59 protein-coding genes (2 of these 59 only partly in view) are annotated in these 55,594 nt (G+C 64.5%); 29 read left to right on the plus strand and 30 right to left on the minus strand.

Going from position 1 to position 55,594, the window contains the following annotated elements; all coding sequences use genetic code 11:
* Positions 1-1,756: the 5' portion of an AAA family ATPase gene (locus ACIBI6_RS26640; protein WP_396958230.1), read on the minus strand. Its footprint begins 503 nt before the window's first position; 1,756 of the gene's 2,259 nt are visible here — the first part of the coding sequence; the start codon lies at positions 1,754-1,756; the stop codon falls past the left edge of the window.
* A 752-nt stretch (positions 1,757-2,508) separates the two neighbouring features.
* Between ACIBI6_RS26640 and ACIBI6_RS26645 the strand changes: the two genes are divergently transcribed.
* Positions 2,509-3,000, plus strand: a complete 492-nt coding sequence (locus ACIBI6_RS26645; RefSeq protein ID WP_364353677.1) for a hypothetical protein — start codon at positions 2,509-2,511, stop codon at positions 2,998-3,000.
* 161 nt (positions 3,001-3,161) lie between these two features.
* Here the strand turns inward: ACIBI6_RS26645 and ACIBI6_RS26650 are convergent, their stop codons facing one another.
* The 5 genes from ACIBI6_RS26650 to ACIBI6_RS26670 form a co-directional block, all read right to left on the minus strand.
* Entirely contained in the window at positions 3,162-3,602 is a 441-nt protein-coding gene (locus tag ACIBI6_RS26650) for a hypothetical protein (protein ID WP_364353674.1), read from the minus strand.
* A 138-nt stretch (positions 3,603-3,740) separates the two neighbouring features.
* Positions 3,741-4,094 (minus strand): UBP-type zinc finger domain-containing protein, encoded by a 354-nt coding sequence (locus ACIBI6_RS26655; RefSeq protein ID WP_364353671.1) that lies wholly within the window; start codon positions 4,092-4,094, stop codon positions 3,741-3,743.
* A complete protein-coding gene (locus ACIBI6_RS26660; protein WP_364353668.1) occupies positions 4,091-5,596 on the minus strand; it encodes an ATP-binding protein in 1,506 nt (501 codons plus the stop codon). Before ACIBI6_RS26660 ends, ACIBI6_RS26655 begins: the two co-directional genes overlap by 4 nt.
* A gap of 14 nt (positions 5,597-5,610) precedes the next feature.
* Positions 5,611-7,278, minus strand: a complete 1,668-nt coding sequence (locus ACIBI6_RS26665) for an FAD-dependent oxidoreductase (protein WP_364353665.1) — start codon at positions 7,276-7,278, stop codon at positions 5,611-5,613.
* Positions 7,279-7,299: 21 nt separating this feature from the next.
* Positions 7,300-7,485, minus strand: coding sequence for a hypothetical protein (locus ACIBI6_RS26670; RefSeq protein ID WP_364353662.1), 186 nt, complete (start codon positions 7,483-7,485; stop codon positions 7,300-7,302).
* Positions 7,486-7,693: 208 nt separating this feature from the next.
* On the opposite strand from ACIBI6_RS26670, the gene ACIBI6_RS26675 reads away from it, so the two are divergent.
* The gene (locus ACIBI6_RS26675; RefSeq protein WP_396958231.1) at positions 7,694-8,149 is read left to right on the plus strand and encodes an SRPBCC family protein; all 456 of its coding nucleotides are present in this window, start codon (positions 7,694-7,696) and stop codon (positions 8,147-8,149) included.
* A 222-nt stretch (positions 8,150-8,371) separates the two neighbouring features.
* On the opposite strand, the gene ACIBI6_RS26680 is transcribed toward ACIBI6_RS26675, so the two are convergent.
* Positions 8,372-9,400 (minus strand): beta-ketoacyl-ACP synthase III, encoded by a 1,029-nt coding sequence (locus ACIBI6_RS26680; RefSeq protein ID WP_364353656.1) that lies wholly within the window; start codon positions 9,398-9,400, stop codon positions 8,372-8,374.
* A gap of 223 nt (positions 9,401-9,623) precedes the next feature.
* On the opposite strand from ACIBI6_RS26680, the gene ACIBI6_RS26685 reads away from it, so the two are divergent.
* From ACIBI6_RS26685 to ACIBI6_RS26705, 5 genes are all read left to right on the plus strand, one after another.
* Complete coding sequence (locus ACIBI6_RS26685; RefSeq protein ID WP_364353653.1) at positions 9,624-9,896, plus strand: GlsB/YeaQ/YmgE family stress response membrane protein; 273 nt, start codon at positions 9,624-9,626, stop codon at positions 9,894-9,896.
* Positions 9,897-10,073: 177 nt separating this feature from the next.
* Entirely contained in the window at positions 10,074-10,796 is a 723-nt protein-coding gene (locus ACIBI6_RS26690) for a phosphatidylserine decarboxylase (RefSeq protein WP_396958232.1), read from the plus strand.
* A complete protein-coding gene (locus ACIBI6_RS26695) occupies positions 10,793-11,695 on the plus strand; it encodes a CDP-alcohol phosphatidyltransferase family protein (protein ID WP_396958233.1) in 903 nt (300 codons plus the stop codon). Before ACIBI6_RS26690 ends, ACIBI6_RS26695 begins: the two co-directional genes overlap by 4 nt.
* A gap of 228 nt (positions 11,696-11,923) precedes the next feature.
* Positions 11,924-12,799, plus strand: coding sequence for an RNA polymerase sigma-70 factor (locus ACIBI6_RS26700; RefSeq protein WP_396958334.1), 876 nt, complete (start codon positions 11,924-11,926; stop codon positions 12,797-12,799).
* A gap of 113 nt (positions 12,800-12,912) precedes the next feature.
* The gene (locus ACIBI6_RS26705) at positions 12,913-13,650 is read left to right on the plus strand and encodes a Clp protease N-terminal domain-containing protein (RefSeq protein ID WP_396958234.1); all 738 of its coding nucleotides are present in this window, start codon (positions 12,913-12,915) and stop codon (positions 13,648-13,650) included.
* A gap of 180 nt (positions 13,651-13,830) precedes the next feature.
* Here the strand turns inward: ACIBI6_RS26705 and ACIBI6_RS26710 are convergent, their stop codons facing one another.
* Both ACIBI6_RS26710 and ACIBI6_RS26715 read right to left on the minus strand, forming a co-directional pair.
* Positions 13,831-15,888: an NAD(+) synthase gene (locus tag ACIBI6_RS26710; protein ID WP_396958235.1), complete on the minus strand. Its 2,058-nt coding sequence runs from the start codon at positions 15,886-15,888 to the stop codon at positions 13,831-13,833.
* 44 nt (positions 15,889-15,932) lie between these two features.
* A complete protein-coding gene (locus ACIBI6_RS26715) occupies positions 15,933-16,607 on the minus strand; it encodes a suppressor of fused domain protein (protein ID WP_364353635.1) in 675 nt (224 codons plus the stop codon).
* 160 nt (positions 16,608-16,767) lie between these two features.
* Here ACIBI6_RS26715 and ACIBI6_RS26720 point away from each other — a divergent pair, with 160 nt between their 5' ends.
* On the plus strand, positions 16,768-17,067 hold the full coding sequence (locus ACIBI6_RS26720) for a hypothetical protein (RefSeq protein ID WP_364353632.1): 300 nt from the start codon (positions 16,768-16,770) through the stop codon (positions 17,065-17,067).
* 224 nt (positions 17,068-17,291) lie between these two features.
* Positions 17,292-18,917 carry a chaperonin GroEL gene (gene groL / locus ACIBI6_RS26725; RefSeq protein WP_364353629.1) on the plus strand — a complete coding sequence of 542 codons (1,626 nt, stop codon included), beginning with the start codon at positions 17,292-17,294 and terminating at the stop codon, positions 18,915-18,917.
* Positions 18,918-19,178: 261 nt separating this feature from the next.
* On the opposite strand, the gene ACIBI6_RS26730 is transcribed toward groL, so the two are convergent.
* Both ACIBI6_RS26730 and ACIBI6_RS26735 read right to left on the minus strand, forming a co-directional pair.
* A complete protein-coding gene (locus ACIBI6_RS26730) occupies positions 19,179-20,201 on the minus strand; it encodes a DUF6585 family protein (RefSeq protein WP_364353626.1) in 1,023 nt (340 codons plus the stop codon).
* A 218-nt stretch (positions 20,202-20,419) separates the two neighbouring features.
* Positions 20,420-21,412, minus strand: coding sequence for an SMP-30/gluconolactonase/LRE family protein (locus ACIBI6_RS26735; protein ID WP_396958236.1), 993 nt, complete (start codon positions 21,410-21,412; stop codon positions 20,420-20,422).
* A 123-nt stretch (positions 21,413-21,535) separates the two neighbouring features.
* Here ACIBI6_RS26735 and ACIBI6_RS26740 point away from each other — a divergent pair, with 123 nt between their 5' ends.
* Entirely contained in the window at positions 21,536-21,994 is a 459-nt protein-coding gene (locus ACIBI6_RS26740) for a MarR family transcriptional regulator (RefSeq protein WP_364353620.1), read from the plus strand.
* Between the two features lie 40 nt (positions 21,995-22,034).
* Here ACIBI6_RS26740 and ACIBI6_RS26745 read toward each other — a convergent pair whose 3' ends face one another.
* Positions 22,035-23,216 carry an MFS transporter gene (locus tag ACIBI6_RS26745; protein WP_364353617.1) on the minus strand — a complete coding sequence of 394 codons (1,182 nt, stop codon included), beginning with the start codon at positions 23,214-23,216 and terminating at the stop codon, positions 22,035-22,037.
* Between the two features lie 46 nt (positions 23,217-23,262).
* Here ACIBI6_RS26745 and ACIBI6_RS26750 point away from each other — a divergent pair, with 46 nt between their 5' ends.
* Positions 23,263-23,583: a helix-turn-helix transcriptional regulator gene (locus ACIBI6_RS26750; protein WP_062983430.1), complete on the plus strand. Its 321-nt coding sequence runs from the start codon at positions 23,263-23,265 to the stop codon at positions 23,581-23,583.
* Positions 23,584-24,005: 422 nt separating this feature from the next.
* Here ACIBI6_RS26750 and ACIBI6_RS26755 read toward each other — a convergent pair whose 3' ends face one another.
* Positions 24,006-24,587 carry a TetR/AcrR family transcriptional regulator gene (locus ACIBI6_RS26755; protein WP_396958237.1) on the minus strand — a complete coding sequence of 194 codons (582 nt, stop codon included), beginning with the start codon at positions 24,585-24,587 and terminating at the stop codon, positions 24,006-24,008.
* A gap of 144 nt (positions 24,588-24,731) precedes the next feature.
* On the opposite strand from ACIBI6_RS26755, the gene ACIBI6_RS26760 reads away from it, so the two are divergent.
* From ACIBI6_RS26760 to ACIBI6_RS26780, 5 genes are all read left to right on the plus strand, one after another.
* Complete coding sequence (locus ACIBI6_RS26760) at positions 24,732-25,022, plus strand: DUF2867 domain-containing protein (protein WP_364353610.1); 291 nt, start codon at positions 24,732-24,734, stop codon at positions 25,020-25,022.
* 58 nt (positions 25,023-25,080) lie between these two features.
* Positions 25,081-25,869 carry an HAD-IIA family hydrolase gene (locus ACIBI6_RS26765; RefSeq protein ID WP_396958238.1) on the plus strand — a complete coding sequence of 263 codons (789 nt, stop codon included), beginning with the start codon at positions 25,081-25,083 and terminating at the stop codon, positions 25,867-25,869.
* Between the two features lie 233 nt (positions 25,870-26,102).
* Positions 26,103-26,735: a TetR/AcrR family transcriptional regulator gene (locus tag ACIBI6_RS26770; protein ID WP_364353604.1), complete on the plus strand. Its 633-nt coding sequence runs from the start codon at positions 26,103-26,105 to the stop codon at positions 26,733-26,735.
* Positions 26,736-26,765: 30 nt separating this feature from the next.
* Positions 26,766-27,626 (plus strand): alpha/beta fold hydrolase, encoded by an 861-nt coding sequence (locus ACIBI6_RS26775; RefSeq protein WP_364353601.1) that lies wholly within the window; start codon positions 26,766-26,768, stop codon positions 27,624-27,626.
* Positions 27,627-27,685: 59 nt separating this feature from the next.
* Positions 27,686-28,009: a nitroreductase/quinone reductase family protein gene (locus ACIBI6_RS26780; protein ID WP_396958239.1), complete on the plus strand. Its 324-nt coding sequence runs from the start codon at positions 27,686-27,688 to the stop codon at positions 28,007-28,009.
* A 975-nt stretch (positions 28,010-28,984) separates the two neighbouring features.
* Here the strand turns inward: ACIBI6_RS26780 and ACIBI6_RS26785 are convergent.
* The 9 genes from ACIBI6_RS26785 to ACIBI6_RS26825 all read right to left on the minus strand — a co-directional run bounded on the left by ACIBI6_RS26785 (position 28,985) and on the right by ACIBI6_RS26825 (position 34,679).
* A complete protein-coding gene (locus ACIBI6_RS26785; RefSeq protein WP_396958240.1) occupies positions 28,985-29,938 on the minus strand; it encodes an ImmA/IrrE family metallo-endopeptidase in 954 nt (317 codons plus the stop codon).
* 3 nt (positions 29,939-29,941) lie between these two features.
* Positions 29,942-30,310 carry a hypothetical protein gene (locus ACIBI6_RS26790; protein WP_396958241.1) on the minus strand — a complete coding sequence of 123 codons (369 nt, stop codon included), beginning with the start codon at positions 30,308-30,310 and terminating at the stop codon, positions 29,942-29,944.
* A complete protein-coding gene (locus ACIBI6_RS26795; RefSeq protein WP_396958242.1) occupies positions 30,303-30,533 on the minus strand; it encodes a colicin E3/pyocin S6 family cytotoxin in 231 nt (76 codons plus the stop codon). The genes ACIBI6_RS26790 and ACIBI6_RS26795 overlap by 8 nt, the downstream gene beginning before the upstream one ends.
* A gap of 291 nt (positions 30,534-30,824) precedes the next feature.
* The gene (locus ACIBI6_RS26800) at positions 30,825-31,514 is read right to left on the minus strand and encodes a hypothetical protein (protein WP_396958243.1); all 690 of its coding nucleotides are present in this window, start codon (positions 31,512-31,514) and stop codon (positions 30,825-30,827) included.
* A gap of 191 nt (positions 31,515-31,705) precedes the next feature.
* On the minus strand, positions 31,706-32,110 hold the full coding sequence (locus ACIBI6_RS26805; protein WP_396958244.1) for a hypothetical protein: 405 nt from the start codon (positions 32,108-32,110) through the stop codon (positions 31,706-31,708).
* A 10-nt stretch (positions 32,111-32,120) separates the two neighbouring features.
* On the minus strand, positions 32,121-32,408 hold the full coding sequence (locus ACIBI6_RS26810) for a hypothetical protein (RefSeq protein ID WP_396958245.1): 288 nt from the start codon (positions 32,406-32,408) through the stop codon (positions 32,121-32,123).
* Positions 32,409-32,609: 201 nt separating this feature from the next.
* Positions 32,610-32,828 carry a hypothetical protein gene (locus tag ACIBI6_RS26815; protein ID WP_396958246.1) on the minus strand — a complete coding sequence of 73 codons (219 nt, stop codon included), beginning with the start codon at positions 32,826-32,828 and terminating at the stop codon, positions 32,610-32,612.
* 507 nt (positions 32,829-33,335) lie between these two features.
* Positions 33,336-33,818, minus strand: a complete 483-nt coding sequence (locus ACIBI6_RS26820) for a hypothetical protein (protein WP_396958247.1) — start codon at positions 33,816-33,818, stop codon at positions 33,336-33,338.
* A 114-nt stretch (positions 33,819-33,932) separates the two neighbouring features.
* On the minus strand, positions 33,933-34,679 hold the full coding sequence (locus ACIBI6_RS26825) for a GntR family transcriptional regulator (RefSeq protein WP_396958248.1): 747 nt from the start codon (positions 34,677-34,679) through the stop codon (positions 33,933-33,935).
* 72 nt (positions 34,680-34,751) lie between these two features.
* On the opposite strand from ACIBI6_RS26825, the gene ACIBI6_RS26830 reads away from it, so the two are divergent.
* Positions 34,752-35,843 (plus strand): DUF1152 domain-containing protein, encoded by a 1,092-nt coding sequence (locus ACIBI6_RS26830; RefSeq protein ID WP_396958249.1) that lies wholly within the window; start codon positions 34,752-34,754, stop codon positions 35,841-35,843.
* 465 nt (positions 35,844-36,308) lie between these two features.
* On the opposite strand, the gene ACIBI6_RS26835 is transcribed toward ACIBI6_RS26830, so the two are convergent.
* Positions 36,309-38,360 carry a prolyl oligopeptidase family protein gene (locus ACIBI6_RS26835; RefSeq protein WP_396958250.1) on the minus strand — a complete coding sequence of 684 codons (2,052 nt, stop codon included), beginning with the start codon at positions 38,358-38,360 and terminating at the stop codon, positions 36,309-36,311.
* Positions 38,361-38,529: 169 nt separating this feature from the next.
* Here ACIBI6_RS26835 and ACIBI6_RS26840 point away from each other — a divergent pair, with 169 nt between their 5' ends.
* Positions 38,530-39,504, plus strand: coding sequence for a membrane dipeptidase (locus ACIBI6_RS26840; RefSeq protein ID WP_364353580.1), 975 nt, complete (start codon positions 38,530-38,532; stop codon positions 39,502-39,504).
* 9 nt (positions 39,505-39,513) lie between these two features.
* On the opposite strand, the gene ACIBI6_RS26845 is transcribed toward ACIBI6_RS26840, so the two are convergent.
* A complete protein-coding gene (locus ACIBI6_RS26845) occupies positions 39,514-39,912 on the minus strand; it encodes an MmcQ/YjbR family DNA-binding protein (protein ID WP_396958335.1) in 399 nt (132 codons plus the stop codon).
* Positions 39,913-40,158: 246 nt separating this feature from the next.
* Here ACIBI6_RS26845 and lpdA point away from each other — a divergent pair, with 246 nt between their 5' ends.
* Complete coding sequence (gene lpdA, locus ACIBI6_RS26850) at positions 40,159-41,559, plus strand: dihydrolipoyl dehydrogenase (RefSeq protein WP_364353577.1); 1,401 nt, start codon at positions 40,159-40,161, stop codon at positions 41,557-41,559.
* 68 nt (positions 41,560-41,627) lie between these two features.
* Entirely contained in the window at positions 41,628-42,329 is a 702-nt protein-coding gene (locus ACIBI6_RS26855) for a polysaccharide deacetylase family protein (RefSeq protein WP_364353574.1), read from the plus strand.
* Between the two features lie 6 nt (positions 42,330-42,335).
* Here the strand turns inward: ACIBI6_RS26855 and ACIBI6_RS26860 are convergent, their stop codons facing one another.
* Together ACIBI6_RS26860 and ACIBI6_RS26865 are read right to left on the minus strand one after the other, a co-directional pair.
* The gene (locus tag ACIBI6_RS26860; protein WP_364353571.1) at positions 42,336-42,752 is read right to left on the minus strand and encodes a PPOX class F420-dependent oxidoreductase; all 417 of its coding nucleotides are present in this window, start codon (positions 42,750-42,752) and stop codon (positions 42,336-42,338) included.
* Between the two features lie 120 nt (positions 42,753-42,872).
* Positions 42,873-43,271 (minus strand): winged helix-turn-helix transcriptional regulator, encoded by a 399-nt coding sequence (locus ACIBI6_RS26865; RefSeq protein WP_396958251.1) that lies wholly within the window; start codon positions 43,269-43,271, stop codon positions 42,873-42,875.
* A gap of 98 nt (positions 43,272-43,369) precedes the next feature.
* Here ACIBI6_RS26865 and ACIBI6_RS26870 point away from each other — a divergent pair, with 98 nt between their 5' ends.
* A complete protein-coding gene (locus tag ACIBI6_RS26870; protein ID WP_364353565.1) occupies positions 43,370-44,221 on the plus strand; it encodes an SDR family oxidoreductase in 852 nt (283 codons plus the stop codon).
* A 528-nt stretch (positions 44,222-44,749) separates the two neighbouring features.
* On the opposite strand, the gene ACIBI6_RS26875 is transcribed toward ACIBI6_RS26870, so the two are convergent.
* Positions 44,750-45,127, minus strand: coding sequence for a VOC family protein (locus tag ACIBI6_RS26875; RefSeq protein ID WP_396958252.1), 378 nt, complete (start codon positions 45,125-45,127; stop codon positions 44,750-44,752).
* Between the two features lie 144 nt (positions 45,128-45,271).
* Between ACIBI6_RS26875 and ACIBI6_RS26880 the strand changes: the two genes are divergently transcribed.
* Positions 45,272-46,039 carry a TetR/AcrR family transcriptional regulator C-terminal domain-containing protein gene (locus ACIBI6_RS26880; RefSeq protein WP_396958253.1) on the plus strand — a complete coding sequence of 256 codons (768 nt, stop codon included), beginning with the start codon at positions 45,272-45,274 and terminating at the stop codon, positions 46,037-46,039.
* Positions 46,040-46,048: 9 nt separating this feature from the next.
* On the opposite strand, the gene ACIBI6_RS26885 is transcribed toward ACIBI6_RS26880, so the two are convergent.
* Together ACIBI6_RS26885 and ACIBI6_RS26890 are read right to left on the minus strand one after the other, a co-directional pair.
* Positions 46,049-46,180, minus strand: coding sequence for a hypothetical protein (locus tag ACIBI6_RS26885; RefSeq protein ID WP_364353556.1), 132 nt, complete (start codon positions 46,178-46,180; stop codon positions 46,049-46,051).
* 272 nt (positions 46,181-46,452) lie between these two features.
* Positions 46,453-46,986, minus strand: a complete 534-nt coding sequence (locus tag ACIBI6_RS26890) for a carboxymuconolactone decarboxylase family protein (RefSeq protein ID WP_364353846.1) — start codon at positions 46,984-46,986, stop codon at positions 46,453-46,455.
* 219 nt (positions 46,987-47,205) lie between these two features.
* Here ACIBI6_RS26890 and ACIBI6_RS26895 point away from each other — a divergent pair, with 219 nt between their 5' ends.
* Positions 47,206-48,090, plus strand: coding sequence for a nuclease-related domain-containing protein (locus ACIBI6_RS26895; RefSeq protein WP_364353553.1), 885 nt, complete (start codon positions 47,206-47,208; stop codon positions 48,088-48,090).
* 1 nt (position 48,091) lies between these two features.
* Here ACIBI6_RS26895 and ACIBI6_RS26900 read toward each other — a convergent pair whose 3' ends face one another.
* Positions 48,092-49,921, minus strand: coding sequence for an acyl-CoA dehydrogenase (locus ACIBI6_RS26900; RefSeq protein ID WP_396958254.1), 1,830 nt, complete (start codon positions 49,919-49,921; stop codon positions 48,092-48,094).
* Positions 49,922-50,276: 355 nt separating this feature from the next.
* Here ACIBI6_RS26900 and urtA point away from each other — a divergent pair, with 355 nt between their 5' ends.
* The 6 genes from urtA to ACIBI6_RS26930 form a co-directional block, all read left to right on the plus strand.
* A complete protein-coding gene (urtA, locus tag ACIBI6_RS26905; protein ID WP_364353547.1) occupies positions 50,277-51,557 on the plus strand; it encodes an urea ABC transporter substrate-binding protein in 1,281 nt (426 codons plus the stop codon).
* 68 nt (positions 51,558-51,625) lie between these two features.
* Positions 51,626-52,510: an urea ABC transporter permease subunit UrtB gene (urtB, locus tag ACIBI6_RS26910; protein WP_396958255.1), complete on the plus strand. Its 885-nt coding sequence runs from the start codon at positions 51,626-51,628 to the stop codon at positions 52,508-52,510.
* Positions 52,507-53,655: an urea ABC transporter permease subunit UrtC gene (gene urtC, locus ACIBI6_RS26915; protein WP_396958256.1), complete on the plus strand. Its 1,149-nt coding sequence runs from the start codon at positions 52,507-52,509 to the stop codon at positions 53,653-53,655. The genes urtB and urtC overlap by 4 nt, the downstream gene beginning before the upstream one ends.
* Positions 53,652-54,503, plus strand: a complete 852-nt coding sequence (gene urtD / locus ACIBI6_RS26920) for an urea ABC transporter ATP-binding protein UrtD (RefSeq protein ID WP_396958257.1) — start codon at positions 53,652-53,654, stop codon at positions 54,501-54,503. Before urtC ends, urtD begins: the two co-directional genes overlap by 4 nt.
* Positions 54,487-55,179 (plus strand): urea ABC transporter ATP-binding subunit UrtE, encoded by a 693-nt coding sequence (gene urtE, locus ACIBI6_RS26925; RefSeq protein ID WP_364353535.1) that lies wholly within the window; start codon positions 54,487-54,489, stop codon positions 55,177-55,179. Before urtD ends, urtE begins: the two co-directional genes overlap by 17 nt.
* A gap of 10 nt (positions 55,180-55,189) precedes the next feature.
* A protein-coding gene (locus ACIBI6_RS26930) for a GntR family transcriptional regulator (RefSeq protein WP_396958258.1) crosses the window boundary here: on the plus strand, positions 55,190-55,594 show its 5' portion. 300 nt of this gene lie beyond the right edge of the window; 405 of the gene's 705 nt are visible here — the first part of the coding sequence; the start codon lies at positions 55,190-55,192; its stop codon lies beyond the right edge, outside the window.

The following is a 55,594-nucleotide window of genomic DNA, read 5'->3' on the forward strand; positions in this document are numbered from 1 at the left end:
AAGGCGCGGAATCGCGTGCGCGCTGGAACAATTCGCGCACCGCGCGCTCGGAGGCGCCGACCCATTTGTCCATCAATTCGGCGCCTTTGACCGCATGCACGCTGAGCTGACCGGTCCCGGCCAGTGCGCGGATCAGGAAGGTCTTACCGCAGCCCGGCGGGCCGTAGAGCAGTACGCCGCGCGGTGGATGAATGCCGAGGCGGGCGAACGAATCCGGATGGCGCAGCGGCCAGAGCACGGTTTCGGTGAGTGCCTCTTTGGTTTCGACCATGTCCCCGACGTCATCGAGGCTGAGGCTGCCGATCGCGAGTTCCTCGGTCCCGGAACGCGATAGCGGCCGGATCACCTCGGTGGCACCGAGCAGGTCGGGTTGGGTCAGCTCCGGTTCCGACTGTTGTTTACTGGCCCGCGAAGCCGCGCGCAGTGCCGCCTCGCGGCACAGCGCGGCCAGATCCGACACCACGAATCCGGGTGTGCGCGAGGCGATTTCATCTATCTTCAGATCCTTGGTCGGTACCTTGCGCAACAGCTGCTCGAGCAGAGCCTTGCGTACGGCGGCGGTCGGCAGCGCGAGTGCGAGTTCGCGATCGCAGAGATCGGGCGCGCGCAGCCGTGGATCGATACCGGCCGGATGTGCCGTGGTCGCCAGGAGTGCCACGCAGGGTTCGGCGATCGCGGCGCGCAACTGGTCCAGGATCAGCGTGGCGACCGGTTCAGCCGGTGCAGGCAGCAGTGCGTCGATATCTGTGACGAGCAGGATTCCGCCTCGCCCGCAACCGATTTCGGATACTGCGGCCGCGACCTCGCGCAACCGCGCACCGCTTTCGGCCGCGCCGACCGTCGGGCCATCCAGTTCGACAATGCGCCGTGGCGCGGCCACCGCACGCGCCAGCGTGGCCTTGCCGACTCCGGCCGGGCCGGTGATCAACACGCCGAGGTGTGGTGTGGCGCCGAGGGCCTTCAGCAATTCCGGTTCGTCGAGTGCCAGGCTGAGCCACTCCTGGAGTTTCGTGGCCTGCCCGTGCGCACCCGCCAGATCCTCGACCGGAATGGCCGACTCGCCGACGGTCGCGGTCCAGCCCGCGCCCGTCCCATTGGTCGCGGCCAGCGCCGCGGCCTCGGTGGCCCCACGCGCGGCCTCACCCGCCGGGACCGGCAACCCGGCCGCCGCCCGATCGGCGGAAACCCGGGCCGCCACCGCACTCGCGCCCCAGACCACCGCGGTATTCGGCTGCACGCTCACCGGAGCGCGACCGGGATCGGTCGCGGTGACGGTCAGTAACTCGGTGGTCCACGCGATGCCGAAGGTGCGCGAAAGGGCTTGGGTGGCAGCCGAAGAGCTGATATCCGGGCCGAGGTCGCGGGGCAGCAGCGATACCGCGTCACCGACCGTGACCACCTTGCCCAGCAGCGCCTGCCGCAGCGTCGCCGCCGGAATGGTCCTGGTGGCATGCACCGAACCGCTCACCGAGATCTGCTTGGCGCCGTACACGGTCGCGGGGGAGACCACGACATTCGCGTCCTCACGCAGCCCCGCGTTGGACAATGTCACGTCATCGAGTAGTGCCACACCGGCCGGTGTGCCAGCTGGAGCCTTCCCGACCACCGCGGCGGTGCGTCGTGCCCCGACCAGTGCGATTCCGTCCCATTCCCGCAGGCCGAGCGCGGTCAGTGCCTCCGGATGTAACCGGACCACTCCGCGCCTGGCATCTGCGGCGGAGGGATTCAGTCGTGCGGTGAGCGCGAGTTCTGCCACTGTGTCATTCTGCCCGCGTCCGGCCCTCGTTGGTCGGCGGACCGTCGGATAGTTCGCAGATAAGCGGAAAATCCTCGATGGCGAGTGCCCCGATCCGCTATTTCCGGCTGGCATCCGAAATTGTGAATGTAATCACGGAACCGAAAACGGCCTTGGATCGTCGTCGATATCGCCGATCGGACGTGCAATCGCGGCAGTGCGCTCTGACCAGTAATTTAGCGCCGGAGATTGGTACGCGTGTCCGAGTCGATCTCACCGGCCTCGGCCAATGACACCGCCACCGCGGATCGACCGGGGCCTACCGCTCACTTGCGATATAACGGGCGACTGTTGCGGAGTTCGAAGCTCGGCTCGAGCAAATGCAGGGCATCCATCATGCGGCCCGACCGCATCAGAAATCGATATCGACCGCATCGAGAGTGAGTGCGGTGATGATGCCCGCGCGCCCGCCCGCGCCGAGGATCCGGTGGTAGCGCTCGATCCGCGGAACTGTGCATAGCTAAACTTCGGCAATTGTCACGATTTCATGATTGACGAACCCCAATGTGCGACAACGAATTCCGCACGCTAACGTTCGGGTCCTGCCCCTTGTCGGGCGGGACAACAAAGTGGAGGGAATTCAAGAAATGAAGTTCGGAAAGATCACTACTGCTGTCTTTATGGCTGTCACCGCGGTGGGGATTACCGCGGCTACCGCCAATGGGCAGCCCGCCGTGGCGACTGACCAGCCGGCGGCAGTGACCCAGGGGGGCGTGACTTCTGGTGTTGCACACGGAATCAACTACCACACAACGGTTTCCCCAACTGATAAGTCCATCACCTGGGCAGTTGACAGCGGCCGGTTCGAGCTCGCCTCGGACGGTGCCGCAGTGCTGCTGAAGTCCAACGACGGCGCGACGGTGGACCAGGTGCCGCTGCACTCCGAGGTCGCGGGACTTCCGATCGCGGTGAGCCAGCAGATCAGCGCGGACGGCCACACCCTCGCGCTGACTTCGACGATGACCCCGACGGACACCGCGAAGTTGAAGGACATTGCCGGGCTGAAGGACATCAGCTCCTACGACCGGCTCATGGAGCAGGTCAACAAGAACCTGCCGGGCATCGTTATCGGTGCCGTTATCGGGGCTTTCATCCCCTTCCTGTGGATCATCAGCATCCCGGCCGGTGCGCTGATCGGCGGATATGTCATGGGCGGCCAGGAGTTCCTCGACGCCGTGATCGCGTTCGCCACCGGTCAGCCCTGATCCGACGGAGCGACTCCGTGAGGGTGCGTAGGTGATTCCCGCCTGCGCACCCGCGCGGCCGTGAACCTCTTGAATAGAACGCGCGTACGCAGCGCCTGCCCGCTGCGTACGCGCGTTCTGTGTGCATGCGGCGGCTGGTGCTGCGACCGAGCAGCGCGAGCCTATTTGTCCTTTTCGACGATCCCGGCGGCCACCGCGACCGGAGTATCGACGTAGCTGGGGGCCAGGCAAACGAGTTTGGCGGTGCCGAGGGCGACATTCGGGCTGCCCTCGAACTCGCTGCCCGGATTCTCCGCGAGCACCTTCTCGATCAGCGACTTCTCCTCGGTGCTGTCCAACTTCTTGAATTCACCGCAGGTGGTGCTCGAGGCCGGGCCCAGCGAGGGGTAGTTCGCCGTGGTCTTGGTGGTGGTCGGTGCGTCGGCGGCCGTGGTCGGTGCGGCGCTGGTCGCGGACGTGGTGCTCGCAGGCGTACTGGTGCCTGTCGCGCCCTTGCGCAGACCGTTCGCGTCGGAGCTGGAATCGTCCGAACTGCCACATCCGGCCAGCGCGACGGCCACCGCCCCGGTGGCCAGGACGATGGCGGTAACTCGCTTGATCACGTGCGTTCCCCGGTAACTCGCGGCGCCGGAGTCTCCGGCGCGTCCGGAGCAGGGTACCGGGTGAGATCGTTCGGCTGTCATGGAGCCCACAGTGCGGTGCGGGCCTTTCGTTGCGTTCTGCCAAACGATCCCTGATGGTCAGTGGATGCGGCTCTGCCAATCGGCGGGCACTCGACCGCGCGGCCCGGGCACCGGCTGGTCCACCGGATGATGCGTCGGCGGTGCGAGTTCCGGTCCGCCGCTGTACATCTCATCGGAGCGGAAGTCGAAGAACCAATCCTCGCCCGGCTCAAAGCTCTGTATGAACGGATGTCCGGTGTCCTTGGCGTGCTTGGAGGCGTGCTGCTCCGGCGAGGTGTCGCAGCAGCCGATATGCCCGCACTGCGCACAGCGCCGCAGATGCACCCACCAGCCCTGGGCCGCTTCACATTCCAGACAACCCGAACCGCTCGGCGCGACCGCGGGATCGATACCTTCCAACTCCTGTGTCATGACTGACCTCCTGCATCGGCTTCGGAACGGTCGCCGGACTCCGGCATGTCCTCGGGAGGATGCAGCGGGAGCCAGACCGTGAATCTGGTATTGCCCGGCTCGGAATCGAGCTGGATATCGCCGTGGTGCTTATTCACCACGATCCGGAACGAAATGTCCAGGCCCAGACCGGTTCCCTCGCCCACCGGCTTAGTGGTGAAGAATGGTTCGAAGATGCGGCTGCGCACCTCGGCCGGGACGCCGGGGCCGGTGTCGCCGATCTCGATGACGGCGCAATCGTTTTCGTGCCTGGTGCCGATGGTGAGCTTGCCCTGGCCGTTCATCGCGTACACCGCGTTATCGATCAGGTTGGTCCACACCTGATTCAATTCCGCCGCGTAGCAGGGCACTTCGGGCAGTGTCCGGTCGTACTCCTTGACCACCTCGACGCCGTCGCCGAGTTTGCGGCTCAGCATCACCAGTGTGCTGTCGAGCAGTTCGTGGATGTCGACCACCTGGAACGGTGCCCGATCCATCTGCGAATACTGTTTGGCCGCACCGATCAGGGTGGAGATGCGGGTGGTCGAATCGGCGATCTCGTTCATCAGCAGTTCGGTCTCGATGGTGTAGTTCAGCCATCGGATCGCGCCCTGGAACACCTGGTCGGGGCAGCCCTCGAGGGTAGCCGAAACCCGTTCCAGCCAGTCCACATCGAAACCCGCCTGCACGAAATTCGGGGCCAGGTTCCAGCCGTCCGCTATGCCGTGATCCTCCAGCCATTCGCTGAGGATGTCCTCGCGCTCGGAGGCCTCCAGTGTCGTCAGCTCCGGGGCCTTCGCGACCTGGGCTGCGGCCTCCTCCTGCAGACGCACCAGCGCCTCCAGGGACGCGGTGTCGAACTTGCCCTGCGCCATCATGGCCAACTTGTGCCGCATGCCGGCGACCCGATCGCGCAGCCCGGACGTGGCGCGCACGGCGGCGGCGGCCGGGTTGTTCAGCTCATGGGTTAGACCAGCCGACAACGAACCGAGCGCCAGCAGGCGTTCGCGCTGGGCGATCCGCTCGTTGCTCTTGCGGTTGCCGAAGAACGCGCCCTCGAGCAGGTGCACGGCCATCGGGAACCAGTCGTGCATCATGCGCGCGAAACTGCCTGCGTCGAGCACGAAGAACCGCGACCTGCGAGTCACATACATCGAGCCGTTGTAGGTCTGGTCGACCTTGTCGCCGAGGTAGGCGGTCCACGCGCCCGCGTACGCGCCGCGGTAGTCGGTGCGCGTCGTCTCGATCTCCGCGCCGCCGGAGAGCTTGGTGAGCTGCACCTCGCCCTCGATCATCACGTAGAAGCAGGTGGCCGGATCGCCCTCCCGGAAGACCAGTCCCGTTTCGATGATCTCGATGCGGCCATGGGCGCACAGCAGCTCCAGCTGTTCGTCGGTGAGCTTCTCGAACAGAAAGAGGCTGCGCAGCTCCGCCGGATCGCAGACCAGATGACTGCTGCGATCCGCTGTCTCCTTCGAATTCATGGTCCAGCCTCCTATCACGCCAGGTACCGATGCACGAGCATGACCGCCATCGCACCCTCGCCGACCGCCGAGGCGACCCGCTTCGCCGAGTCGGCGTGCACGTCACCCGCGACGAAAACGCCGGGGACGTTGGTCTCCAGGTGATGCGGCGGTCTGGGTAGCTCCCAGCCCGCGGGTCTGGTTCCGTCGACGAGCAGGTCGGGACCGGCGAGCACATAGCCCGCCTCGTCCCGCTTGACCACGCCATCGAGCCAGTCGGTTTGTGGTGCGGCACCGATGAACAGGAACAACCGTTCGGCCTCGGCTTTTTCTTCCGCGCCGGTTCGGTTGTTGCGCAGCACGATCTGCTGCAGGTGATCGTCGCCGTCGGCGGCGATCACTTCGCTATCGGTGTGCACCCGGATATTCGGTATCTGCCCGATCTGCTGGATCAGATAGTGCGACATGGATTTCTCCAGCGAATCCGCGCGGACCACCAGATGCACCGTGCGCGCGTTGCGGGACAGGAATACTGCCGCCTGCCCCGCGGAATTCGCCCCGCCGACAATGTAGACATCGTGGTCGGCGCATTCGGAGGCCTCGGTCATGGCCGAGCCGTAATAGACACCGCGCCCGGTGAAATCGTCCACGCCGGGTGCGGGATGACGCCGGTAGTCCACACCCGTCGCGATGATCACCGTGTGCGCGCAGAGCCGTCCGCCGTCGGCGAACCGCACGGTGCGCGCGGACCCGTTCACCTCGAGCCCGACCACCTCGCGTGTGGTGATCACCTCGGCACCGAATTTCGCGGCCTGCCGCCGCGCCCGATCGGCCAGCTGAGCGCCGGACAGCCCGTCCGGGAAGCCGAGATAGTTCTCGATGCGCGAACTCTGGCCCGCCTGGCCGCCGGTCGCGGTGCGCTCGACTAGCACCGTGCGCAGGCCCTCGGAGGCGCCGTAGACGGCCGCGCCGAGTCCGGCGGGTCCACCGCCGACCACGATCAGGTCGTAGAAGTCACCGGTCGGATTGGTGTTGAGCCCGACGCTTTCGGCCAGTTCGCCGTCGCTCGGTTGCACCAGCGCCTGCCCACCAGGTGTGATCACCACCGGACAGATATTGGGATCGGCACCCGCGGCCTCGAGCAGCCGTGCGCCTTCGGGTTCCTCGGCCAGGTACCAGCGGTAGGGCAGCTGATTGCGGGCCAGGAATTCGCGCACCTCCGACGACCGCGGCGACCAGCGGTTACCGACCACCTTGGTCTCGGTGACGGGTTTGTGGTCGTTGCTGCGCCAGGCTTCGAGCAGTCCGTCGAGGACGGGATACAGCTTCTCCTCCGGCGGATCCCACGGTTTGAGCAGATAGTGGTCCAGGTCGATGACATTGATCGCATCGATCGCGGCGCTGGTATCGGCGTAGGCGGTCAGCAGCACGCGGCGCGCGTACGGGTGCAGATCCATGGCCTGCTCGAGGAATTCGATGCCGTCCATGCCCGGCATCCGATAATCGGCGATCAGTACCGCGACCGGTTGGCCGCGCAGTTTCATCTCACGCAGTGCGTCGAGCGCGTCCGGGCCCGACTCCGCGCGCAGAATCCGGTACTCGGCCCCATAACGGCGGCGCAGGTCGCGGACGACCGCGCGGGAAACTCCCGGATCGTCGTCGACACTGAGGATGGCCGGTTTCGTAGCAGCGGATGCAGTCACCTATCGAGTATGGAACGCTCGTCAAACGCGATGATCGCGCACCAGGTCGAGTTCGGTGGGCGTGAGCAGGCGTTCGAGTTGTTCGTCTATAGGGTGTGCGAAGCGTGGCGTGGAGATGTCTCGAGTTGCGGGTGTCTCGGGTGCGATGGCGGGAAGCAGCGGAACCTGATCCAGGTGGCGTCGATGTAAGAGCGAGCGCAGTTTCACGGCCGATCACCTCACGCTTGACGGAAAAGCTTGTGGCAGTGTCTGATGCTTCGTCTATCCGACATTGTGCGCGCGCCATTACAAAGCCGGGTGAACAAATCGCGAAAAAGTGACACATTTGTCTTCCAACAGCCGCCGACTAGGCTGTTTGCCGAACCGACAAGTCGTGCTAGACGGACATCCCTCACACAGTTCCTCGGAGGCAACGTTGCCGAAAAATATCGAAGCCACGATCGAGATCGCGGCACCGCCGGAACAGGTCTGGGCCGTTGTCGCCGATTTCAAGCGGATGCCGGAGTTCAGCCCGCAGTGCGTACGGATGCTCGCGCTCGGCACCCCGAAGGCGGGCACCTGGACGATCAACCTCAATACCGACGGCAAGAAATACTGGCCGACCACCGCGCGCATCGTGCGCTATGAGCCCAACCAGGCCTTCGCATTTCGGATCAACGAGAACCGCAGCATCTGGAGCTACACGCTGGAGCCGACCGATACCGGCACCCGGCTGATCGAACGCCGCGATGTGCCCAACGGCACCACCTGGTTCTCCCGCAAGTCCATCGATGCCGCGATGGGCGGCGAGGCGCTGTTCGAGGAAGAGCTCGAGCGCGGGATGAAGGTGACGCTCGACAAGATCAAGTCCGCGGTCGAGGCAGCCGCATAGGCCTCCGTTGTATCGCGAGCGTCGGGAACACCCTGTCGTGTTGATCGCAGGGCCCGTCAATCGTTGCCCTCGCACACCTTTCGTGCACCGACTCACCCCACGAAACGCCGCGTCCCAACCACGAAGGTATGCGAGAAGTAACTGCCCGGCAGGTCGACTCTAGGCAGGCGGCAGTTGTTGTTGCGGACCGAGACGGTGAAGGTCACCGGGGGCTGGGCTGGGTTACTGCCAGTTGGGCAGCGTCACGACCTGCGCGGCGTAGGACAGACCGGCACCGAAGGCGATCAGCAGCGCGGTATCGCCCGGCTTCGACTCACCTTTGCGCAGCAGCGCCTCCATGGCCAGCGGAATCGAGGCGGCCGAGGTATTTCCGGTCTCCTCGATGTCGTTGGCGAGTGCGCAGTGCTCGGGCAGCTTGAGCACCCGGGCCATGATCTCGATGATCCGGCCGTTGGCCTGGTGCGGGATCATCGCGTCCAGGTCGTCGGTGGATAGGCCCGCGCGATCGATGGCGTCGCGGCACACCTTCTCCAATGAATGTGCGGCCCAGCGGAATACCGCCGTACCCTCCATGGCGAGGTAGGGCCGCACCGCGTCCAGGCCCTTCTCCTCGATCTCTTCGAAGAATTCGATCCAGTCCTTGTCCTGTCGGATCGCGTGGTGCTGGGTGCCGTCCGACCCCCATACCGTCGGCCCGATGCGCTGCTCCTCGGATGGTCCGACCACCACCGCGCCCGCGCCGTCGGCGAACAGGAAGGCGGTCGCACGGTCCTTCGGATTGATGGTGTTGGTCAGCTTCTCGACGCCGATCACCAGCACATGTCCGGCGGTTCCGGCACGCACCAGATCCGAGGCCAGCGCGAGCGCGTGACAGAAGCCCGCGCATCCGGCCGAAATATCGAACGCCGCGGTGCCGTTCATGCCCAGCTCGGTCGCGATCTGCGGCGCGGCCGCAGGAGTCAGCAACAGGTGGGTGGAGGTGGCGACGATGACGCAGTCGACCTGATCGACTTCGACTCCCGCGGATTCCAGCGCGCCGCGGGAGGCCGCCACGCTCATGCTGTGAATCGTCTCTTCCTTGGAGGCGAAGCGCCGCGTTTTGATTCCGGAACGGGTGCGGATCCACTCGTCACTCGAGTCGATGGGTCCGGCCACCTCGTCGTTGGTGACGATTCGGGCGGGGCGGTAAACGCCGAGCCCGAGGATCGCCGTGTGCTCAGCCCCTGTTGTCTGGGCGATTCGAGCAGCCATGATGCGTCTCCTATGTACCTGCGGCGGCGCCGCCGGGTGCTACCCCGAAAGCAAAGATATGAGTCCCTCATCGGCCGGCCGCCTACGTCACCGTAGACATGAGGCCCCCTCATATTAGCCCGAGTCGCGCGTCTTGGGAGTGCGTATTCTCACATTTGGCGGGTATACCCCTGAAGCGCGCCCTGTGGTGCGGCGCTGACCCAACTAGTGATTCGAGGACACCATGCTCGGACTCGGGATAATCGGGTGGATCATCATCGGCGGTCTCGCCGGCTGGATCGCCAGCAAGATCATGAAGACGGATGCGCAACAGGGCATCCTACTCAACATCGTGGTCGGGGTGGTCGGTGGCCTATTAGGCGGATTCCTGCTCAAGGTGCTCGGCGTGGACGTCGAGGGCGGCGGACTCTGGTTCAGCTTCTTCACCTGCCTCGGTGGCGCGGTGATTCTGCTGTTCCTGGTGCGCTTGTTCACCGGCCGTAAAGCCATGAGCTGACAACTGTGTCGGATTTGTGGCGTTTGCGGGCCATCCGTGGTCACACGGGCTGCCTCCTCCGGGCCCGACGCAAACGCCGCAGTGCCACAGGCTCGGTTCCCGTAAGGTGTGAACGCTTGCGCCGGACCTATCGTTGAGGGGCGCAAACCGTCTGCATCGAGCACGAAAGAGGAGCCTGTGGCACGCCGTCCCACCCCGCCCGGCACGCCCGAAACGACCGGAGTCGGCCATGTCGTCGATCTGGTCCGGGCCGCGATTCCCCCACTGCATCCCGCCGGGCTGCCCTTCGTCGCGGCTCCACTCGCGGTGGCGGTAATCGGGGGTAAGCGCAAGTGGGTGCGCCGCACGGGGCTGTTGGCCGCCGCGGCCTGCGCAACCTTCTTCCGGCATCCGAACCGGGTGCCGCCGAATCGGGCGGGCGTGGTCGTCGCACCGGCCGACGGTGAGATCGCCCTGGTCGATACCGCGACTCCGCCCGCCGAACTGGGCCTCGGCGATGCGCCGCTGCCGCGCGTGAGCATCTTCCTTTCGGTGCTCGACGTGCACGTGCAGCGCACGCCCATCTCCGGCACCGTGCGCACCGTGCTGCACCAATCCGGTCAGTTCCGTTCGGCGGATCTGCCGGAGGCCAGTGCGGTGAACGAGCGCAACAGCATGGTCATCGATACCCCCGGTGGCGCACAGCTCGTGGTCGTGCAGATCGCGGGTCTCTTGGCGCGGCGCATCGTCTGTGACGCGCAGGCCGGCGACAAACTGACCATCGGCGACACCTACGGCCTGATCCGTTTCGGATCCCGGGTCGACACGTACTTCCCGGCGGGTACCGAACTACTCGTCGAACCCGGACAGCGCACGATCGGGGGCGAGACCGTGCTGGCCGTACTTGCCACCGACTCATGATGGAGCAGGCCCTGCCCACACCGCAGCGAAGGCGCCGGTCCATCCGGCTGTTGCCGAGCATCGTGACAATCATGGCGCTGTGCGCCGGATTGTCCGCGGTGAAATTCGCCCTGGACGACAAGCTCGACATCGCTCTGGCGATGGTGGGCGCGGCGGCCGTACTGGACACCCTCGACGGTCGGCTGGCCCGGATGCTCGACGCCACCACCAAGATCGGCGCCGAACTCGATTCGCTCTCCGACGCCATCTCCTTCGGTGTCGCGCCCGGTCTGGTGATCTACATCGCGCTGCTGGACAGCAACAGCGCGGGCTGGATCATCGCGCTGGTTTTCGCGGTGAGCATTGTGCTGCGCCTGGCCAGGTTCAACACCCTGCTCGACGACGACACTCGACCGGAGTGGTCGCGCGAGTATTTCGTCGGCGTGCCCGCTCCCGCGGCGGCGCTGATCGCGCTGGTGCCGATCGGGCTGTACGTGCAGTTCGGTGACGGCTGGTGGGTCGGCTACTACGAGGTCGCGGCCTGGACGATCTCCGCGGCGGCATTGGCGGTCAGCACGATTCCGACGCTGGCCATGAAGTCGGTATCGGTGGCGCCGCAGGCTGCGGCCGGGCTGCTGGTGCTGACCGCGCTCGCGGCCGCGGCGCTGATCACCTATCCGATCGTGCTGCTGCTGGTGCTGGTCGCGCTGTATCTCGGGCATATCCCGTTCGCCTGGCATTCGCAGCGCTGGGTGGCCGCGCGTCCGGAAACCTGGCAGCACAAGCCGTCCGAGCGGCGGGCGCAGCGGCGGGCACAGCGGCGACGGCCGGCGCTGCGGCGTCCGGTGATCCGCGGGGCGAGCCGCCTGCGGCTGCGTAGTCCGGGTAAGGAACATCGATTGGACGACCTGCACCACTGAGCCGTTGCGGGTTGCCAGGTATTCCTTTAGGAATCATCTAGGTCGCACGGGAATGCTGCAGTTATGAGCAGCGTTGCGGCACTTGGTGGTTTGGGATTCTGGGGATTCGATCTGGGTCGGGTTTTCGGTGGTGGCCGGACCATCGGATCGGCCGGCGAACTCTCGAAGGCCGGGAGGATCGCGACCGGTACCGTCATCTTCGGCGGCCGAGCACGGAAGAAGGTGGCGGTGGAACCGGACGGATTGCGCGAATTCCAGGCGCATCGCCCGCGTCTGTTCGCACTCGCCTATCGGATGCTCGGCTCCGCGTCCGAGGCCGAGGAGGCGGTCCAGGAGACCTACCTGCGCTGGGATGGCACCGACCGCAGCACGATTCGTTCGGTCGAGGCATGGCTGACCACCACGGTCGTGAATCTCTGCCGCACCTGGCTGGTTTCGGCGCGGGCGCGCCGCGAGACTTACGTCGGGCCCTGGTTGCCCGAGCCGGTGCCGACCGCGCGCGGTGAGCTCGGGCCGCTGGAGACGGTGGAGGAGCGTGAGCTGGTATCGCTGGCGCTGCTGACGGCATTGGAGCGGTTGAGCCCGATCGAGCGGGCGGTTTTCGTACTGCGCGAGGCGTTCGGATATGCCCACCGGGAGATCGCGGACATGCTCGCGGTGTCGGAGGCCAATTCGCAGCAGATCTTCCGCCGGGCCGGTATCCGGGTGCGCGAGGGGCGGCCGCGTTTCGATGTTCCTGCCGATCAGGCCCGCGAACTGATCGAACGCTCCCTGAAGGCGGCGCGGGTCGGCGATATCGAGGCCTTGGAGCGGCTGCTCGCGGCCGATGTCGTCTCGACCGCGGACGGTGGCGGTCAGGTCACCGCGGCGCGGCGGCCGATTGTCGGAGCTCCCGCGGTCGCGCGGTACGTGGCCGGACTTTTCCGCTGGGAAGTGCCGGGGATGGTGATGGCGCTGGAGGAGATCAACGGCGCGCTCGCGGTCGTCGTGCGATTGGCGGGGGAGCCCGCGCTGGTGGTCGGTGTGGACACCCTCGAGGATGTGGTGACCGCGCTGCGCTTGATCGTCAACCCGGAGAAGCTGACCCATATCGGGCGGGAGTGACGCGGGTCATTATCCGAGGCTGTCAGGGATCGGTCGGCTGTCCTCGGCGGCGCGTCCCTGAATATCGTCAACTATTGGTTGACGAGACCAGATCGTCAACTTATGGTTGACGCATGACAATCAACGTACGACTCGACGATCTGATCGAGGGCATCAAAAAGGCACGTCCGGACAATGTGCTCGACCAACTCTCTGATGCCGTGGTCACGGCCGGGCATTTCGGCGAAGTGGCCGATCATCTGATCGGTCACTTCGTAGATCAGGCCCGCCGCTCCGGCGCCTCGTGGACCGATATCGGCGCGAGCATGGGTGTCACCAAACAGGCGGCGCAGAAGCGGTTCGTGCCGAAGGGGCCGGGTGATCCGGCGGAAGCCGCGGCCATGGATCCCAGTGCGGGTTTCGCGAAGTTCACCCCGCGCGCACGGAAGATGGTGGTGGCCTCCCAGGAAGCGGCACGCACCTCCGGTCATCCGGAGATCGCCGTCGGACATCTGGTGCTGGCCCTGCTGTCCCAGCCGGAAGGCCTCGGGGCCCGGGAGATCATCGCCCAAGGGGTAAAACTCGATGCGGTCCGGGACGCGGCAACAGCCGCCATCGCCCAGCGGCCCGCCGACCCTGCGAATTTGCCCGCGCTCATTCCGTTCGGAGCCGAGACCAAGAAGGTGCTGGAACTGACCTTCCGTGAGGCACTTCGGTTGGGACACAACTACATCGGAACCGAACATGTTCTGCTCGCACTGCTCGAACAGGAGAACGGTTCTGGGATCCTTTCCGCTCTCGGCGTCGACAAGGCGAAAGCCGAAGCCGATCTGGCCGAACTGCTGTCGGTGATCGCCGCCGAGAAGTCATGAACGTCTGGGCCGCGTTCGTCGCCGGACGACGTCGAATTGCCTGGATAGTCCTCGGCATTCGATGCGCGCACGCGGCCAGGGCACGGCAGCGGCGGGCCATCCGATCGCGGGGGACGTCGGCGCGGCGCGCCTCACGGATACCGCTCGAATACCGTGCGCCCGTTGCGGCGTGACGGCGGTTCAGTGCTCCGGCACGTTGCGGGCGAGTTCGTCCAACCAGGCGGCGGCGGAGGCATCGCTCGGCGCACGCCAGTCGCCGCGGGGTGAAAGTGAGCCGCCCGAACCGACTTTCGGGGCATTGGGCAGGGTGGAGCGTTTGAACTGGCTGGTCTGGATGAAGCGGCGCAGGAATTCGGCGAGCCAGTGTTTGATGGTCGGCAGGTCGTAGGTGTTGCGCTGGTCGGCCGGAATGAGGTCCGGCCAGCTGCCGCGCTCGAGCTCGGACCAAGCGTGTCGGGCCAGGTAGGCGACCCGGCTCGGGCGGTAGCCGAAGCGCAGCAGGTAGTAGAGGTGGAAGTCCTGCAGTTCATAGGGGCCGACGGTGGCCTCGGAGCTCTGGCCCGGGGTAGTGGAATCGTGGCTGGGCACCAGCTCCGGCGAGATCTCGGTTTGCAGAATAGATGACAGCACGCGGCTTGCCTCGGCGCCGAACTGATGGGTATCGACCGCCCAGGCGATCAGATATTTGATCAGTGTTTTGGGGACCGAGGCGTTCACGCTGTAGTGCGCCATATGGTCGCCGACGCCGAAAGTGCACCAGCCCAAGGCGAGTTCACTGAGATCGCCGGTGCCGACCACGAGTGCGTTGTGCTGGTTGGCGAGTCGGAACAGATGCGAGGTGCGCTCGCCCGCCTGCACGTTCTCGTAGGTCACGTCGTACTGCGCGATACCTTCGGCAGCAGGATGATTCAGGTCGCGCAGCATCTGGTTAGCGGATGGGCGGATATCGATCTCCTGCGCGGTCACGCCGAGTGCGTCCATCAGTGCGTGCGCGTCGGTGCGGGTTCGGGTGCTGGTCGCGAAGCCGGGCATGGTGTAGGCCAGTACATTTGTGCGCGGCAGTCCGAGCCGGTCCATGGTTTTGGCCGCGACGATCAGTGCCTGGGTGGAGTCCAGTCCGCCGGAGACGCCGATGACCAACCGCTGACTGCCGGTCGCGCGCAAGCGGGTGCTCAGACCCTCGACCTGGATGTGATGCACCTCGGCGCAGCGTTCGTTGCGGGCGACCGGATCGCTGGGAACGTAAGGGAACCGCTGGATTTCGCGGCGCAAGGCAATGACGCTCGTCGGAATAGGCAACTCCACTTCGATGCGCCGCAGCCGTAGCAGACGGTCGCGGTGATCGTGCACATTGTCGGCGAAACTGGTGGTGCGGATGCGATCCGCGGCCAGCCGCTGCAGATCGAGATCGGCGGTGATCAACTGGGGGTGGTCGGAAAACCGCTCGCCCTCGGCGAGCAGGTCGCCGTTCTCGCATACCAGTGCCTGTCCGTCCCAGGCCATATCGGTAGTCGATTCGCCGTGTCCCGCAGCCGAATATAGATATGCGGCCAGATAACGCGCGGAATGTGAGGTGCACAACGCGCGCCGGTAGTCGGCCTTGCCGATGACGATATTGCTCGCCGACAGATTGACCAGCACCGTCGCACCGGCCAGTGCGGCATACCCACTGGGCGGCAACGGAACCCAGCCGTCTTCGCAGATCTCCAGGTGGAATACGAAGCCGTCGAGATTGGTCGCGGTGAACAACAGGTCGGAACCGAACGGCACTCGCTGACCGGCGATCGTGATGTGATCGTCCAAGGTCTCACGCGCCGCCGCGAATTGGCGCTTCTCGTAGAACTCGCGGTAGTTCGGCAGATAGCTCTTCGGCGCGGTCCCGAGTACCTTGCCGCGGCATACCGCGATCGCGCAGTTGAACAGCCGACCCTGGGTCCGCACCGGCGCACCGACCAACAGCACCGTGTCGATTTCCCTGCTCGCCGCGACTATCTGCTTGATTGCCGTGCCGACCGCATCATCGAGCGCGTCCTGGTGGAACAGATCGTCGGCGGTGTAGCTGGCGAGTCCGAGTTCGGGAAAGACCGTCAGCACGACGCCGTCGGCGGCCGCTTTCCGAGCGAGCTCGAGTGTCTGCTCGACATTGAACGCGGGATCGGCGACCCGGATCCGCGGCACCGCGACCGCCACCCGTGCGAACCCGTGCCGATAGAGCGAGTTGAACGGCAGTGCGGGCACGGGCGTCCCCTTTCGGGATCGTTGATCTTCCTGCACTTCGAAATTTACGCCCGCCCGCGCAGACCCCCGCCCCAGCGCGGCCATTTCGCCTTCGTCTTCGGCTCCTCCATGAGCGGGCCGCGTTCGATATCGGTGACCAACAGCGGCAGCCGCGGCGCGAGGACGTCGAGCACGGCCTGGGTGTGACCGCCCTGCGCGGCCCGGTACTCCGGTATGGTCAGGCCGACGATCTGCAGGAACTGCACCCGCCCGTGCGGTGTGTCGATGGCGCCGAGCTCCGGGTCGACGGCGAAGGCCACGGCCTGGATATCCGAATCCGGATGGTCCGCGGCGATCGGACCGTTCGACTTGATGGTGTGGCCGGGTGCGAACCAATTCCCGGACTGGAACACATACCGGGCCAGATTCTGCAGGAAGTTCGCGGGCCAGACCGGCGGTTTCTCGTCGGCCGGGGTGCGCAGTAGCCGGAAGGTGAATTCGAATCCCCAGCCCGATTCGTCGGGGCTATCCCATTCCTTCTCGTACAGCTCGGTCATGCCGTAGCTGATGTAGTGCCAGTGTGGGACCGGTTCGGTGCGCGGATAAGCGCTGATGCCGTCCAGCGGATCGGGCCCGCCGAGCGACCAGGGGACCCCCGTCCCCCAATGGCTGGGTGCGGTGTCGTGGTACAGCTGTTCCAACGCGGCGTCGATAGCGTTCCAGCCGGGACTTTCACTCACCTGGACACCATAAGGTCGGCGCCGATCATGCGCCGCGCCACATGGATAGTCATTGGCGAGCAGCCATTTGCCGGTCGCGCGATCCGGGGCGGCGCGGCGGATTCCGGACTGGTCGGCCTGTCGGGAAAGGGCTGTTCCGCCGCACCGGTAAGCTATAGCAATGGCGGATGAGATGGATTCCGACCTGGTTGCGGGGGAACGACGCGCTGATCTCGAGCGTGCGCTGACCTATGTCTCCACCGAATCGCAGCCCGATGGCAGCTACATCATCAACGGCGACCTGCCGCCCGATGTCGCGCCACCGTTCATTCGGGCGATCATGCGGGTGGAGGCGGAGTTGCTGCTGAACGACGCCGAACTCGTAACGGTCGATGAGGGTGAACCACGCACGCCCGAGGAGCGCCGGGCCGATGCGTTCGTCGCACTGATACTCCGGGTGGACGACCGCAGCTCGGCCTGAGTCGGGGCTGAGCTGCGCGGCGGACCTTGCACTCGACACCCCTGAGTGCTAAAAAGGGCTTGGCACTCTCGACGTGTGAGTGCCAGGTCGGGACGGTGAGACCGGGTTCCATCGACACCCTCGGTCGTCCGTCGCGGGCACCGAACCTGGCCAGCGTAAATGGGACGATCCAACCTGCGATCGTCCTGTGTGTCAGCCATATACATGTGGAGGATCTCAACGCAATGGCCAAGACAATTGCGTACGACGAAGAGGCCCGTCGCGGCCTCGAGCGGGGCCTGAACGCCCTCGCCGACGCGGTCAAGGTGACGCTGGGCCCCAAGGGGCGCAACGTTGTCCTGGAGAAGAAGTGGGGCGCCCCCACGATCACCAACGATGGTGTTTCCATCGCCAAGGAGATCGAGCTGGAGGACCCGTACGAGAAGATCGGCGCCGAGCTGGTCAAGGAAGTCGCCAAGAAGACCGACGACGTCGCGGGCGACGGCACCACCACCGCCACCGTGCTCGCCCAGGCGCTCGTACGTGAGGGTCTGCGCAACGTCGCCGCCGGCGCCAACCCGCTGGGCCTGAAGCGCGGCATCGAGAAGGCCGTCGAGGCCGTCACGACTCGCCTGCTCGCCTCGGCCAAGGAGATCGACACCAAGGAGCAGATCGCTGCTACCGCGGGCATCTCGGCCGGCGACTCGTCCATCGGTGAGCTCATCGCCGAGGCCATGGACAAGGTCGGCAAGGAAGGCGTCATCACCGTCGAGGAGAGCAACACCTTCGGGCTCCAGCTGGAGCTCACCGAGGGTATGCGCTTCGACAAGGGCTACATCTCGGGTTACTTCGTGACCGACCCGGAGCGTCAGGAAGCGGTCCTCGAGGATCCGTACATCCTGCTCGTCGGTTCCAAGGTTTCCACCGTCAAGGACCTGCTGCCGCTGCTGGAGAAGGTCATCCAGGCCGGTAAGCCGCTGCTGATCATCGCCGAGGACGTCGAGGGCGAGGCCCTGTCGACCCTGGTCGTGAACAAGATCCGCGGCACCTTCAAGTCCGTTGCCGTCAAGGCGCCGGGCTTCGGTGACCGTCGCAAGGCGCAGCTCGCCGATATCGCCATCCTGACCGGTGGCGAGGTCATCAGCGAAGAGGTCGGCCTGTCCCTGGAGACCGCCGGCATCGAGCTGCTCGGCCAGGCTCGCAAGGTCGTCATCACCAAGGACGAGACCACCATCGTCGAGGGCGCGGGTGACGCGGAGGCCATCAAGGGCCGCGTCGCGCAGATCCGCACCGAGATCGAGAACTCGGACTCGGACTACGACCGGGAGAAGCTGCAGGAGCGTCTGGCCAAGCTGGCCGGCGGTGTCGCGGTGATCAAGGCCGGTGCCGCGACCGAGGTCGAGCTCAAGGAGCGCAAGCACCGCATCGAGGATGCCGTGCGCAACGCCAAGGCCGCCGTCGAGGAGGGCATCGTCGCCGGTGGTGGCGTGGCCCTGCTGCAGTCGGCTCCGGCGCTGGACGACCTGAAGCTGACCGGTGACGAGGCGACCGGTGCGAACATCGTGCGCGTCGCGCTGTCGGCTCCGCTGAAGCAGATCGCCTTCAACGCGGGCCTCGAGCCCGGCGTTGTCGCCGAGAAGGTCTCGAACCTGCCGGCGGGCCACGGCCTGAACGCCGACTCGGGCGAGTACCAGGACCTGTTGGCGGCAGGTGTCGCCGACCCGGTCAAGGTCACCCGTTCGGCCCTGCAGAACGCGGCCTCCATCGCGGCCCTGTTCCTCACCACCGAGGCCGTCGTCGCCGACAAGCCGGAAAAGGCCGCCGCTCCCGCTGGCGACCCGACCGGTGGCATGGGTGGCATGGACTTCTGAGTCCCGCCCCCCAGCACCACTTCTAGACCCGAAGGCCGGTCCACCAATGGTGGACCGGCCTTCGGTCTATCTGAACGGCAGCCTTGGTCTGGCGGAAGTTCTAAGGGCGCTGTGGGTTTGCCTGCGGGTTGTGTGTGGGTGGTTATCGGAGGGGGGATTTCGATTTCGCCGCTGCTATTCGACAGCGTTGAACGGAATGGCGATAGCGAGCGGATCAAAGCACTGTAGCTACCGATTCGGTGGAAGGTATTGGGGCGGGGGCTATTTCGATGGGGCCATCGGCTGCTTTGCGGGTGCCGTTGGTCGTTGGGTTGGGGGTTCGATTTGTTGATCGGCGGATGTCTCGGGAGCATTGCCGACCATTGGATCGGAGTCGATTACCGGCGTGGGTGGGTGGGGTTCGACTACCAGCGTGCGTTGATCGGGTTCGACGGCCGGTGTGATGGCGGGCAGTTCGGGATCCGCTGGTTCGATCGCGGCCGATTCTGCTGCGGCGGCCAGGCGTAAACGTTCGGCGAGTTCGTTGAAGATGTAGAAGTTGGGGATCTGGCCGACGGGGGTGAGCGAGACCCAGTTGCCGTCTACCTTCATGCGGACCAAACCGCTTCGGGCGTCGATCAATTGGATCTGTTCCCAGGCGTAGGCCCGGCTGCGGAAATAGAGTGCGGCCAGGTCGAGGGCGATTTCGCCGAAATGGACGGTCGCACCGTCATCGATGGCGGCCACGGCACGGGGGAGTTGGGCCAGGGTGACGGCCGATTGGATGGCCCTGCCCCATTCACGCGCCTCGCCGAACAGGGTGTCGTCGAATGCGGCCTCGGCGCCGTCGGGGCCCGACATCCGCAGTGAGTACTCGGTGTGGGCGGAATTCTGGAAAGGGATGACCTGTTGGCGCACTTCGGCACTGTTCCAGCGGAATCCGGCCACCTGCTCCCCCGAGCGATACACGGTCATGCCGAATTCGAATAGATCCAGCCGAGCCGTGCGGTGCCGACGATTGCGCCGCCCACGGAAGAATGCCAAGGACGCGGGCACCAGGGCGAGCAGACCGATCGCGAGCGCACCGGGATATGCCCCGACCGTCACACAGATAACTCCGACCGCCGCGAACCCGCCCGCGACGATCCCGTAGCCGCGCACGAGGCTGTCGCTCGCCGGCGCCGGTAGAAACGTCTGTCGGTGCGTGCCGAGCTTCTGATATTCGGCCATCAAGTGGATCAGCTGCGACAGTGGAACCTTTTGTAGGCCGCCGGTTCCGACATCGCCATGGCTCGGAGTGGTCAATTGTCCCTCCATGAGGCGGTTTTCCTCCGCGGCGAAGCGTATGACACTCGACCGAAGGTCGCCACCCCAGCCTCGTGCCCGGTCAGTCGGCCGAGCTTACGTCATCGCGACGGCATACCCGCGATGAGTGCGCGCGTTTCGTTGTGATTTAGATCAAGTCGTCATGCGGTGAATAAGCCGATGGCCGGTCCGCTGAACGGACCGGCCGCGCGACGGGATCAGAATCCGTCGACCGTCAGGACGGCGAACGGCATGGTCGGGGTGCCCGGTCCCATCGGCCCGCCCTTATCGAATTGGGAAGAGACCACTAGCGTCCGATCATTGCTGCGCACCAATGTGGTGGGAATTCGCAGGGATTCGTCGGTGATTTTGCGTTCCAGTTCGACGGTCGCGCCATCGTCGGTGATCTTCCAGCGGGTAATGGCGTTGCTGGCATTCTGGGCCGCCCACAGCGTGCTGCCGTGCAATTCCAGTCCGTCACCGTGTTTCAGATCGGCGCCGTGCATGGTCACCCGGCGAATCGGGGCCGGCGAATTCGCCGCGGCCGCAACGCGATACAGCTCACCGGAGTTCATGTCAACGATCAGCAGATAGCGACCGGAATCGTCGGACGCGATGCCGTTCAAGGTAAACGCGTCCGGCGCATGCGGGCTGATGCTGGTGCTCAGGTCGAATTGTGCTGTCAAATCGGCCTTTCCGCCGTGTGCCGCGATGACCTGCTCCGGGGTGACCCGGTAGACGACCGGTCGCAGGCTGTCGGTCAGATATGCGCTGCCGTCCGGTGTGATGGCCAGATCATTGACCAGCCTCGGTCCGGTGCCGGTGACATCGAAGCGGGCGATCAGCGCACGGCTGCCGGTGTCGTACACCGCGACTCCGGCCGTCGAGTCGATAACCCACAGTCGCCCCGCCGCATCGACTTTCAGTCCATTCGCGGTCTTGCGGCCGTCGGCCCCCTCGGGCAAGAAGATTTCGGCCCGTGTGGCACCGGGTGTCGCGCGGTAGACGGCGCCGTTGGCGTATGAGCCGACGTAGGTGTCACCGGTGCGCGGATCGACGGCGATGCCCTCCGGATAGACGCGATCACCGGGCAGTTCGTAGGCGGTGCTGATGTGGATGGCTGGTTGGCTCACGGCCTCCGTCGCCGTACCGCATGCCGCGACTGCGGTGCAGGCAATGGCGATGGCCATGGACGAGATGGTGCGGAACATGCTCGTGGCTCCTGGTAGTCGAACATCCAGATGTGTTCACATCTTGGAACGTGCACGAACATATATTAGAACTCTAATCAACGTCAAGGCTCTAACGAGCAGACGGGCAGTTACCATGCGGATATGACGTCCATGCACTCCTCCGAGCGCCTCGGCTCGTATCTCAAGCGCGCCGAACAGGCCCTCAACTCGGCGAAGAGCGCGGCGCTCAAACCGGCGGGCCTCACTGTTCCCCAGTACGGGGCCCTGCTGTTCCTCATCGAAAACCCGGGTATCAACGCCGCCGCGCTGGCCCGGCTGTGCGGGGTGACCCCGCCGACCATGAATACGATCCTGACCAATCTCCAGGACCGCGGCCTCATCGAGCGCACCCCGCACGCCTGGCACAAGAACGTCCTGGAGACCCGCCTCACCGAAGCGGGCGCGGCGCTCGCGCAAGAGGCGGACGCGAGTGCCGTGCGCGTGGAACGCGCATTGGCCGACGAATTCACCGAGGCCGAACACGCCGCGCTGCGCGAACTGCTCACCCGCTGCGCCGACCTGCTCGACTCCATTCGCCCCGAATCCGCGCCGAAAAAATAGCTCCCGGATCGACCCGGGAGCCATTGGGATACAGGCGATTTCACACCGCGGCGACTACCGCCGTTTCGGTGTGGGCCGGTCGGCGCAAGGTCGCGACGCCGAGTGTGAGGGCGAGGAAGCCGACCGCGGCCGAGGTCCACGGGAGCCAGCTCGCGCCCGACGAATCCAGCACCGTGCCGCCCAGCAGCGAACCGATGCCGCTGCCGAGGTAGATGGCAGAGCCGTTGAGTCCGAGCGCGACGGTCGGCGCGTCGTGCGCAATGGCGAAGAGTCGGAACTGTTGCGGGATGAGGATCGCGGATCCGAAGAGACCGGTCAGGCCGAGTACCGCGAAGACCGCCCAGTTGGCGTGGGTGGCCGGGCCGAGCAGGAGCAGGCCGATGAGGCTGCCGACGAGTCCGATGGTCAGCGTACGGGCCGGGCCGAAGCGGTCTACAGCTCTGCCGGCCTGCGAGTTGCCGATGACCTGACCGATACCCATGACCAGCAGCAGCCAGGCGAGTTGCCCCTGCGGCACCGATGGTGCGATGACGACCGGCAGGTAGACGATGGTCGTATAGCCCGCGGTCATCTGCAGTGTCGTCACCAGCAGAACCCGCAGTACGGCGGGCCGGGCGAGCACGCCGACGCGATCGCGCAATCCGGTGCTCGGCAAGGTGACCCGCGGCAGCAGCACCACGAGCGCGGCCGCGATGGCGCCGCCCACGGCAATCGCCCAGAGCACGCCGCGCCATCCGATCCAGCGCTCCACGAAGATACCGATCGGCACGCCCGCGACGGCGGACAGCGTGATTCCGGCGGTGACGACCGATAGTGCGCGGCCTCGGTACGCATCGTCGGCGACCACCCCGGCCACGGCGAAGGCATTGGCCTGGAACGCCGCCGCGCCGATCGCGGCAATGATGCGCGCCCAGGCCATCACCGAAAAGTCCTGCGCCGCAGCCTGTCCGATCATGCCGAGGACGAAGAGAACCGCACCACCGCCCAATACCCAACGCCGGTCCCAGGATCCGGTGGCGGCCGCGATGACCGGTGAGGCGATGGCGTAGGTCCAGGCGAACATGGTGGTGAGCAGGCCCGCGGTGGCCACCGAAACGTCCAAATCGCGGGCGATGAGCGGGAGCATGCCATTGAGCACGAAACCGTCGGTACCCAGCACGAAGGTGCCGACGGCGAGCGGAATCAGGGACCGATACAGATTGTTCGATGATTGTCGAAGCATCTTATGATGCTGAGATATAATTCGATGGTTGTCAAACGATCGGAGGATGAACGTGCGTCAGCTACCGCAGCCGAGCACCGGCGACCTGGACCTGATCCGGGTGCTCAGCGCCATCGCCGATCCGATCCGGCTGGAGCTGATTCGTGCGCTCGCGGGGGTCCGCGAGCCGCTCAGCTGCGCCATCGACAAATTCGATGTCGAAATCACTGCCGCGACCGCATCACATCACTGGAAGGTGCTGCGCGACGCGGGTGTCACGACCACCTACGTTTCCGGCCGCAACCGGCTCGTCGAACTGCGGCGCGACGATCTGGACGAGCGTTTTCCAGGCCTGCTCGATGCGATCATCAACGGCTCGCAATCCTGACCGGGCAATCGTTCACTCAAACCGGGTCTCGGTGAGCCGAGGTGCCCGCTGTCTGCGTCCGTTGAGCGGTTCAAACGCCCCAAAAGTATTGGCTTTACGGGCGGTCCCGTAGCGGGTGCACTTGGGGTGAAGACTCGAACGTCACTCAGGGGTGGGGGCAATGGACGGAATCTTTGTCGTGATCGGTGTCCTGGCGCTGTACGGCACGATCACGATCATCCATTACGCGAACCGTGGCAGTCGGGGGCGCCGCAACCGCCGCAGACGAAATCGATGGGCCGCGGGCAGTGGTGGTGGCAATGGAGGCGGCGGTGGTTGCGGCGGCGGCTCGAGTTGTGGCGGTGGATCCAGCTGCGGCGGCGGCTCGGGCTGCGGGGGCGGCGGCTGTGGTGGCGGCGGTGGTTGCGGCGGCGGCAGCTGATTCAGCGCCGTTTCGGTAGCAGACTCTCGAATGCGCTGTCCACCAACGCTCTTCGCTGTGCTTCGGTGCTCGGGAGGGTGTCGGGGGAGACGCGGGCCAGTTGGTTGAAACCGTGGTAAATGCTCACGGCGACAACTGCTCTGGTCCGCGCCTGCGCGGTGGTCAGTCCGAGTTCACGCAGGAGTTCCGCGACGTATTCGATGCGTCGGTCCGCGACTCGGCGCAATGTCGCGGCGACCGGCGGCTGGTCCGCCGAGGCTAGTAGGGCCAATTCGATGCGTCCGGTGGCCGCGTAATCGATGACCTGGGCGAAGAGTCGATGCAACCGCTCGGCCGGGTCTGTCTCGCCGGCGATCTCGGCGATCACATCGTCGGTGCTGCGCTGCTCCCAGCGCGCCAGCGCCGCATCGATGAGGGCCGCGCGGTCCTTGAAATGCCAGTAGAAGCTGCCCTTGGTGGTGCCGAGCCGCTTGGCGATGGGCTCGACGGACACCGCCGCCAGACCGCCCTCCGCCAGCGCGTCCAGTGCGGCCTGTGCCCAATCGTCGGCGCTGAGCCGTGCCTTCGCATCCCCTTGTGCCATTCCCATACGCTACCGTATGGTTAATCCATACGCTCCCGTATGGGATATCGGAGGAATGCAATGCCGACTTATGAGATTCCCGAACGAGCCACCCTGGCGCGCTCGCCGGGAATCGATTGGGATTACATTGATTCCCATGTAATAGTGCTGCCGTCCGGCGCTCCTATCGATCCGCGGGAATGGACCCGAAAGATATTCTTCGGCAAGCCTTTTCCCGATCGCGAAAGCGACGAGCATGAGCACGTGACCGCCGATGCGATGACGGTTCTCGACTTTGTCGTCTCTGTTCTCGTCGACGACGGCACGGTCACCATCACGTCTCTGGTCAAGTATCGAAATCGCTGGGGCCGAAGGTATTTCGCCATTGTGCGGCCATTTCACCGTCGGCTCGTGCCATGGATGCTCGCGCGCGCCGCCCGCAGTTTCGCCCGCTGACGCGCCGTATCGAACAGATGCGGCGGACGACTCCCTTCGACAGTCGTAGGCTGAACCCATGTCTGGCGACATACGCGGTGTGCTCTACGACATCGACGGTGTGCTGGTGACCTCATGGCACGAGATCGACGGCGCGGTCGAGGCCGTGCGCCGCGTGCGCGAAAGTGGTTTGCGCCGAAGGTTTCTCACTAACACCACCTCCCGGACCTGCGACGAGATCGCCGAGCGGCTGCGGGAAGCCGGATTCGATGTCGATACCGCGGAGATCGTCACCGCCGCCCGGCTCACCGGCGAATACGTGGGCCGCCGCTACCCGAATGCGGCAGTGTGGGTGCTCAATCATGGCGATATCGAGGCCGACCTCGCCGAGCTGACTCTCGACGACGAAAATCCGGACGTCATCGTAATCGGCGGCGCCGGTGCGGAATTCACGCATGATGCGCTGAGCAGGGTGGCGGAGCTGATGCTGGACGGTATACCGGTCGTCGCGATGCACGGCGGCCTGACTTGGGCTACCGATACCGGGCTCCGCATCGATGCGGGCGCATACCTGCCGGGTCTGGAGGCGGCGGGCAATGCCGAGATCGCGGTGGTCGGCAAGCCCGCGGCGGCCGGATTCCGAACCTGTGCCGACCTCATGGGCCTCGATCCGGTCGAGGTGCTGATGATCGGCGACGATCTGCATTCCGATGTACTCGCTGCCCAACGGGTCGGTATGACCGGAGTTCTGGTGCGCACCGGCAAATTCCGGCCCGCCGTTCTGGCGACGGCTTCGGCCACACCGGATCACGTCATCGATTCCGTCGCGGAACTGCCCGCGTTGATGAAAGGTCTGTCGAAAGAATAATTCTAAAAAAGTCCTTCAAAATACTTTCGGCGTGCCGAACCTCTCGACATCCTCCGATGTGGCAAACAATCAGTGACAACCCTTGTAGGGGTAGTTAGATCGGATAGCAGCCTCCCGTAAGCGCAATAGCAACCGCGCGGCCAACTTTCGGCTAACGCCTGTTTCGCCGAAGGTTGAGACGAACAGCCCGATCCATGACGAGGGGATCGGGCCCTTCGGTATTGTCTGCCCCAATGTCACAGGATGCGAATACGGGACGAATGTATGCCGGGCAACCCGTAGAGGACCGGCAACGTCAGCGGCGTGCGCGTTTTCTGGAATCGGGCCTGACGGTCTTCGCGCGCGATGGCTACGCCAATAGTTCGGTCGGCGCTATCTGTAAGGACGCGGGACTCTCCTCGAGGCAGTTCTATGAGGAGTTCACTGGCCGCGAATCCCTCCTACTCGAGCTCTACGAGCAGATCGATAAGGAATCGCGCGAAGCGGTGACCGCCGCCCTGGAGAAGAAATCCGACGCGACCGCGCTGGAGATCATCGTTGCCGCGGTGCGCGCTTACGTCGAATCCATCGGCTCCGATCCGCGCAAGGCGCGGGTGGCGCTGGTAGAGGTCGTCGGCGCCGGGCCGAAGGTGGAGAAGTTCCGGCTGGAGCTGCGTCGCGTCTGGGGTTCGCTACTAGCCAGCGCCGCGGAGGATGCCGCCTTGCACGGCGAAATCCCAACGGGCGACTACGAGATGCGGGTGCTGGCCATAATCGGCGCGGTCAACTACGTGGTGGATTCGTGGAGCGGCTCGGACCCGCGACCACCACTGGACGACGTGATCCGAGTGCTCAGCCGCGTGATCATGGGTGCGGTCGGCGCGTAGTTCCGCCAGCCGTCGGCTAGCGTGCGCTGTATGGAGACCGTTCCAATCCAGATGCCGGACGGCACCACCGTACCGGTGCGGCTGTTCGCGGCGACCGGTGCGCATCGGCATCCAGTGCGCCCGGATGCGCCGCGTCCGGTGGTGGTGATGGTGCCCGGCCTCGGTGTTCCGGCCGGGTACTACGAACCGTTCGCCCAGGCGCTGGCCGCGCGCGGCTTCGATGTCGCGATCGGTGAGCTGCGCGGCGTGGGTGACAGTCGTCCGCGTCCGAGCGCCGCGAGCACGTTCGGCTACCACGAACTGGCCTCGGTCGACTTCCCGGCGATCTTCTCGGTGGTGCGCGACCGATTCCCGGACAGCACCCCGTATCTGCTCGGTCACAGCATGGGCGGCCAACTCGCGGTGCTGTACGCGTCGCGGATCCGCGGCCGCTTGGGCGGGCTGATCCTGATCGCCTCCGGCACCCCGTATCACCGCGGGTTCCGGGGCATTTCGGGTCCGGGCATGCTGGTCGGCACCGCGGCCATGTCGCTGACTGCCAATCTGACCGGCTTCTGGCCCGGCGACCGGATCTCGCTCGGCGGCTTCGGACGCCAGTCGAAGGTGCTGATGTCGGACTGGGCGCGGCTGGCCCGCACCGGCCGCTTCGCGCCGGTCGATGCGGATATCGACTACGAGGAGCGGATCGCCAGACTGAAGCTGCCGGTGCTGTCGATCACCATGACCGGCGACGATCTCGCGCCCAGCAGTTCGGCCGCCCACCTGCTGGCCAAGATGCCCAAGGCCGAGGTGACCACCTGGGTGCAACCGGAACCGTTGGGGCACAACGGTTGGATCCGTCAATACAGCAGCACGGTCGATCAACTGGAGAAGTGGCTGCGGGACCGCTGATCGGACGACCGCGCGCCTTCAACGAAGCGCAATCCCCCAACCCGTCCTAGGCTGTGTTTGTGTCGAATGAGCAACGGCGGCAACTACATCTGGATGTCATCGCGGAATTCCGCGCCAATGCGGGAAAGGTCGGCGGACAGTTCGCGAACATACCGCTGCTCCTGCTTATCACCACCGGTGCCCGCACCGGCGAACCCCGCACCTGGCCGCTGGCATATCAGCGCGACGGCGACCGGGTAGTGGTCTACGCCGCCAACGGTGGGCGGCCGAATCGTCCGGGGTGGTACCACAATCTGACGGCGCATCCCGAAGCCGTCGTAGAGGTCGGTACCGAATCTTGGCCGTTAGTAGCATCTTTCGCGGAAGGCGATGAGCAGCAATAACTTTGGGACAGCAAGCTGGTGGACGTACCATTCCTCGCCGACTTCCAGGCCAAGGTGTCATGGCAGATCCCGGCGGTCATCCTGGCCTCTACCAACGGCGATTCTTAGGCGCGGCTGGAACAAGGACTGAATCCTGTCGTTCGGACCCAACGGGTAACCAAGCCGATGACGCCACGGTTCGTCATGCGGCGGCAAATTGACAGTTCCAAAGTGCCTCCAGGGAGCGGGTAACATCAAACCAGCGCTGACACAAGCGAAGTCAAACAGCTCGACCTTCGTCTCGGGTGTCGTTGAGTATCCCGCAACCGGGTTGACGCGCTGCGAAGTCGGGTGTCACACGCGGGGCGGCCAGTTCCAGCAGCCGGGCGTCGGCGCATCGGCGCCCCGAACGACGGCCTTGTTGGACCAGCCGTTCGGATAGAACACGCACAGGTCAACGTAATCGGCGCCCGTATGGCCCAGGCCGCCTGCTGCGGTGATGATGGCAGCGGCGGTCTCGGACGGATGCTCGTCGCCGGGCGTGCCCTAGATCTGATAGTGGACGATGCGCCCAACGGCGGGCTGCATCAGTTGATGACCCCGCCGAGAACGGCGAGGGCAATCTTGCCGATCAGTTCCAAGCGAACGATGGCGAGAGCGGCGGAGAGAGTGGACATGGTGAATTTCCTTGAGGCATAAGGTGTTTGATCAGATTCGATCGCGGCTGCGGCCGGACTCGAACCGGCGACCCTCGGCACATGAAGCCGCACGCTACGCCGCTCGGGCATGAAAAAACCGCCACCGGTCCGAATCAAGGGCCGGGTCGGCAGTAGCGGTTTCGAGTCCCGCTGTAGATGAGCAGGATGAACTGATGTTCAAAGTGCCTGGTCAGCTAGCGAGTTCACCGAGAATCCGCTGAGCTTCGCCGATTTTCCCGGCGATCTCCCGCGAGACTACGCCATGTCAAACGCTTGTTTGATGAGGTGAGGGCGCGGGCTACTTGTTGGCCTTGTCCCGCGCCTTTCGCGTCAGCCACTTCTGGAAGTCTGGATGCGTGGTCATCGCGGCGTACTCGACGTAGCGGAAACGGTAGGTCAGGGACGCGAAGACTTCGCCAGCTGGCCTGCCGGCGTCGTCCTTGGTGCCTCCGCCGACCTTTCCATTGGCCGACTGCTCGATCCATTTCGCACGAGCCGGATCCGACTCGTGCGATCGAATCGCCGATCGTAGAAGTTCCGTCGTGCTGCGCGGATCGTCATCTTCGGCAGGGATATCGAAGCGTCCGGCCAACCGCCACCAACGAACGTTGTTGCCCTGCAGGACGTAAACGCCATGGTCCTCCGCGGACCTCGTCAATTCCGCGGGCCCGGCCACAGGCGTCACTGTTCCCGCTGACGTAATGAGGTCGGGCCGACTATTGAGTTGAAAGGCCCATCCGGCAGACAGGCCGCGACGGAGTGCCAACAGCGATGCGGTCGTGCTGACTTGAGCCGTGCTGACCGCTTCCAGCAGCCCGGTCATGTCCTCGCCGTATGTCCTCGACACAGCCTCAAGCCAACGGTCGGGTACTAGTAGGCACGAGGCGAAGGTGTCAGCCTCGCGCTCTTCGGGTGGACGCCCGTTTGCGCGATCAGAGCCGGTCTCGCTGGGCGCTACCTCGCAGGCCTTGTTGCCGAGATGCCATGCCAGCTTCAGGTGGCCGAGCTCGTGCGCCAGGGTGAATCGCTGACGGAGACCGCGCGGGTCGGTGTTCTTGTAAAACACCGCCGGCTTCTGCCCCGGACGTCGCATCATCACAGCATCAACCTGCGGGACGGGCCATTCGGACACAGCGAGTTCGACTTCTCCTGCCAAGATCTGCACAATCGGCACAGGAGGCTCGAGATCGTGGCGAGATACCAGCAGTGCGGCAGCTTTTCGAGCGGAACCGAGCAGGGGATCGGCGTTCACGGGTTAGGCGTGCGACGCCTGCTCAGGGTCGATTCGACCAGTCGTGACCAGCCATTGCAGCACTTTCTCCGCCGCAGCGGCGTCCTGGGCACGAGCGGCCAAGGCGTAGTCGTTGCGGGAGATCAACAGGTCGGTTACCGGTGTCTGGTAGCGATGAGCAGCGATGACGAACCGTAGGGCGTCGTCCTGCTCAACCCATAGCGCGTACTCCGATTTCGTCATACCGAGGTATGACGACAAGGTCATTGACTGTCCTTGAGGCTGTCCGTCAGCGTCATGCCAACGATCCACCCAGTCATCGATGTCCTCAAGGAGCGCTTCGCCTGCCAGGACGGCGTCGACGAAGGTTCCTGAGGTGATGGTGTCAGACATCGATCCTCCTTCCTGGCACAGGCTCGTCTATCCATTGTCCCGTACGCACGTCCGCCACGCCCATATGGACACCTCGCCGATTGAAAACCTCAATATGCCCGTGCAGGTGATCGTAGGTGAAGATACGTTTCCCGTCGGGACTTCTCCATCGTTGGCTTCCGTTCCAGCTGATTCGCTCCTGGGTATCGAGCCAATCCGGCCGCGACCGTGCTACTGGACTCATATCGACCCAGCGTGCCGCGGCATTGGTCTCCCCCGACTCACATTACTCAACAACCTCAGGGCCATGGGCATCCTGGAATCGACGGTATCCTACGCCTTTGCCCGATTGCTTCTCCTGGACATGCGCGATCCTTGTCCGCACTGTCCAGGTGCCCACACGGCCGGAGGCGTCGGGCCAAGTCACGGTCACGATCCAGTGGAGTCCCGACCGCTCACGCCGCCCTTTCTTCGTCTTGGCCGGTTCCCGCTACGCGATGTCGAGCACGTCACCGAGCCGATGCGGATCCCGCTGCTAATCGCGCGAGCGTCCACCTCCGCCGCTGGCCGCTTGGCCGAAGAAGAAGCCGAGAATCAGCAGCAGAGCACTTGAGAAGATCTCCGGAGTCGGGGTGTGTGAGAACACGGCTCCGATCAACGCCAGCGTCAACATGCCTAAGAGGACAGCGCCGACAAGCACCGCGACCGGCTCCCGGTCGAGCATCTCTTTCCACATCCGCCACTTACGCTCTCTGAGCTCGGCATTGTGGATCGCTCGCTCCATCTCGGCGGCGGCTTCGGCCGATTTGGACTCAAGAGCCTTGGCCTGCTGCTCCTGAACGAAATCCGAGAAGAGGCTCAAGAGGTCCTGACGCAACTTCGGATCTTCAACCTTCGCCTCGACCGCATCCTTGAACTCGTCCACCTGTGCCTGCTGAAGCAGTACCGCGAGTTGCTCTCTAACAGCCTTCTGCCGCTGCAGCACCCTTGTCGTGAACGACGCCCTAATCCTCTCGCGTCCCACTTTTGTCTCGATCGGTATCCCGAGAAGGTCGGCAATAGCGGCACCGGTGGTCGGAAGCTGAATTAGGCGATCAAGCAACTCTTGTAGCTCGGACACGGACATCGAGCTGATCGACTTCGGTCGAAGCTCAACCCGCGCTTCGAACCATCGGTCCAGATAGCGCGTGATCCTGTCGTCCTCACCGTCAAGAGCTCGGTCCATCTCGTTACAGCTCCATCTTCTCAACGATTTTCAGTGATGAGTGCGAGCGTACGGCCCTGCGCTGCAACCGGATAGCGGTAGAACGTCCTCCTCATCTTCGGAACTCCAATCGCTGTCTCGTTGGGTGTGAGGTCGAGCTGAGCCAGACAGACAGAGCCCTCAGCCTGCTGGCTGAGGGCTCCCTCGTTGGGCTATCCAGACCCGTCGATCTGTGCTCGGAACTCGTCAGCATCCGGCCCCGATAGTTCGTATGTGACGGTGACCGGCTCCACCGGGTTCAATTCGTCACGCCCGGCTGGGCCAGGCACCATCGAGGTCACCAACTCCACCAATTCCGTGTAGGTCAACGCCTTTTGCGGCGCAGACGGATCGAAGTCGTTGATGACTCCACGCTGCAACGGTTTTCCACCGACCCGAGGCCACCACACCTCGAGTGTGGACCATGGGATGCCCTGCAGCAGGGCTACTTGCAGATCCTCGGGTGCCAGATCGTTGCGACCATGTTGTTCGGCAACCTGCGCGGCGCGACGAAGCAGCGAAATCACTGCCGGACTCGCCCCAGTGATTGTGGTGACGGAACCAAATCGTCTGGTCATGATATCGAGCCTATCGCCCGTATTTGCTGTTGCCGCCGGTATCGAAGACCTCCATCGGAGAGCCATCCGGCATGGTGTAGAACCGCGTCCCGACGCACCACAGTCGGATTGTCTTGCCTGGTGCTGGGCAAGCGATTTTATCGTTCTTATTCACGGGTTGCTCCGCGCATCGGATGACCACGCCGCCCGCCTCCTCGCATTGCTGGACAGTGACGGCCTCCGCTGAGCCGATGGCGGCAATGACGGCTGCGATGCAGGCGGCGGTAACGAAGAGAAGGCGTTTGATGGCAGTTTGCATGATTCCCCCATAGAATCCAGGTATTGAACGGACACGGCGGTCCGGGTTCGCGCCCCCTGGTGGCGTCTGGTCCAGGGGCGCCGTGTGGCACAGCAGGCCAGGGTGTGTCGAATCGCGTTGTTCTGGAGTTGATTTGACGGGCGGCGCCCGGATGCTCCGGATCTCAGCGGTCATGGCGAGGACCTTGCTCGTTCGAGCTGTTCATGGTTCGAGGTACAACCGTTCGTTGGGGAGGCGTGGCAGGCCACAGGTGGATCCAGGAATCACTGTCACTGCGTCGGGATAGTGGTGATCGCGCCAGTCGTCCAAAAAGACGAGCGCGGCGGTAAGGCAGACAGCGAAGTCGAATCGCGCACCATGCAGGAACACCGACAAATGCACATCCGGATCACCCGGTCGCGGCGAAACCTGCTCACTCATAAAGAGCACCAATTGACCGGGGTACTGCTCATCGGCAATCTCCCGATGGACGGATGCTGGTGCACGCGCGGATCGCATCGACTACGGCGATTCCGGATGGCCGGAATGTGTCACGTGGCGGTTCGATCCAGACACGCAGCCCGTCGTGCCGATCGGCGGGCGACGGTAGTGCGATCTGCGCACCGAATCGAGCGACAGTTACGTTGAGCCGAAACAACTCCGAGAACAGAGGTACTTCGTCGGGGAGATCGGGCCTGACGATGAACGTCCATCGTCGCGAGCGCGGGTGGGAGATGATCGGACCGAGTGCGCATTGCCGAGACTGTATGTGCATCTTCACCATTTGGCCTAGGTCGGCGGGCATGACGACCGCGGATACGCTGCCTGCCCGCACCGTGATTCGCCCGATGGCGGGATCGACTCCGGCTGTCAGCCCGCATATCTGCCGATAGAACAGACATCGACTGGTGGGAGTGTCGGCCAGCAGCTCCGGCGTAAACTCGCGCCTCATTGGTCACCGCCCACGATGGACAGGGGCGCGGGCCATTGATGACCGCACGGATACACCTGCTCGTGGGTGACCAGGTCGCACACGAGGGTGATCGCCCACTTCAACTCCCCAACATGTTCGAGGCTGGGGGTGAGCACGGCATCAGCCTCAGCATCCCGGATATGTTGCGACAGCAGCAGCCCTGCGGCGCGGGAGTCCACATCGAATCCGACGACCTCAACGAGGAAGTAATTGTGCTCTGCCGCTAGATGTTTCAGCTCTGCGGCGGCCGACGTGCCTTGCGCGGCGTTGTCCCAGCGGACCACACCGATCGCATTCGATTCGGGACTCGGGGTCTCTACGGCGTCCTCGATCGAAGCCGCCCACTCGGTAAGGGCGTAGATGAACCGCGTCAGCACGGCGGCCGACACGATGCCCTGCACCGGACGTTGCGGCTCAACGACCGCGGCGGCCCGATTCGGTAGCGGGTGGTTTGGCATTGCAGGCTCCCAGGTCGGTTCCGTTGTGTCACAACTGGATTATGCCGCTTTATGGATAGTGGCATATGCCACTCCGCAAAATCGGGGAAAGTTCCGGCGAGACTGCCGTGCCGGTCAGAAAGTTATCGGATACTCCTGGCGGAACGCCCAGCGTTGCGGCGGGTACACCGCCTCGTCGAACTGAATCGGATTGTCGTCGGAGTCGTATGCCACCAGCCAGTAGACCAACGCGGGTGATGCATCCGGCAGCTCGAGTGCCGCCCGCTCGTCATCGCTGGCGGGTCGAGCACACACCTGGTCGCGGGCATAGGCGGCGCGCACCCCGAGGGCGTCGGCGAGATACGGGAGCGTGCCGCCTCGAATCCGCTCGGCGACAAGCAGGCGTGGCGCGGAATCGGCTAAAGCCGCCGGAAACCACGATGTTGATAGCTCCGTCGGGCCACTCGCCTCGTTGTATATGACGCGCCGCCGCTGTACGACCGGACTGCCCTCATCGAGCCCGAGCGCGGTCGCGACGTAGTCGGGCGTGTCCACTCTGCCGACCAACGGGAACTCGACACGCTCGGTGTCGGAGTACATCGTGCCCATCGCCGCGGCACGCTCGAAACGTTCACGCGCTCGCGGCGCAGCATTCGGTTCGCGAACGAACGTGCCCGACCCGCGGCGTGATTCGACCAATCCCTGCTGCCGCAGTGCCTGCAAAGCTTTGGTTGCAGTCGGCCGGGATACGTTCCACGCGGCGGCCAGTTCCCGTTCAGACGGGACCTCCGCGCCTGGCGGTAGGTCGCCGCGAACGATCTGATCCCGCAGGTATCCTGCGATTTGCAGGTATTTCGGAAGTACCTCTTCGATCTCGGGCAACGCTTCATCCTTGGTCTGAGTACCATATGCCACTAGCCAGTTTATGAGTCGCGGATTGGTTGGCGAACAATGATGACGACAGTAGCGATCGCTGCGGGTGGGGGCGGCGACGTGGTTACCGCGGCTATGCTCGCCGACAAAATGCCTGCGCTGGGCGTTGCAGCCATCATGAGCTACTCCTGGGACCGGCTGATGATCGACCCGGCACCAGGTCCCCGCACATGGGCCGACTTTCAAGGGTTGATCGACCACGGCGGGGTGTCCGAGGTGCCATCCACGGCGGTTCTGCGCGCCGACGGGAAATCGACACTTCCGCGCCTCGCGGAGCATTTCGCGCAACCCCTGCTGCTGATGGACATCGAGGCCGGGGTGAACGGTCTTGCGCGTCAGATCCGTTGCGCAGCAGCCGTCTTCGACGCTGACGAGATCGTGTTGATCGACACAGGCGGTGACATTCTGGCTGCTGGAAATGAGCCGGGGTTACGGAGCCCGCTTGCGGACTCCGCTGCTTTGGCCGCCGCGATTATGTCCGGGCTGCCGACTCGGGTGTTCGTCGCCGGTGTCGGCCTCGACGGCGAATTGTCCCGCGCAGAGATCGATGGGCGATTGCACGCGCTGGATGCGGAAGATGTCGGCGACCTGATAGCTGGGGATGCGGAAGGATTCGCGAGCATCTGGTCATGGCACCCATCGGAGGCCAATGCTCTGCTTACTGTGGCTGCGTCGGGTTGGCGCGGCTCCGTCGAGATCCAGCGCGGTGTCGTCGTCGAGGTCACCGCCGCGGCTACACGCATCTACCGGATTGCACCCATTGCCCTCGCAGAATCGTCGCTGGCAACGTTTCTCACGTCGACCTCCTCTCTCAAGGAGATCGAACGGTTGCTGCGTGAACGCCGCGGATACAGCGACATCGACATCGAACGCGAGCGGCTGGCGCACCGCCGTCGACCTCAGATGCCCACACCAGACACACTTGACATCATCGACGGCTACCTGGCCGATGCCGACGCCCGCGGCGTTGACGCTCTGACAGTGCGCCGCGTTATCGAAATGACTCACGCGACCAACCCTGAGGCAACAGAGGCATTGCGTGCCCAGCTGACCCAGTGTCGGTCTGATAATTTCAAGCCGCCTTTGTACATGGTGCGGCCGATTTCCATCTGACCGGCAAAGGAAGCCCAAAGGCGTTGATGGACAGCGCAACTGGCCCGCGCGTATCTGCTTCATGGCAACCGCCGCAGTGCGTTCGACGCGCTGGTAATCGCGAAATCGATTGCGCCATCCCAGACCCGTTACAACCCGATGGTGCATGAAACCGTGCGAGCGCTGGCGCGGGCAGAGGCACGCACCGTCGACACTGTGCACGGCTTCGCGGTGTGGTGTGGAATCACCGACCGCCTGTAATTATCCCGCAGCGGGAAACCCTTCACTACGGCCGGTGCCAGGAACTCGACACGGAACGACTCGACGTATTCGCCACGCTCGTCCAAGAATCGGCGGGTGGGCGGCTTCGGCTTGCTCATGCGCTCATCTGAGTCCTTGTCTACAGCGTAGACCGAGTCTGCATCGTAGACATACCGCCGCAAGAAGTCGGCCCAGTGCAGGATGTACCGGGCCGGTTGGACCTGATTACCGCTCCATCAACATCTGGGTGAAGAACTCGTAGATGAGTCCGGCCTGGAATGCCGATTGCTTGTTGTCGGCCGCGCCGCCGTGGCCGCCTTCGATGTTCTCGTGGTACCAGACGGTGTGCCCCTGCTCCTCGAGCAGCGCGGCCATCTTGCGGGCGTGGCCAGGGTGGACTCGGTCGTCGCGGGTGGAGGTGGTCAGCAGGATCGGCGGGTAGGGCGCGTCGGCGCGGACGTTCTGGTAGGGCGAGTACTTGCTGATGTACGCCCACTCTTCCGGCTTATCCGGATCGCCGTATTCGGCCACCCAGGACGCACCCGCCAGCAGCAGGTGATATCGCTGCATATCGAGCAACGGGACTTGGCAGACGATGGCGCCGAACAGTTCCGGATAGCGGGTCAGCATGACGCCCATGAGCAGGCCGCCATTGCTACCGCCGACCGCGCCCAGTTGTTCATGTGTGGTGATGCCGCGGGCCACCAGATCCTTGGCGATCGAGGAGAAGTCCTCATAGACCTTGTGCCGGTTGGCCTTCTGCACCGAGGTGTGCCATTGCGGGCCGTATTCGCCGCCACCGCGGATATTTGTCATCACCCAGGTGCCGCCGCGTTCCAGCCAGCCCATTCCGGAGGCGCCGCTATAGGCCGGGGTTCGGGATACCTCGAAGCCGCCGTAGCCGGACATCACTGTCGGACCGGGGGTGTCCTTGTGGTCGCGGTGGCGGATTACGAAGTAGGGCACCATGGTTCCGTCGTCGGAGCGCGCGAAGAATTGCTCGGTTTCGATGCCCTCGGCGTCGAAGAAGCCGGGTTCCTGTTTGAGTTGTTCGGTACGGCCGCCGACCGCGCTGGCGAGCAGGGTGGCCGGAGTGGTGAATCCGCTTGTGGTCAGCATGAATTCGTCGCCGCCCTCGAGCGGGTCCAGATTCATCACGCTGGTGGTCGCCATCGGCGGGGTATCGGCGAGCGGCTCCTTGTGCCAGCCGTCCGGACCGGGCGTGAGGACATAGAGCTTGGTCTGCACGTCCTCGAGGGTGATCAGCAGCAGATGGTTTTCGGTCCAGCCGTATCCGTGCAGCGAGGTGTGCTCGTCGGGGGTGAAGATCACCTCGAATTCCCGTGCACCGGAAAGGAATTTCTCGAAGTCGAGGGCCAGCAGCGCACCGGCCGGGTAGGTCTTGTCGCCGATCTCCCATGGCGACTTCAATCGCACCAGGAACCAATCCTTGTACCAGGATTCGCTTGCGTCGGTCGGTACATCGAGATGCCGCAGACTGCCGTCGCTTTCGAGCAGGTACACCTCTTCGTTGAAGAAGTCGGTGGCGCGGCCGACGAAATGCCGTTCATAGCCGGGAGTCCGGTCGTACCCGGCCGATACCGCGACATCGCCTGCCTCGCCCTCGAATACCGTTTCGGCCGCGGCGAGCGGGGTGCCGCGCCGCCAGCGCTTGGCGATACGCGGATAGCCGGAATCGGTGAGCGAACCCGGTCCGAAATCGGTGCCGACGTACACCGAGTCGATATCGATCCAGCGGAGCTCGGATTTCGCCTCGGGCAGGAAGTAACCGCCGTCGGCCGGATCGATGAATTCTCTTGTCTCGATATCGAATTCGCGCACGACCTTGGCATCCGCGCCGCCGCGGGACAGGCTGATGAGCGCACGCGACTGCTCCGGCCGCAGCACCGCGGCGCCGCCCCACACCCAGTTCTCGCCCTCCGCGGTGCCGAGCGCGTCCAGGTCGATCAGCACATCCCAGTCCGGCGCTTCCTTGGCATATTCGGCGAAGGTGGTGCGCCGCCACAACCCGCGGGGATGTTCGGCATCGCGCCAGAAGTTGTAGAGCCAGCGGCCGCGCCGACCCGGGTAGGCGATCTTGGTATCGGTATCGAGCATGTCCAGGATGCGGCGCTCGAGCTCGGTGAACCGATCGGAGCTGGCGAAACGCTCGACAACCACCTCGTTGTGCGCGCGGGCGAAGTCGAGGGCCCGCTCATCGGTTACTTCTTCGAGCCACAGGTAGGGATCGGTCACAGTTTGCTCAACGCCCGTCATGTCCACATTGTTGCCGAGAGGCTTCAAAGGTGAGATATCACTCGGTGAATCGGGCAATTCGGGCGCGCTGTTACCGGTTGCTCGACATCGAGTCAAGGTCTGACATACGTGCCGGTCGGCTCAGTAGGATCGCTGCTCCGATATCGAACCGAGGCGGAAGGTGGCCGGTTTGCCACAGTTTCTCTGGGAGCAGCACTGCTGCCTGCCATTACTGCATTCCGCGCGGATCGCGGATCTGGCGCGCTATCCGCTCGGGTCGTATTTATCGGTGAACGTCGGATATTCACGCCAGTCGACCGAGGATTCGCTGGCGCTGCTGCACAAGTTCCGCCGGGATGCGCTGGATAATGGCCGTTTCCGGCTGATCGAGCGGTTCGCCGATATCGGTGCCGCCGATACCATTTCGCTGGCCTTCGACCTGGAGGATTCGGGGCCGCTGGGCGGCGATCCGGATAACCTCGAGATCTTCTACGAACTGGGCGTTCGTTCAATGCTGCCGACCTATAACCACGCCAATGCGGCTGGTTGCGGTTGTCTGGATACCGACGACACCGGACTCACCGCCTACGGCCGAGATCTGGTGCGCAAACAGAACGAGGTCGGCATATTCGTCGACGGTTCGCACTGCTCCCGGCGCACCGGACTCGACTTGGCCGAATGCACCGAAGTTCCGATGATCTACAGCCATTCCAATTTCGCCGCACTGTGGGCGCATCCGCGCAATATCACCGATGAGCAGGCGCTGGCCTGTGCGCGGACCGGCGGAGTTATCGGTATCAATGGCGTGGGCATCTTCCTGGGGCAGAACGCGATCGATGGCCGAGCCGAGCGGGTCGCGGCAATGGCCGCGCATATCGAATACGGTGCGGAACTCGTTGGAATCGAACATCTCGGCATCGGGTCGGACTACTCCTTCGATGCCGAGGATTTCAATGAAATGCTCACCCAGGATCCCGGGGCGTTTTCCGACGCGTATACGAAGTGGGGACCGCTGCAATGGGTGCCGCCGGAGGATCTGCTCGGGCTCAACGAGCTACCCGGACTGGATGCCGAGCTTGCCGGTCGTGGTTTCAGTGCCGGGGACCGGGCGGCGGTATTCGGTGGCAACTTCGCCCGGATCGCACAGCAGGTCTGGCGTAACTAGCGCGGTGCTTCAGTCACCGAGGTGCGCGGCGGCGACGCGCTTGGGGACGACCATGCGCCATGCCTCGATGACCAGTTCCGTCAACTCCGTCTCGTCGATGGCATCGAGCCGCACCCGGACCCAGTTGTATCGCTCGTCGCGCGGCAGCGGCATCAGGAACTTGTCGGGCTCACCCGCGACCAGTGCCGCCCGCTCTTGCTTGGGAAAGGCGAAACCCATGCGGGTCTCGTCCGTGGACAGCGCCAGGTACACGATGCGGCCCACCCGGAACTTCGCCCGATCTCGCACCAGCGCCTCGGTCGTTCGCGGCAGGCTCAACGCGATCCGTCGCACGTCATCGGAGGTCACCACCGGACCGATTATCGTCGGCCGAGCCGAATCGGCTACGGCTGCTGTCGTGTAAATAATGTTCACCTGACCGTGGTGCGCACACCGATGGATGCATTTCCATTTCAAGAGCTGATGGCTATCGCTGCTGCTGGCGGCCCGAGGGGGTTTAGTTCACCGCTGCCGTGTGCCGCAGCCGCCAGCCGAGGTATCGCAGCCCCGCGCAGCTGCCCGGTCGCACGAAAGCCGCGGTGCCATGTGGCGCGCGTCTCATAGTTGCCGGGGGAGGGTGGGTGAAGTTCGCCCGACAGAGTTAGGCTCGACGACGTGACTTCCCATTACGACGTTGTCGTTCTCGGTGCCGGTCCTGGCGGTTATGTCGCCGCCATCCGTGCGGCACAACTTGGCCTCCGTACCGCCATCGTCGAGCAGAAGTATTGGGGTGGTGTCTGCCTCAACGTGGGCTGCATCCCTTCCAAAGCGCTGCTGCGCAACGCGGAACTCGCGCATATCTTCACCAAGGAAGCCAAGACCTTCGGCATCTCCGGCGATGTGAGCTTCGACTTCGGCGTCGCGTTCGACCGCAGCCGTAAGGTCGCCGACGGCCGGGTCAAGGGCGTCCACTTCCTGATGAAGAAGAACAAGATCGACGAGTTCGACGGTAAGGGCACCTTCACCGACGCGAACACCCTCTCGGTCGCCCTGTCCAGCGGCGGCACCGAGACGATCACCTTCAGCAATGTCATCATCGCCGCGGGCACCGTCACCAAGCTGCTGCCGGGCACCTCGCTCAGCGCGAATGTGGTGACCTACGAGGAGCAGATCCTCACCCGCGACCTGCCCGGCTCGATCCTGATCGTCGGCGCCGGCGCGATCGGCATGGAGTTCGGCTACGTCCTGAAGAACTACGGCGTCGACGTGCGCATCGTGGAGTTCCTGGACCGTGCGCTGCCGAACGAGGACGCCGACGTCTCCAAGGAGATCACCAAGCAGTACAAGAAGCTCGGCATCACCATCACCACCGGTGCGGCCGTGCAGTCGATCGACGACGACGGCTCCAAGGTCACCGTGTCCATCAAGGACAACAAGACCGGCAACCTGGAGACGGTCACCGTCGACAAGGTGCTGCAGGCCGTCGGCTTCGCGCCGCGAGTCGAGGGCTACGGCCTGGAGAACACCGGTGTCGCGCTCGAACGTGGCGCCATCGTCATCGACGACAACATGCGCACCAATGTGCCGCACATCTACGCGATCGGTGACGTGACCGCGAAGCTGCAGCTCGCCCACGTAGCGGAGGCTCAGGGCGTCGTCGCCGCGGAGACCATCGCCGGAGCGCCGACGGTCCCCCTCGGCGACTACCGGATGATGCCGCGCGCCACCTTCTGCCAGCCGCAGGTCGCCAGCTTCGGCCTCACCGAGCAGCAGGCCCGCGACGAGGGCTACGACGTGAAGGTCGCCACCTTCCCGTTCACCGCCAACGGCAAGGCGCACGGCCTCGGCGATCCGACCGGTTTCGTCAAGCTGGTAGCCGACGCCAAGTACGGCGAACTGCTCGGCGGCCACCTCATCGGTCCGGATGTCTCCGAGCTGCTGCCGGAGCTGACCCTGGCCCAGAAGTGGGACCTGACCGTCAATGAGCTGACCCGCAACGTCCACACCCACCCGACGTTGAGCGAAGCCTTGCAGGAAGCGTTCCACGGCCTCGCGGGCCACATGATCAACTTCTGATCCGTGTCCAAGACGGTGGCGTTCGGACCGAAAGGTCCGGGCGCCACTGTTTTTCATAGGAGCTGATGATGCGACGCAAGTGGTTGATCGGTGGTGCGCTGGTGCTCGTGGTGGTGTTGGCGCTGGCGGTCGGCGGCTATTACCTGATGAACTCGCGCACCTTCCAACTGGCGGGACGGTTGGTGAACCGGGTCGATACGACCGACAGGGTGGTCGCATTGACCCTGGACGACGGCCCGACCGACAAAGCGCCCGAAGTGTTGAAAGTTCTTGCCGAAGCCGGGATTCCAGCTACCTTCTATCTCATGGGCCGGGACTTGGCCGCGCATCCCGAATACGGCAGGGCGATCGCGCAGGCCGGTCACGAAATCGGCAATCACACCTACAACCATCGCCGCATGGTGCTCGTCTCCGGCGATACCGTCCGCGACGAGATCGAACGAACCGAAGCGGAAATCGCGAAAACCGGTTACCAGGGCCCGGTCACCTTCCGCCCGCCCTACGGCAAGAAACTCTGGGCTCTGCCGAAGTACCTGTCCGACCATGACCGCACGACGATCACCTGGGATGTGGAACCCGACTCGGGCCAACAGGCGAGCACCGACGCGATCGTCACCGAAACCGTGGCCAAAGTGCGGCCGGGCTCCATTGTCCTACTGCACGTCATGGGGCAGGGGCACGATTCCCTCGCCGCAATACCGCGCATCGTCAGCGAACTCCGTTCCGCCGGTTACCAATTCGTCACGGTGTCGGAGCTGCTGCGGCACTGAGGATCGTCAGAGCATGCCGTATGCGTGGGTGGGTGTCAGGCGGACGAGGGCGCGGCGGTCGGTGACCATGGCCTTGCGGTATTCGTCCCAGTCGGGGTGCTCGCCTGAGCCCGCTCGGTAGTAGGCGACCAGTTCGTCGACGGTGGAGTCATTGGGGTCGGCGGCAACCGGGGTGAGGTCGACGGTGCCCTCGATGACGGCGTAGGCGAAGAAGTCGTCGCGGGTGATGTGGATCGCGGCCCACGGATCGCGCACCAGGTTGTGGTACTTGGCCCGGTCGGCGGTGATGGAGATGCGAATGATCCCGTCGTCATCGACCACATGCAGCACATTGGACAGCTGTGGGCGACCGTTGCGCCGAATAGTGGTGAGCACGGACCGCTTGGTTGTCCGCGCGAAATCAACAGCTGAGGAAATTTCCATACCCACACCAACCCACCACAACCTCCCGACCTTCCCGCTGGTCGGTTGTGCACTGTGTATTGGTTGCGGCATCGGCCGAGAGACCTACTCCACCAGTACATGATGATCTTCGTCGTCTGGTCAGCCGCGGTGGTAGGTGGCTTGGGCTTCGTGGACTCGGGGCATGTTGGTTTCGATGATTCGGATGAGGTCTTCGAGGCGTTCGGCGACTTGGGCGCCGAGGTCGGTGAGGGTGTACTCGACTCGTGGGGGGATGGTTTCCTGCACTTCGCGGTGCACCATGCCGTCGCGCTCGAGGGCTTGCAGGGTTTGGGAGAGCATGCGCTCGCTGACACCGTCGACGCGGCGGCGCAGGGCACTGAACCGGTACGGCCCTTCGCGCAGCGCGACCAGGGCGAGGGTGCCCCAGCGGCTGACCACGTTCTGGAGCACCGGACGTGACGTGCAGTTTCGGGCGAATACGTCGGATTCCAGCGTCGGATCGTCGGTATCCACCAACGGCGTGCGCTGAGTGGTCATGGAATCGATAGTACCCAACTTGACCAAAGTGGCTACGGAATGCATAGTGCTTACTATTAGTTAGTACTTGATGAACGTATAGACCATGGAGGTAAGTCATGAGCGTCGCCGTAACCGGAGCTGGTGGGCAGCTGGGCCGTCTCGTCATCGAGGCGCTATTGCGCGAGGGGACCACGCCGGTGGTCGCGATCGTGCGTGATCCGCAGAAGGTCGCCGATCTGGCCGAGCGGGGCGTTGAGGTCCGACAGGCTTCCTATGACGACGCGGAAGCGCTCGACCGCGCGCTGGACGGTGTCGACCGGGTGCTGCTGGTCTCCGGTAACGAATTCGGTGCGCGAGTCGCCCAGCACACCAACGTAATCCGGGCTGCCGAGCGCGCGGGTGTGGAACTGCTTGCCTACACCAGCATTCCGCGCGCCACCGAGAACCCGCTCATCCTGGCTCAGGAGCACCGGGGCACCGAGGAGGCGCTCGCGAAATCTACTGTCCCGCACACACTCCTGCGCAACGGCTGGTACTGGGAGAACTACTTCGGTGCGCTCGGGCACGCGGTCGAGTCCGGCGTGCTGCACGGCGCCGGGGGTGCCGGTCGTGTCGCCGGTGCCGCGCGCGCCGACTACGCCGAGGCGGCCGCCAAGGTGCTGACCACCGACGGCCACGCGGGCCGGATCTACGAACTCGGCGGTGATGAGCGCCTCACCTATGCCGAACTCGCCCAGGTGATTTCGCAGGCATCCGGCAAGCCGGTGCGCTATGAGAACCTGTCCGAGCAGGACTACAGCGCGGCACTCGAGCAGGCCGGTCTGCCCGGCGACTACGCCGCTGTGCTCGCTGATGCGGACGCCGGCGTCGGCGACGGCATCCTCGATGTGGACTCCGGCGACCTCCAGAAACTGCTCGGTCGCCCGTCCACTCCCGCGGTAGAGGTCTTCCGCGCCGCCCTCGCCTGACGCATCCAAGGGTGAGTTCATCGGGCTTGCACGCCGCCGTCGCAATGTAGCGAGACGGCGTGCAAGCCGTTGTCTATCAAATGAACTGGTCAGCTGAGGCGCTGAAACCGTGCGCCGTCCGAGTGCGACGCATCCAAAATGGGTTCACCGGACTTGCGTGCGGCCGCGTGTTACCCGCGCTCGTCGATGTGACATGCAAGCGCGTTGTGCGTCAAAGGAATTGGTAGCTGAGGTGCCGAGGTTATCTGCCGCCCTAGCGTGATGCATGCACACCGGGTTTCCATGCGGCAGCGTGTTATCCGTGCTCCTCGTTACCGCGTGCAAGCGCGTTGTACGCCAATGGAATTGGCTAGCCGAGGTGTCGGATTCGCCCGCCGTCCCAGCGCGCATTCAGCGGGGTCCACCGGGCTTGCGCACCGCCGCAAGGTATTGGCAGGCGTATCAGCCCGGTGTCCAACGGAATTGGTCAGTTGAGGCTATCGAGGTCGCACGCCTTGCTTGCGGCACGGCATGCGACCTCGATCCGCATCAGTCCCACTGCACCAATTGCAGGATGATGCCGTTCGGATCGGCTGTCTGGAAGTACCGCTCGCCCCAGGGCTCGGTTTCGATCGGGGTGACGATCGGTACGCCCTCGCGCTGGAGCCGTTCGTACTCGGCCTCGATATCGTCCACGACGAAGGCGACCAGTAGGCCCTCGCCCGCGCTCCCCGCTTTGTCTATCGGCCTGAAGCTGTCTAGACCGGTGCGCAGATAGCACAGGGTGAAACCGGCATCGGGCCGGGTGACGGACACGAAGCCGTCGGCCGACATCTGCTCGGTGAAGCCGAGGTGGTCGATGGCGAACTTGGCCGAGGCCTGCGGGTCGGCCACATTGAGCGAGATGGCGGAAGCGGTGATGTTCACTAGATCCTCCTCTGAAGCAGGACTCAAATACTATACTAAGTATGCTGTACTTTGTAGAGAAATTTCCGAGAGGCCGAACTGTTGCGTGTGACACGCCGATACGATCGGCTTTCGCACAAGGATCTCGCGAAACGAGGAGGCGGCATGGCCGAGCAATCACGGGACCGCAGCAGCGCGGGCGATCCCGTGCGCACCTTGGAACTGCTCTGGCGCGTGCCCGTCGCATCGGTACGCGGACCGAAGCAGCGCAGCAGTGTGGATGCCGTGGTCGCGGCGGCCATCGGAATCGCGGATACGGATGGGATCGGCGCGCTCACCATGCGAGCCGTCGCCACCAAGCTGGGGCTGACCCCCATGGCCACCTACACCTACGTACCGGGCAAGGCGGAACTCGTCGACCTCATGCTCGATGCGGTCTACCAGGAGATGTCGCGTGCCGACCTGGCCGAGCTGCCCTGGCGCGATCGTGTCGCTACGATCGCCGCCGAGAATCGCGCCATGCTGGTCCGCCACCCGTGGGTCGCCTACCTGCCGACCGCGCGGCCGCCGCTCGGCCCCGGCGTCGCCGCCAAATATGAACACGAACTGCGCGCCTTCGACGGCCTCGGCCTCGACGATCTCGAGATGGACGCCGCCGTCACCTACGTCCTCGGCTTCGTCACCTCGGTGGCGCGAATCGCCATCGACACCGAGCGCGCCGCCGCCGATAGCGCCATGTCCGACCGGCAATGGTGGGAGCGCGCCGCACCGCTGCTGGCCCAATTCTTCGATGACGAGCGCTACCCGCTCGCCGCCCGCATCGGCGCGGTCGCGGGGCAGGCGTACGACAGCGCCTACAGCGCCGACCATGCCTATGAATTCGGTCTGGCGCGAGTCCTGGACGGCTTGGCCCAGCTCATCGAAAACTGCTGAGCCGCAGGGTTACTGATCGCCGGGCTCGTTATGCGGTTTCGGATGCCGTGCGGCGTCCGCGCCGCCGGGAAGCATGAAGCTTGTGATCACGATGGATAGAAGGATGAATCCCGCCACGATCAACACGAGGCTGACGGTCATGACGGCCCCTTTCTCCTGTCGAGCCGACAGTTAACTGTCAGCTAGCTTGATGGAGGGGTTTCCGATCCTGGTGCCGTCACACTATGGTGTGCGACACACATCGGTTATTGTCTCGAAAGCTGTGGTGCGGCATGACGACGGTCACGGAAATCGTCATTCTGTGCGTGTCGCGTTTCAGTTTAGGGGCTGTCGGGGGTGATCGCTCTGGAATTGCTAAATCGAGAATGGACGGCGTTGGCGAGAGGCGAACTGCGCACCGACGCCGCGGTAGGTCAGATGCCGTCGCGCTGGATCCGCAGCGCGGTAATGGTCGCGGCCAGTCCTTCGTACTGATTGATGAGCAGCACGATTTCGATCAGGCTGCGCTCGTCGTAGTGCTCGGCAAGGGCGGTCCAGGTGGCGTCGTCGATATCGCGGGTTTCGACCAACTTGTCGACCGCGGTGAGCAGCGCGCGATGCTTGTCCGACCACCCCTCGGCGGCGGGCCCGGTGCGAACTCGGTCCAGGATCTGCGGCGTGATGCCAGCTCGCCTGCCGAGGCGAATGTGATGGTCCATCTCGTAGGCGCAGTCGCGCAGTTGGGCGACGCGCAGGATGACCAGCTCAGATTCATGCCTGGGCAGTCGGCCACCCGGCATCAACCGTCCGGAGAAGTGCAGCCAGCCGCGAAACAGTCCCTTGGTGCGGCCGAGCGTGCTGAACAGATGTGCGTCGTCCGTCCCCGCAGCGCGTGAAAGTACCTGCCAGACAACCCAATTGATCGGGCCCAACTCCCGGAGTCGACCCGGTGAAATGCGTGGTCGCAACGCCGAAACCATGCCTGTGCCTCCTTGCTCGCCGCCGGCGGCGGGATCCGTCCTGCCGGAACGAATCCGAGCGTACTAGCGGGTAGGTCCGCGATCGGCGGGTCGGCGGCACCGAGTTGCGCTTTCCGGTGGTCTTCGCGGCGACGGCGGGTCATCATCAGTACCGGCGCGGTGGATGTGGGGCGCCGGGGTGAACCGGATGAGGGTAGGAAATACGCGATGCTGGTGAAGATCAAGACCGGAGCGAATCTCTCCGGGGCCGAACAGGAGTTCGTGGAATGCCTGCGGTTGTATCCGACGACCGCAGTCGCATTGGTCGGCCTGGAGATCGGCGAGCACGGATCCCGTCGGGTCGACGCGGTCATCCTGACCCCTCGCGGCATTACCGTGACCGATATCAAGGGCTTCCGACGCCGCCAGAGCGGGATTCTGAACATTCCGGGCGACGGCCGATGGATGATCAGCGCCGAGCCTGCCGACCTGGACGAGGAGATCTCCGGCAATCCCATCGATCAGCTGGAACACAGCGTGCACGCGGTGAAAACCCGGCTGGAGCGGGCGCTGATCGATCCGGGCCACATCTGCGGCGCCGTCGTACTCGTGCCGTTCCGCGGGGTCGCGGTGCGACCTGCCCGGACCAACCTGCGTCCCGGCATGGATATCCTCGTCTCGAATGCCCGTGACGCGACCGAACTCCGCATCTACCTCGAGGGTTTCTCCGCCGGACCGCGCAGCTGGACCGCGGATCGGGTCGGCGCCGCCTGCGATGCACTCGGCGCCACCGAAAAGCCTTCGCGCGCCGAGCTGCTCGCCGATGGCTTCGACGAGGTGCAGCCGAAAGCGCCGTCGCCGTCGGCGCGGGAGCTGCGCCGGCACGTCATCCCCGCGCCGCTGCCGCCGAGTAAGCGGCAGACGGCGGCGGGGTGGGCGGTCTTCGCGGTTGCCCTGGTCGGAATGGTTGTGGTCCTCATCGTGATCGCGAGCTCACTCGCCCACGATTCGACCGATCCGGCCCGCGAACCGGATACCTCGACAACGAGCGTGACGCCTTCGCCGCCGCCGCACCATCCGACCGAGTGCTGGCCCCTGCAGACCAACTGCTGATTCAGAACGCGGCTTCGTCCAGCTCCATGATGTCGTTATCGATCGCGGCGATAATGTTCTTCACCGCGGTCAACTCCGGCAGTGCGTTCTTCGCGAAAAAGCTTGCGACGGCGACCTTTCCGGAATAGAACGCCCGATCCTTCGCCGGTGCCTCGGCGGCCAGCGCGGCGGCCGCGATCTCGGCCTGCACCAGCAGTCGCCAGGCGATGAGCAGATCGCCGACCGCGAGCAGGAAGCGCACCGAACCGAGTCCGACCTTGTACAGCTGCTTCGGATCCTGTTGGGACGCCATCAGATAGCCGGTCAGCGTGGCCGCCATCGCCTGCACATCCTCGACCGCGGTGGCCAGCAGCGCCCGCTCGGTCTCGAAGCGACTGGTCTCGGCCTCCAAGAAGGCGGCGATCTGCCCGTTGACGTGCGCGAGCGCCACACCCTTGTCCCGAATGATCTTGCGGAAGAAGAAGTCCTGCGCCTGGATCGCGGTGGTGCCCTCGTAGAGCGAGTCGATCTTCGCATCGCGGATGTACTGCTCGATCGGGTAATCCTGCAGATAGCCCGAACCGCCCAGTGTCTGCAGTGATTCGGTCAGGTACTGGTAGGCCCGCTCGGAACCGACCCCCTTCACGATCGGCAGCAGGAGATCGTCCACTCGGTGCGCCAATTCCGCGTCCGCGCCCGAAACCAGCTGTGCCACATCGGCATTCTGGTGAGCAGCGGTGTAAAGGTATACCGCGCGCAGACCTTCGGCGTAGGCCTTCTGCATTGCCAGCGAACGCCGCACATCCGGGTGGTGGGTGATGGGGACGCGCGGGGCGGCCTTATCGGTCATCTGGGTCAGGTCCGCCCCCTGCACGCGCTGTTTGGCGTAGTCGAGCGCATTGAGGTATCCGGTGGACAGGGTGCCGGCGGACTTGATGCCGACCACCATGCGTGCGTTCTCGATCACCTGGAACATCTGCGCGATGCCGTTGTGCACCTCGCCGACCAGCCAGCCCTTGGCGGGCACATCGGTCGCACCGAAGGTCAGCTCACAGGTGGGCGAGGACTTCAGACCCATCTTGTGCTCGACACCGGTCACGTAGACGCCATTGCGGTCGCCCAACTCCAGCGTCTCGTGATCGAACAGAAATTTCGGCACGTAGAACAGCGACAGGCCCTTGGTGCCCGGACCGGCGCCTTCCGGACGAGCCAGTACCAGGTGGAAGACGTTCTCGGCGGTCTCGCCGACATCACCGCCGGAGATGAAGCGCTTGACGCCCTCGATATGCCAGGAGCCGTCCTCCTGCTTGACGGCCCTGGTGCGTCCCGCGCCGACATCGGAACCGGCATCGGGCTCGGTCAGCACCATGGTGCCCGCCCAGCCGCGGTCGTAACCCTTTGTGGCCCACTGCTTCTGCTGTTCGGTGCCGACATTGAACAGCACCGAGGACATCACCGGGCCCATATTGAAGAAGCTCGCCGCCGGATTGGCGCAGGTGAGCATCTCATTGACCGACCAGATCACCGCCGCGGGCGCCGGCGTGCCGCCCATTCCCTCCGGCATGCCGAGCCGACTCCAATCGGCCTCGTGCACGGCCTGGACGGTCTGGCGTAGCGGTTCGGGCACCGAAACCGAGTAGGTGGCCGGATCGTAGACCACCGGGTCGCGGTCGGCCGCTGCGAAGGATTCCGCCACCGGCCCCTCGGCGAGCCGCTTCACCTCGGCCAGGATCTCGCGCACGGTTTCCGAATCGAGATCGCCATAGGCACCCGTATCAAGGAGTTTGTCCAGTCCTAACACCTCGAACAGGTTGAACTCGATATCCCGAACGTTCGCCTTGTAGTGACCCACCGGTCCTCCTCGGACTCACGCCTCCACGGCCGGGCAGCCGCGGAATCGGCGTTTTGACGTTGTACAAAAAGAGCCTGCCGTACCGCTGTCTTGCTACGCAACCGTAGGCAGGGCGGCCTCCTCACAGCGGTTTGCCGACCGATTTCCGCAAACGTTCACACGGCGGAAACGTGCGCAATGGACTCGTCACCGAGAGATATTCCGGCGCAACAACTTCTGTCTAACGTTCGCACCACGAATACAGCCGCTGTATACAACCCGGTCTACAGCCGTGACCGGGGCAAAAGGCGGGCGTACTCGGCGCGGCGCACGCAGCGTCGCCGAATACCTGATGAAGTGAGAAGGGTGGCGCTCCATGCCAGAATCCCGTGATACCCGTCGATCGCGCTCACGCCGCGTCAGCAAGGCGCTGGTCGCGCCGACGGCCGTCGCACTCGCCGGACTGTTGCTGACCGGCTGCGGCGCCAAGGATGACGCCTCGGCCAGCGGCTCCAACGCCTCGTCCTGCGTCGATAGCTCCAAGGACTCGATCAAGATCGGCTCGCTGCACTCGCTGTCGGGCACCATGGCGATTTCCGAAGTCACCGTCGCCAATTCGACCAAGCTGGCCGTCGACCAGATCAATGCCGCGGGCGGTGTACTCGGCAAGAAGCTCGACCTGGTACTCGAGGACGGCGCCTCGGATCCGAAGACCTTCGCGGAGAAGGCCGAGAAGCTGATCAGCTCCGACTGTGTCGCGGCGGTATTCGGCGGCTGGACCTCGTCGAGCCGCAAGGCCATGAAGCCGAAGTTCGAGAGCCTGAACTCGCTGCTCTACTACCCGGTCCAGTACGAGGGCCTGGAGGACAGCAAGAACATCTTCTACACCGGCGCTACCACCAACCAGCAGATCCTGCCCGCGCTGGACTATCTGAAGCAGAAGGGCATCAAGTCCCTGTACCTGGTCGGCTCGGACTACGTCTTCCCGCAGACCGCCAACCGGGAGATCAAGGCCTACGCGGCCGCGAACGGCATCGAGATCAAGGGTGAGGACTACACGCCGCTCGGTTCCACCGACTTCTCCACCATTGTGAACAAGGTCCGTAATGCCAAGGCGGGCGCGGTATTCAACACCCTTAACGGCGACTCGAATGTGGCCTTCTTCCGTGAGTACACCAATGCGGGCCTGAAAGCCGCTGATATGCCGGTGGTTTCGGTATCCATCGCCGAGGAAGAGGTCGCCGGTATCGGCGCGCAGAATATCGCCGGACAGCTGACCGCTTGGAATTACTACCAGACCGTCGACACACCCGTTAACAAGAAGTTCGTCGCGGACTACAAGGCCGCATTCGGTGCCGACAAGCCGACCTCGGACCCGATGGAGGCCGCCTACGCCTCGGTCTTCCTGTGGAAGAACACCGTGGAAAAGGCGAAGTCGTTCAAGGTGGCCGATATTCAGGCCGCGGCCGACGGCGTGACCTTCGATGCCCCGGAGGGCCTGGTCACCGTCGACGGCTCCAACCACCACATCACCAAGACCGCCCGCATCGGCGAAATCCGCCCGGACGGCCTGATCTACACGGTGTGGGACTCGGGCAAGGCCGTGACGCCGGACCCGTACCTGACGTCCTACGAGTGGGCCAAGGGCCTCAAGTAGTCGACTGGCGCCGGGTGCGGGGTCTGTGAGGGGGCCCGCACCCGGCCGACCCCGTTAGGAATCCGAATATGGACGTGTTGATCGGCCAGCTCTTCACCGGGCTGAGTCTGGGATCCATTCTTCTGCTTGCGGCGCTGGGCCTTTCGCTGACCTTCGGTCAGATGGGCGTGATCAACATGGCGCACGGCGAATTCATCATGGCCGGGTGTTACACGACTTATGTTGTGCAGAAGGTCATCTCGTCGGCCGGGGTATCGCTGGTCGTTTCCTTGCTTGTCGGTTTCCTGGTCGGCGGCCTGCTCGGCGCGGCCCTGGAAATGGGTCTGATCCGGTGGATGTACGACCGGCCGCTGGATACCCTGCTCGTCACCTTCGGTGTGGGACTCGTGCTGCAACAGGCCGCGCGTGACATCTTCGGCGCGCCCGCCAAGAATGTACTCGCACCCGATTGGCTCAGCGGCGGTGTCACCATTCTCGGTGCGGTGGTGCCGAAGACCCGCATCTTCATTCTCGTGCTCGCGCTCGTCGCGGTGACCGCGCTGGCCACCGTGCTCAAGACCACCCCGCTGGGTCGGCGCATCCGCGCGGTCGTGCAGAACCGGGGTCTGGCCGAGACCAGCGGCGTCTCCAGCCGCGTCACCGACATCAGCACCTTCTTCATCGGCTCCGGCCTGGCCGGAGTCGCGGGCGTCGCGCTGACCCTGATCGGTTCGACCAGCCCGACCATCGGACAGAGCTATTTGATCGATGCCTTCCTGGTCGTCGTGATCGGCGGGCTCGGGCAGATCAAGGGCACCGTGATCGCGGCCTTCGCGCTCGGCCTGCTGAATTCGTATATCGAATACTCGACTACGGCCTCGATCGCGAAGGTGATCGTCTTCGTCATCATCGTCATTTTCCTGCAGGTTCGTCCGCAGGGGCTATTCACCGTTCGGACGAGGAGCCTGGCATGACCACACTCGGACAACGTTGGCGCGCATATCCTTCCGTGACCGCGTGGGGCGGCTTCATCGTCGCCGCGATTCTGCTGTTCGCGGTCGCGCCCGCAGTTCTCAGCGATTTCCGGCTCAACCTGCTGGCCAAATTCCTGTGCTTCGCGATTGTGGCGGCAGGCATCGGATTGGCTTGGGGCCGTGGTGGAATGCTCACGCTGGGGCAAGGCGTGTTCTTCGGCATCGGCGCATACATCATGGCGATGCATCTACAGATGGCTGATGCGGCCCGGCTGCACAACGAGGTGCCGGAGTTCATGGAGATCGCGGGTATTCGCGAATTACCCTCGTTCTGGCGACCTTTCGCGTCGGCTCCGGTCGCCCTGATCGGCATTCTGGTGCTGCCGGCGCTGATCGCGGCGGCACTCGGTTACGGCGTATTCAAGCGCCGGGTCAAGGGCACGTATTTCGCGATCCTGAGTCAGGCCTTGGCCGCGGCGCTGGCGATTCTGCTGACCGGACAGCAGAAGATCGGCGGGTTCACCGGACTGTCGGACTTCCGCGCCTTCTTCGGCTTCAAGCTCTCGGATCCGGTCAACCGGCAGATGCTGTTCTTCATCGCGGCCGGCACCTTGCTGCTGGTGGTCGCCGCGGTGCGCCAGCTCATGCACAGCCGCTACGGCGAATTGCTCGTGGCCGTGCGTGATCAGGAGGAACGGGTGCGCTTCCTCGGCTACGATCCGGCCAATATCAAGATCGTGGCGTATGTCGTCGCGGCATTCTTCGCGGGCATCGCGGGTGCGCTGTTCACCCCGATCGTGGGCATCATCTCGCCCGCTGATATCGGTGTCGTTCCGTCCATCGCATTCATTATCGGTGTCGCGATCGGCGGTCGGACCACACTGCTCGGGCCGGTCCTCGGCGCGATCGGCGTCGCCTGGGCGCAGACGGCGCTCTCGGAGGAGTTCCCGTCCAGCTGGACCTATCTGCAAGGCGTGCTGTTCATCGTGGTCGTAGGGTTCATCCCGGCGGGGCTGGCGGGGCTGTGGCCGATGTTGAAGGGGTTGCTGGACAGTAAGTTTCCCAAGACTGCCGCACCTGCTCCGGCGGTGGTCGATGAACCGCTGCCCGAAGTCGTGACCGAGGAGAAGGTGGAATCCCGATGAGCGCACACGACCCGAAGCCGGGCGGCAATGCGGGTATGTCGAGCGAGTACCTCGAAATCCGCGGTCTCTCGGTGAGTTTCGACGGTTTCCACGCCGTCTCAGATGTGGATCTCACTGTGCTGCAGGGTGATCTGCGGTTCTTGATCGGACCCAATGGTGCGGGAAAGACCACGCTCATCGATGCGATCACCGGCCTGGTGCCCGCTACCGGATCGGCACAGAAGTCCGGTGTCGAATTCCTCGGCAAGAAGGTGCACCAGATCGCCCGACTCGGCATCGGCCGAACCTTCCAGACGGCGAGCGTTTTCGAGCAACTCAGTGTGCTGCAGAATCTCGATATCGCGGCGGGTGCGGGGCGTTCGGCGCTGACGCTGTTGCGCCGTCGAAAGTCGGTCTTGCCGAGTATCGAAGAGGCGCTGGAGATCACCGGCCTGGGCGAGCTGCGCGATAAGCCCGCCGGTGTGCTGGCGCACGGGCAGAAGCAGTGGCTGGAAATCGGCATGCTGCTGGTGCAGAACGCCTCGGTGCTGCTGCTCGACGAACCGGTTGCGGGTATGAGCGCCGAAGAGCGCGAGGAGACCGGAAATCTGTTGCGGCGCATCGGCGGTGAACGCATCGTCCTGGTGGTCGAGCACGATATGGATTTCATGCGGTCCTTCGCGACCTCTGTCACCGTGCTGGCCGCGGGCAAGATACTCAGTGAGGGCACCGTCGAACAGGTGCAGGCCGATCCGAAGGTGCAGCAGGTCTACCTCGGCACCGCCGCTGCTATCGGCACCGAACTCGAAGATGCGCGGACCGCGCAGGAACTGACCGCGAAGGAGTCCGCCGATGCTCGAGCTCATTGATATCCATTCGGGTTACGGCCGGACCGAGGTGATCCACGGCGTCTCGATCACCGTCGCCGACGACAGCGTGGTGGCGATCATGGGGCACAACGGCGCGGGCAAGACCACGCTGCTGCGCACGGCCGTCGGTCTGATCGGCACCAGATCCGGACAGATCAACTTCAACGGTGAGGCGATTACCAAGATGTCGCCGTCACGTCGGGTCAAACGCGGTATCGCATATGTGCCGCAGGGACAGCAGAGCTTCCCGCAGCTGACCACCGCCGAGAACCTGCAGGTCGTCGCCGACGGCCGCAAACGCGGTAAGGCCTTGATCGACGAATCGCTCGACCTGTTTCCGGCACTGCGCGAACTGCTGAATCGCAAGGCGGGCCTGCTGTCCGGCGGGCAGCGCCAGCAATTGGCGATCGCCAGGGCGCTGATCACCGAGCCGAAGCTGCTGATTCTCGACGAGCCGACCGAGGGCATCCAACCGTCCGTGGTCGCCGAAATCGAGCGCACGATAATCGATTTGACCGGTCGCGGCGGACTCAGCGTGCTGCTGGTGGAACAGCACATCGGCTTCGCACTGCAAGCGGCGCAACGCTATTACGTCCTGCAGTCCGGCCGCGTGAGCTCCACCGGCGAAGGCGGAGCGGCCGCGGAGGCCTCGGTTCGCTCGGCGATGGCGATCTGAGCTGGCCGCCATGACGCGCAGGGGGCGGGTTCCGCTCAGCGAGCGGGTTTACGAATCGCTGCGGCGGGACCTGGCCACAGGGGCGATCGTGCCCACCGAACGGCTCGGCGAGGAACGCCTGGCCGAGATCTACGGGGTTTCGCGCACCCCCGTGCGGGAAGCGCTCGCCCGGCTGCAGGCCGATGGATTGGTGCAGCGGCATGCCGATGGGCTGTATCCGTATCGACCGCGATTGGAGGAGCTGGGCAATCTCTACGAGCTACGAATTGTGTTGGAGACCAGGGGAATTCAGCGCGTCATCGGTATCGTCGGCGAACCAGCACCGGTGCACGACTCGTCGCTGGTGCGTGCGGAACTCGATATCTGGCGCGGGTTTCGCGACGATCCGCCCGAGCCGGGACCGGCGCTGGTCGCC

Origin of the sequence: Nocardia sp. NPDC050412, assembly GCF_044458825.1 — a bacterium.
In the GTDB taxonomy this organism is placed as follows: Bacteria; Actinomycetota; Actinomycetes; order Mycobacteriales; family Mycobacteriaceae; genus Nocardia.

Coding starts and splice junctions, on each gene's coding strand:
- ACIBI6_RS26740 (WP_364353620.1), top strand. CDS start 21,536: ATGACGTCCATGCACTCCTCCGAGCGCCTCGGCTCGTATCTCAAGCGC.
- ACIBI6_RS26705 (WP_396958234.1), top strand. CDS start 12,913: ATGACAATCAACGTACGACTCGACGATCTGATCGAGGGCATCAAAAAG.
- ACIBI6_RS26860 (WP_364353571.1), bottom strand. CDS start 42,752: ATGGAAATTTCCTCAGCTGTTGATTTCGCGCGGACAACCAAGCGGTCC.
- groL (WP_364353629.1), top strand. CDS start 17,292: ATGGCCAAGACAATTGCGTACGACGAAGAGGCCCGTCGCGGCCTCGAG.
- ACIBI6_RS26835 (WP_396958250.1), bottom strand. CDS start 38,360: ATGACGGGCGTTGAGCAAACTGTGACCGATCCCTACCTGTGGCTCGAA.
- ACIBI6_RS26680 (WP_364353656.1), bottom strand. CDS start 9,400: ATGGCTGCTCGAATCGCCCAGACAACAGGGGCTGAGCACACGGCGATC.
- ACIBI6_RS26775 (WP_364353601.1), top strand. CDS start 26,766: ATGGAGACCGTTCCAATCCAGATGCCGGACGGCACCACCGTACCGGTG.
- urtC (WP_396958256.1), top strand. CDS start 52,507: ATGACCACACTCGGACAACGTTGGCGCGCATATCCTTCCGTGACCGCG.
- urtB (WP_396958255.1), top strand. CDS start 51,626: ATGGACGTGTTGATCGGCCAGCTCTTCACCGGGCTGAGTCTGGGATCC.
- ACIBI6_RS26795 (WP_396958242.1), bottom strand. CDS start 30,533: ATGAGTCCAGTAGCACGGTCGCGGCCGGATTGGCTCGATACCCAGGAG.
- ACIBI6_RS26880 (WP_396958253.1), top strand. CDS start 45,272: ATGGCCGAGCAATCACGGGACCGCAGCAGCGCGGGCGATCCCGTGCGC.
- urtD (WP_396958257.1), top strand. CDS start 53,652: ATGAGCGCACACGACCCGAAGCCGGGCGGCAATGCGGGTATGTCGAGC.
- ACIBI6_RS26695 (WP_396958233.1), top strand. CDS start 10,793: ATGATGGAGCAGGCCCTGCCCACACCGCAGCGAAGGCGCCGGTCCATC.
- ACIBI6_RS26655 (WP_364353671.1), bottom strand. CDS start 4,094: ATGACACAGGAGTTGGAAGGTATCGATCCCGCGGTCGCGCCGAGCGGT.
- ACIBI6_RS26800 (WP_396958243.1), bottom strand. CDS start 31,514: ATGGACCGAGCTCTTGACGGTGAGGACGACAGGATCACGCGCTATCTG.
- ACIBI6_RS26830 (WP_396958249.1), top strand. CDS start 34,752: ATGACGACAGTAGCGATCGCTGCGGGTGGGGGCGGCGACGTGGTTACC.
- urtE (WP_364353535.1), top strand. CDS start 54,487: ATGCTCGAGCTCATTGATATCCATTCGGGTTACGGCCGGACCGAGGTG.
- ACIBI6_RS26805 (WP_396958244.1), bottom strand. CDS start 32,110: ATGACCAGACGATTTGGTTCCGTCACCACAATCACTGGGGCGAGTCCG.
- ACIBI6_RS26820 (WP_396958247.1), bottom strand. CDS start 33,818: ATGCCAAACCACCCGCTACCGAATCGGGCCGCCGCGGTCGTTGAGCCG.
- ACIBI6_RS26750 (WP_062983430.1), top strand. CDS start 23,263: ATGAACGTGCGTCAGCTACCGCAGCCGAGCACCGGCGACCTGGACCTG.
- ACIBI6_RS26660 (WP_364353668.1), bottom strand. CDS start 5,596: ATGAATTCGAAGGAGACAGCGGATCGCAGCAGTCATCTGGTCTGCGAT.
- ACIBI6_RS26895 (WP_364353553.1), top strand. CDS start 47,206: ATGCTGGTGAAGATCAAGACCGGAGCGAATCTCTCCGGGGCCGAACAG.
- ACIBI6_RS26810 (WP_396958245.1), bottom strand. CDS start 32,408: ATGCAAACTGCCATCAAACGCCTTCTCTTCGTTACCGCCGCCTGCATC.
- ACIBI6_RS26770 (WP_364353604.1), top strand. CDS start 26,103: ATGTCACAGGATGCGAATACGGGACGAATGTATGCCGGGCAACCCGTA.
- ACIBI6_RS26870 (WP_364353565.1), top strand. CDS start 43,370: ATGAGCGTCGCCGTAACCGGAGCTGGTGGGCAGCTGGGCCGTCTCGTC.
- ACIBI6_RS26815 (WP_396958246.1), bottom strand. CDS start 32,828: ATGAGTGAGCAGGTTTCGCCGCGACCGGGTGATCCGGATGTGCATTTG.
- ACIBI6_RS26755 (WP_396958237.1), bottom strand. CDS start 24,587: ATGGCACAAGGGGATGCGAAGGCACGGCTCAGCGCCGACGATTGGGCA.
- ACIBI6_RS26865 (WP_396958251.1), bottom strand. CDS start 43,271: ATGACCACTCAGCGCACGCCGTTGGTGGATACCGACGATCCGACGCTG.
- ACIBI6_RS26855 (WP_364353574.1), top strand. CDS start 41,628: ATGCGACGCAAGTGGTTGATCGGTGGTGCGCTGGTGCTCGTGGTGGTG.
- ACIBI6_RS26735 (WP_396958236.1), bottom strand. CDS start 21,412: ATGTTCCGCACCATCTCGTCCATGGCCATCGCCATTGCCTGCACCGCA.
- ACIBI6_RS26745 (WP_364353617.1), bottom strand. CDS start 23,216: ATGCTTCGACAATCATCGAACAATCTGTATCGGTCCCTGATTCCGCTC.
- ACIBI6_RS26685 (WP_364353653.1), top strand. CDS start 9,624: ATGCTCGGACTCGGGATAATCGGGTGGATCATCATCGGCGGTCTCGCC.
- urtA (WP_364353547.1), top strand. CDS start 50,277: ATGCCAGAATCCCGTGATACCCGTCGATCGCGCTCACGCCGCGTCAGC.
- ACIBI6_RS26790 (WP_396958241.1), bottom strand. CDS start 30,310: ATGTCTGACACCATCACCTCAGGAACCTTCGTCGACGCCGTCCTGGCA.
- ACIBI6_RS26885 (WP_364353556.1), bottom strand. CDS start 46,180: ATGACCGTCAGCCTCGTGTTGATCGTGGCGGGATTCATCCTTCTATCC.
- ACIBI6_RS26720 (WP_364353632.1), top strand. CDS start 16,768: ATGGCGGATGAGATGGATTCCGACCTGGTTGCGGGGGAACGACGCGCT.
- ACIBI6_RS26765 (WP_396958238.1), top strand. CDS start 25,081: ATGTCTGGCGACATACGCGGTGTGCTCTACGACATCGACGGTGTGCTG.